The following is a 56,821-nucleotide window of genomic DNA, read 5'->3' as shown; positions in this document are numbered from 1 at the left end:
CTGCTGCTGCAACTGGTTTCGCGCTTTCCCCGCATACTACTCACCACCACCGTTCAGGGCTACGAAGGCACCGGACGCGGTTTTTTACTTAAGTTTTGCGCCCGTTTTCCGCAGCTTCACCGCTTCACGCTTCGTCAGCCTGTCCGCTGGGCGCCAGAATGCCCGCTGGAAAATATCGTCAGCGAGGCGCTGATATTCGACGATGAAGCGTTTGCGCAGGCGCCACATGGCGCGATAGCAATCTCGGCTTTTTACCAGCAGGCCTGGGGGGAGACGCCCGCGTTGCCGAGGGCTGTGTATCAGTTACTGTCGGGGGCGCACTATCGTACTTCGCCGCTGGATCTGCGCCGAATGATGGATGCGCCAGGACAGCATTTCTTGCAGGCTACGGCGAATAACCGTGTGGCGGGCGCCCTCTGGCTGGTCGAAGAGGGTGGGTTATCCGCAGAACTCAGTCAGGCTGTATGGTGCGGTTTCCGGCGTCCGCGTGGAAATCTGGTGGCGCAGTCGCTGGCGGCGCACGGTAGCGACCCTTTAGCCGCGACGCTGGTTGGGCGTCGCGTAAGCCGTATCGCGGTGCACCCTGCCCGCCAGCGCGAAGGCATCGGTCAGCAGTTGATTGCCTGCGCGTGCGTACAGGCGGCGCAGTGTGATTATCTTTCCGTCAGCTTTGGCTATACGCCGGAGCTGTGGCGTTTCTGGCAACGCTGCGGCTTTGTACTGGTACGGATGGGCAACCATCGGGAGGCGAGCAGCGGTTGCTATACGGCGATGGCGTTATTGCCGCTGAGCGACGCGGGAAAACGGCTGGCGCAGCAGGAACACCGGCGTTTGCGCCGCGATGCGGACATCCTGACGCAGTGGAACGGCGAGGCGATACCGCTGGCGGCGTTAGACGAACAGGCGCTTAATGATGAAGACTGGCGTGAGCTGGTCGGCTTTGCGTTCGCGCACCGCCCGCTACTGACATCGTTAGGTTGCCTGCATCGTTTACTGCAATACAGCGCATTGCCATTACCGGCGCTGAGAGGGCGGCTGGAGGAAAAAGCCAGCGATGCCGAACTGTGCGCCCGGCTACGCATTTCAGGCCGTAAAGCTCTGCTGGCGTTGCAGCGTGCGCAGGCGGCGCAGGCGCTGATTGCGTTGGATGCCGGACGAACGCAGCGTTTACGCGACGTAATGCCCGGCGGTGGGGAGCATGCCGGATAGCGATACCTGTCCGGCATGATATCCGGTTACTTTTTCGGCTGATCTTTCTTCGGCCAGTCGTCTTCATCGTCCCACTTATCGTTAAAATCGCGATGCGGGGGCAGCTCAGGTTTATTGGCAAGGAATTTCTTATGGTCGATGCGTTTGAGATCTTTGATCACATTCAGCAGTACGCCTACCAGAAACACCAATACCAGAATCCACCAATATTTTGCCAGCCAGTCCATGCTTATTTCCTCTTACCGGAACGCTCATCAGGCGACGAGCTGTTCCATAATGCGTTGATACATACGGGCCAGTAGCTGGAGATCGGCGGCATTCACACATTCATTAATTTTATGAATGGTGGCGTTCACCGGCCCCAGTTCTACCACCTGCGCTCCCATACGGGCGATAAAACGTCCGTCGGACGTACCGCCCGTCGTCAGTAATTGCGGTTTAATTTCATTATAGTGCTCAATGGCGTTTACTACCGCGTCCACCAGCTTGCCGCGTGCGGTCAGGAACGGCTGGCCGGAAAGCCACCAGTCTACGGTATAGCGTAGCTGATGCTTCTCAAGCAGCGCATGTACCCGCTCTTTGATCATCTCATCGGTCAGTTCCGTGCTGAAACGGAAATTAAACTGCACGAACAGTTCGCCGGGAATGACATTATTGCTGCCGGTGCCTGCCTGGATATTGGCTACCTGCATACTGGTGGCCGGGAAAAAGTCATTGCCCCGATCCCACTCGATAGCGACCAGTTCATTAAGAAAAGGCGCAGCGCGATGAACAGGGTTATCCGCCAGATGCGGATAGGCGACGTGCCCCTGAACGCCATGAATAGTGAGGTTACAGGTGAGGGAACCGCGACGCCCGTTTTTGACGACATCGCCCACAATTTCGGTACTGGAGGGTTCGCCGACCAGACAGTAATCCAGCCGCTCGTGACGGGCCATCAGCGCTTCAACCACCTTTACGGTGCCATTTTTTGCGCTGGCTTCCTCATCAGAGGTAATCAAAAACGCGAGGCGGCCCCGGTGATGAGGATGCTGCGCAACAAATCGTTCAGCAGCCACCACCATGGCCGCCAGTGAACCTTTCATATCCGCCGCGCCGCGACCGAACAACATTCCGTCGCGAATCGTAGGCTCAAACGGCGGATTGATCCAGCGATCGACATCGCCTGCCGGTACGACGTCAGTATGCCCGGCGAACGCCAGCGTTTCGCCACGCCCACGCCATGCCCAAAAATTTTGCGTGTCGCCAAAATCCATATGCTCAATGGTAAAACCGATTTTACGCAGGCGTTCAATCATTAATGCCTGACAGCCTGCGTCATCCGGACTCAGGGAGGGGCGACGAATAAGTTGCTGTGTCAGCTCAATAACCGGGCACGACATAGACTACACCTCATCAAAAAACTGCTGATAACGGGATTCACTGAAACCAAGCAGCATAGGCTTCCCGGGCGCGCAGAGCAATGGGCGTTTGATGATTGCCGGCTGTTCAACCATGAGAGCAGCGGCGGAGTCGGCATCGGTAATCCCGCTGCGGTCGCCTTCATCCAGTTTGCGCCATGTTGTGCCGCGCGTATTCAGTAACGGCTGCCAGCCGAGTTCGGCAATAAAGGTATTAAGAAGAGGGAGGTCTATGCCATCCACACGGTAATCGTGAAAACGATAATCAATGCCATGCTCCTCCAGCCAACGGCGCGCTTTTTTGATCGTGTCGCAATTCTTAATGCCATAGAGGGTAATCATATTGAATCCTTTAACGCGAAATTCGAATAAATAATCAATAGTATCGTCTGCGGGATAATAAGTGTGGCTGTTAATGGTTATTTATCCAGCGCTGATCGGCAATCAATATAACATTGTTGAGTGAATGTGAATAATGATTCCAAAACGTTCCAGATGTGGCTTGTTTATAATTCGCGAGGAAAATCCTATTTTGCGCACATGCAATTGTTTGTTTTTTAATCCGATTTGATAAAGTAGTAGAAAAGGTATTAATGTTGCTAAATATTGCAGTAAGTCACATAAAATTTACGGCTACAGCGCCATAGTAATATCATAGACAGCATAACCAGAGGATATCGCAACAATCGGTTAAATGAACTTCTCTCTATACCGCTAACTACGTAGAATACCCATAATAATAAGAGAGGCTATTATGATTGAACGTGAACTGGGGAACTGGAAAGATTTTATCGAAGTCATGCTTCGTAAATAAATGCCTGGAAGGCACCGCGCTCCCATAGGGGAAAAGAAAAGGCGACTCAACGAAAGTCGCCTTTTTTGTGCCCGGCACCTCGTATCAGGCTGGCCGGGATCTTATTCCGGGCGCGGCTTCAGCGGGAAGCGGCGACGTATCAGCACGAAAAACAGGGGTACAAAGAAGATAGCCAGAACGGTTGCTGAGATCATTCCCCCCATCACGCCGGTTCCGACAGCATGTTGGCTACCCGAGCCTGCCCCGGTGCTGGTGGCCATCGGCAATACGCCAAAGATAAACGCCAGCGAAGTCATCAGTATCGGTCGCAGGCGTTGGCGGCTGGCGTACAGCGTGGCGTCTAACAGCGCGTGTCCCTTCTGATTCATTTCGTTGGCGAATTCCACAATCAGAATCGCGTTTTTCGCCGAGAGGCCGATAACGGTCAACAGCCCCACCTGGAAGTAAACATCGTTTTCCAGCCCGCGCATCCAGGTAGCGAGTAGCGCGCCGATGACGCCGAGCGGCACAACCAGCATCACCGAGAAGGGCACCGACCAGCTTTCATACAATGCCGCCAGACACAGGAAGACGACTAATAGCGAAATAGCGTACAGCGCAGGCGCCTGCGCGCCGGAGAGCCGTTCCTGGTAAGACATGGCTGTCCATTCCAGGCCAAAACCGCCCGGTAGCTGATGCACCAATGACTCCATGACATCCATTGCCGTCCCGGTACTGACCCCCGGCGCGGCCTCTCCGACAATTTCTACCGCCGAATAGCCGTTATAGCGTTCCAGACGCGGCGATCCGGTTTCCCAGCGCGAGGTGGCGAAGGCGGAGAAGGGGACCATGCCGCCGTCTTTGTTACGGACATACCAAAGATTAATATCATCCGGCAACATACGATATTTCGCTGCGGCCTGAACATAGACCTTCTTCACGCGACCCCGGTCCATAAAGTCGTTGACGTAGCTCGACCCCCAGGCTGTTTGCAGGGTGTCGTTGATATCGTCAATCGATACGCCCAGCGCCTGCGCTTTCCGTTGGTCAATATCAATTTGCAGTTGCGGGCTGTCGTCCAGGCCGTTGTGGCGCACGCGGGTCAAGGAACTGTTTTTCCCGGCCAGCTCAATGAGTTGATCTCGTGCGGCCATCAGCGCGTCATGGCCTGCTCCGGCGTGATCCTGTAATTCCATATCAAAACCGGCGGAGCTGCCCAGACCGCTAATTGCCGGCGGGCTGCTGGCGAAGACGCGAGCTTCTTTAATCTGGTTAAATGCTTTTGTCGCCCGCTCAATAATGGCGAACGAGGAGCCGGTGGTGGGATCGCGCGCGTCCCAGTCTTTCAAGCGAACAAACATGCGCGCGACGTTTTGCCCGTTCCCGCCAGGGCCGGAACCGACCGTCGAGAAGACCGACATAATGTTGTCTTTCTCATGGGTGAAGTAATAGTTTTCAACCTTTTCAACGACTTTCAGGGTCTGCTGTTGCGTAGAACCGCTCGGTAGCTGGATAGACGTAGTGAACATGCCCCGATCTTCTTGCGGTAGAAAGGAGGTGGGGAGACGCAAAAACAGGAACACCATGCCGCCAAGCAACAGAACATAAATCAGAATCCAGCGCAGGCTGCGATGCAAAATTTTCGCTACGCCTTTCTCATAACGTTCGGCATTACGATTGAAGGTACGGTTAAACCAGCCGAAAAATCCGCGTTGCCCGTGCTGCTCGCCTTTGTGCAGCGGTTTTAATAACGTTGCGCACAACGCTGGCGTCAGGATCATGGCGACCAGCACCGACAGCACCATTGCCGAGACAATGGTGATAGAAAACTGACGATAAATCGCCCCGGTGGTACCGCCAAAGAACGCCATCGGCACGAATACCGCAGACAGCACCATCGCGATACCGACCAGCGCCCCCTGGATTTGCCCCATGGATTTGCGCGTCGCTTCACGCGGCGTGAGTCCTTCTTCGCTCATGATACGTTCGACGTTTTCCACCACCACGATGGCATCGTCGACCAGGAGCCCGATTGCCAGCACCATCGCGAACATGGTTAATGTGTTAATACTGTAGCCAAACGCGTAAAGCACGGAGAAGGTGCCCATTAATACTACCGGCACGGCGATCGTCGGAATCAGCGTGGCGCGAAAGTTTTGCAGGAACAGGTACATCACCAGGAAAACCAGAGCGATAGCCTCCAGCAACGTTTTGACCACATCGATAATCGAGGCTTTGACAAAGGAGGTGGTTTCATACGCGATCTTGTATTCCAGGCCGTGGGGAAAGTACTGCGCCAGCTCGTTGAGGCGATCCAGCACCAGCTTCGCGGTCGCCATTTCATTCGCGCCGGAGGCCAGCTTAACGCCAAGACCGGAAGCCGGATTGCCGTTAAAACGGCTGAGGTAGTCATACTTTTCCGCCCCCAGCTCCACGGTGGCGACATCGCCCAGTTTGACCTCGGAACCGTCCTGATTAACGCGCAGGGTGATATCGCGAAATTGTTGCGGCGTTTGCAGCAATGACTGCGCATTAATGGTGGCGTTCAGCGCCTGCTTGTCGACCGAAGGCGTACCGCCAAGCTGCCCGACGGCGATTTGCGCATTCTGCGACTCAATTGCATCGGTCACGTCTTTCGTGGTCATCTGAAAACTATTCAATTTGGCCGGATCGAGCCAGATACGCATAGAGTACTGTGAACCATAAGCGTCAATATCGCCCACGCCGTTGACGCGGCTGAGCGGGTCCTGAATATTACTGGCGACGTAGTCGGCGATATCCTGCTTGTCCATAGAACCGTCGGTAGAGACGAAAGCGATGGTCAAAATATTGGTATCGCCCGTTTTGCGTACCGTGACGCCTTGATCCTGTACCGCCTGCGGCAGTTTACGCATCGCGGACTGTAACTGGTTTTGCACCTGCTGAACCGCCTCATCAGGATCGGTTCCCGCAATAAAGCTCAGGGTGATGGTCGCCTGTCCGGTTCCGCTGCTTTGTGATGACATGTACATCAGATTATCGAGGCCCGTCATATTCTGCTCAATAACCTGGGTTACGGTATTTTCCAGCGTTTGCGCTGACGCTCCCGGATAATTCGCGGTAATACGTACGTTGGGCGGCGCCAGATCGGGATATTGTTCAACAGGTAAAGAAAAAATGGCTAACGCCCCTGTCAGACACAACAGGATAGCCAGCACCCAGGCAAAAATGGGGCGATCGATAAAAAAATTCGCCATTAAAGGGGAACCTCGTGTTTCTACATATCGTTATAGATTTGAACTGCTTCACTGTAGCGGCAAGCTACGAGCCAAACGTGGAGAAATAAAGGAGATAATGTAAATTATCATGCGCTTTTACAGCATACTTTTTGTGCCAACGCCGGAAAGCCTGACATCTGGCCTTCCGGTGATTTGCCGTTCTTTACGTTAACTGACTCTCTTCCTTGTTGGAGGAGCGAAAACTGATACTGACCAGCGTGCCGCCGCCGGAGGGTTGCGAAAAATTCAGCGTGCCGCCAAGCCGCTCCGCGCGCTCACGCATTATATTCAGACCATAGTGTCCGGCAGGCTCATGCGGTTCGCCGATACCAATGCCATTATCGCGAATATAAACGGTATGATCGCCGTCAGGCGCGGTGACGCAGCTCACGGCGATTTCGCTCGCGTTGGCGTGTTTAATGGCGTTCAGGACCGCTTCACGCACAATTTGCAATAAATGCACCTGCATTTGCGCATCCAGCGCCAGCGTGGGTAAACGGCAATCCAACGTGAGTTTGGCCGGAGTCTGACTCTGTAAATCTTCCAGCATCTCATGCAATGCGGAGGGTAAATCGGCCTGCTGTAACGTCAGACGGAACGTGGTGAGTAACTCCCGAAGCTGACGGTAGGCGTCGTTCAGCGCTCTGGAGAAATCCGCCATGATGCTTTGCGCGCCGGCGTTATCTTCTGGAATGGCGCGCTTCAAAAGCGTTAACTGAATACGTAAATAAGAAAGTACCTGCGCCAGCGAATCGTGTAGCTCACGGGCAATCGTCGCGCGTTCTTCCATTAACAAAAGTTGCTGGAAGTGTTTTTGCGCCTGATTAAAGTACAAACCACGCCCCAGCATCGTGGAGACGCTGTTCAGCAGCGGCGTAGAGGCATTAACGTTGGGGCTTTGCCAGTGGAGTTCGCCATAGACCGTGTCCTGCATCGTCACTGGCAGCATTTGCATCGGCAGGTCGGGGCTTTGCGTGCCTTCGCTAATCCGCCAGTTATCGCCCACGGTTAACTCCAGATACCAGGCGGCGTCATGTTCACGGACAATTTGCAAAATATGGCGAAAACAGTGGACATCGATTTGGCTGGTATTCAGCGCTTGGGAGCACTGGTATAACACCTCCAGGCGGCGATGCGCTTCGTGCAGATCGTGCGTTTTTTCTTCCACCGAGGCTTCCAGCGAACGGTAAAGTTTATGCAGCTCGCTCGACATCTGGCTAAACGTTTTCGCCAACAATCCCAGCTCATTGGGTAAGCTGGTATCCAGCGGCAGCGGGGCGAACTGACCATGTTCAATTCGCTGACTGGCGGTGACCAGTTGATTCAGCGGGCGAACGACCTGCTGGCGAATACGTCGTAGGGTAAAAAAGACCAGCGTAAATATGCCGATACCGCCCGCCAGCGATATGGCGACGACCAGCATGACTTTACGCTCGGCGTAATGCTGTAATGCCAGAACGAAGAGATCAATTTGATTGACGTAATTGTTGATATTGGTCTGATACCAGGCAATGTCGCCGTCCTGTAGGCGGCTATTCATCTCCAGCCAGTTGGCGTGCAGGCGCGCGTAGCGAGTTTTTACCGCCTGCGGCACATACCAGGCGTTGAGATTTTGCAGTACCGGCGAGTTGAGCGCGTGCTGGAAAAGTTGACGATGCGCATTAATCTGCGGGCTACGGCTTTGCAGATCGTAACCCAGCCGATAGCTCTGCATTCGTAGCGAACCGGCGATATTGATCGCTTCGGCATCCCGTAAACTGCTGGTCAGCGTCAGTAATGCGCTGCCGGTGGACAGAATAGACAACAGCACAATATAGAAAAAAGCCTTAGCCAGACTGGCCGAGACCGGGCGTTTAACCGTCACACTGGTACTCCCCGCATTTAGCTGAACCGCAATTTCATTTGCTTTGAAATAAATTGATCTGCCACAGGTTCTGGACAGATAGTTGTGCTTCCTGGGCAGATGAACATTGCCGACCCCGCCTTCGTCAGTTAATAACAATGCTCATATAAAGAATAAGGTTTTTGCAACCAAAACAGAAGGACGCCATGAATCGTTTTATTATGGCCAATAGCCAGCAGTGTCTGGGATGCCATGCCTGCGAGGTCGCCTGCGTAATGGCTCACAATGATGAGCGACATGTCCTGACGCCACAGCGCTATCAGCCCCGAATTACTGTCATCAAACATCAGCACCAGCGCAGCGCGGTCACATGTCACCATTGCGAAGATGCGCCCTGCGCCCGTAGCTGTCCGAACGGCGCGATCGCGCATATTAACGACAGCGTGCAGGTCAATGCGCAGAAGTGCATCGGCTGTAAATCCTGCGTCGTCGCCTGCCCATTCGGCACCATGCAGATGGTATTGACGCCCGTCGCGCCAAACCAGTTCAAAGCCAGCGCGCATAAATGCGATCTGTGTCAGGGACGTGAACAGGGTCCGGCCTGTGTGGAAAATTGCCCGGCGGATGCGCTGCAACTGGTCACCGAAGACTCGTTGACCCGTCTGGCTAAAACGCGACGGCTGCGTACCGCCCGGCAGGAGATTCGCCCCTGGCATACCGTGGATACACAACACAGTGGGACAGCAAGCAGCAAAGTCGAGCGTATGCAGGCGACGCCGCCGCGCGGCGAACCGGATAAACTGGCGATTGAAGCGCGTAAAACCACCTTTGAGGAAATTTATCTGCCGTTTCGCGCCGCGCAGGCCGAGCGTGAAGCGTCCCGCTGCCTCACATGCGGGGAACACAGTATCTGCGAATGGACCTGTCCGCTGCATAACCATATTCCCCAGTGGATCGAACTGGTGAAAGCCGGCGATATTGATGCGGCGGTAGAGCTTTCTCACCAGACCAACTGCCTGCCGGAAATTACCGGGCGCGTTTGTCCGCAGGACCGGTTATGTGAAGGCGCGTGTACACTCCGCGATGAGTATGGCGCGGTTACCATCGGCAACATTGAGCGCTATATCTCCGATCGCGCTCTGAGCAAAGGCTGGCGTCCCGACCTGTCGGACGTACAGAAGAGCGATAAGCGCGTGGCGATTATCGGCGCGGGGCCGGCAGGTCTTGCCTGCGCTGACGTGCTGGCGCGCCATGGCGTAAGCGCCACCGTCTACGATCGCCATCCGGAAATCGGCGGTTTGCTCACCTTTGGTATTCCGGCTTTCAAACTGGATAAATCTCTGCTGGCGCGCCGTCGGGAGATCTTCAGCGCGATGGGGATTCGTTTCGAGCTTAACTGCGAAGTAGGGAAAGATATTTCTCTGGAGACGCTGCTGGAGAGTTATGACGCCGTCTTTGTCGGGGTAGGAACCTATCGTTCCATGAAGGCTGATTTACCGAATGAAGACGCGCCGGGGGTATATGATGCGTTGCCATTCCTCATCGCCAATACCAAACAGGTGATGGGGCTTCCGGCGTTGCCTGACGAGCCGTTTATTGATACTGCGGGCCTTAACGTGGTTGTGCTGGGCGGCGGTGACACCGCAATGGACTGCGTACGTACGGCGCTGCGTCATGGCGCTGCTAACGTCACCTGCGCTTATCGCCGCGATGAGGCCAATATGCCGGGGTCGAAAAAAGAGGTGAAAAACGCGCGGGAAGAGGGCGCGAACTTTGAATTTAACGTTCAGCCGGTTGAGTTGGTGCTGGATACGCATGGGCGCGCCAGCGGTATTCGCTTTTTGCGTACGCGGCTTGGCGAACCGGATGGGCAGGGGCGACGCCGCCCGGTACCTGTACCGGACAGCGAGTTCGTGATGCCGGCGGATGCGGTCATTATGGCGTTTGGTTTTCATCCGCATGGTATGTCGTGGCTGGAATCGCATGGCGTGAAGGTGGATAACTGGGGACGTATTGCCGCCAGCGTCGAGAGCGAGTTTCGTTACCAGACGTCCAACCCGAAAATCTTCGCCGGCGGCGATGCGGTGCGTGGCGCCGATCTGGTGGTGACAGCGATGGCAGAAGGCCGACATGCCGCACAGGGGATACTCGACTGGTTAGCTAAATAAGCGTATTTGTAGGCCGGTTAAGGCCTGGAACGGTTAAATGATTGAGTGATAAAAAATCTTAAACTTATTGGCTAACCTTACTCCGTTTGCAGAAATGTTGACGCTCGCAGGGCTGAACGCCCTGCGATAAACATTTTCCCGTCGGGTCGACGTTTAACAGGCCTGATGAGGCCAATCTTAGTATTGAAAATAGAGTGTAAATTGAAGGAAGGGACGCTATCAGAATCCCTTCTTAGAGCCTATCCCATTAGGGCTATTTTACTTGCCATTTTGGACCTGGGCAGTGCTCGCCAAAACGCATTAGCGTTTTGAACGCCGCTTGCGGCGGCCCGAAGGGCGAGCGTAGCGAGTCAAACCTCACGTACTACGTGTACGCTCCGGTTTTTGCGCGCTGTCCGTGTCCAAACTGGCTGCGCCAATAACGCCTACAGAGATAGGCTCTTAATTTTTATTTTAAGGAACCATATATCTGGTCAACAATCCAGCCATACGTCGCCGCAGGTAATAATCCACTGACAAAAACATTCGGATTCACTTTAGGATTTGCTACCGGCGAGTGCGGCCTGTTACCTAAAATCACAATCGCCATATGATTAACCGGATCGATAGACGTCAGCGTTCCGGTCCATCCGGTATGTCCATACGTTTGCGGACTGGCTAATACCCCGAACGTGGGGGTCATTGAGGCGTTGCCGTTAACGCGCCACCCCAGACCAAAGGTAGCGTCTTCTGGCGAGCGGCGAGTAAACTGCGCAACCGTTTTGTCGTCGAATAGCTTCACGTTACCGTAGCCGCCCCCATTGAGCATGATTTGCATTAACACAGCCATATCATGGGTGTCAGAAAACAGTCCGGCGTGTCCTGAAACGCCGCCCATTGAGTACCAGGCTTTTTCGTCATGCACCTGGCCCCATAGTGTATTGGTGCGAATATTGGGGAAATGAATCACGCCGTCACGCGTATTGCCGTGTAGTTCCGTTGCGGCGATTTGCGGCGGCGTGAAGCCTTTCATCAGCGGGTTAAAGACGGTATGTTTTAATCCGAGCGGTTTATAAATGGTGGTTTCGACGTAGCGATCTAATGGCATTGCCGTTATCGATTCAATGATAAAACCAAGAATCATATAATCCACGTCGCTGTAGATATGCTTCGACCCAGGTTGATATTCCAGCGGTGTCTTTTTAATCATCTCCAGAGTAGTGCTTTTACTCTGTGAAAATAATTTACCGGCGACGTTTTTATTGGGATATTGTGGGTCGGCAGGAAAGCCCGCGACGTGATGAAGAATATCAATAATGCGGAGTTTATCTTTGCCTTTTATTTTATCCCCAGGCATATCCTTAAAGCCGGGGATATATTTTGATACCAAATCATTGACATCTATTTTTCCTTCATACACTAGTTTTTGCAATGCGAAATTAGTGGCATACATTTTTGTGTTTGAAGCCAGGTCATACATCGTGTTAGTGGTCGCCCGAATGGGATGGGCTAACAGCGTGGAACCGTCATATTTTTTGGCATAGCCCCAGGCTTTTTGTAGAACAATATGATTATCTTTTATCACCAGAAGATTGATGCTGGGATATCCGGCATCAATTTGATTTTGAATCCAGCCATCAAGTCGGTGAAGTTTTTGGCTATCAAACCCCACCTGATCAGGGCTCGCGGTGGTCAATACCGGATACTCAACGGCAAAAGCTGAAAGGGAAAACGTCAGTAGAACCGTCGCAACGAGAGTAAATTTCATGATGATTCCCTCAGTCTCACTCCGGCCGTCAAATCATATCGCGAGCATGGACTCTGCGGCCCGGAGAAGCAGAATATGGTCATGGCAGTGACAGAAAAATATGGCTGTACGTCCGTTCAGTCGGCATTAAGGATTAACCCTTCAGCAGACAAAACCGACCTCACGGCGTAATATTAATGCTCTTTTTACACCCTGGAGCCAGCATGTCGCAAACCATTACGCTTATTAAGGATAAAATTCTTTCTGATAATTATTTTACTCTGCGCAACATTACCTATGACCTGACCCGTCGTAATGGCGAGGTTATCCGTCACAAGCGTGAGGTTTACGATCGCGGGAATGGCGCAACCATTCTGCTTTACAACTCAACTAAAAAAACCGTGCTTCTGGTTCGCCAGTTTCGCGTGGCGACATGGGTCAACGGTAATCAAGACGGTATGTTAATTGAAACCTGCGCTGGCCTGCTTGATAACGACGAGCCGGAGGTCTGTATCCGTAAAGAGGCCATTGAAGAGACAGGGTATGACGTTGGCGAGGTACGCAAGATATTTGAGCTGTATATGTCGCCAGGCGGCGTCACGGAGCTGATTCATTTCTTCATTGCCGAATATCATGATAGCGAGCGCGCCAGCATCGGCGGCGGCGTGGAGGACGAAGAGATTGAGGTGCTTGAACTGCCCTTTTCCCGGGCGCTGGAAATGGTGCGCTCAGGCGAGATTCGGGACGGTAAGACCGTGTTATTGCTTAACTATTTACAGACGTCTCATCTAATGGACTGAAAAAAAAGAAATATATTTCTTTACACAAAAAAGACCAATCCGATAAATCTGATTGAGAACCCTGATGCGCGCAAGGAAGATACCGCCTTAGCTGTGTTGTTCTGAATCTGGGGTTGTTCCGTTCATGCGCTACCGCGTTATTCTTTTTTGTCTGTTTGGCCTGTTGCCGGTCCAGCTACTGTGGGCTGCGCCAGCGCAACGGACTTTTTCCGACTGGCAGGTCACCTGCAATAACCAAAATTTTTGCGTAGCGCGCAATACTGGCGAACATCATGGGCTGGTGATGACATTAAGCCGCAGCGCCGGGGCGCGTACCGATGCGGTACTGCGTATCGATCGTGGCGGTTTGGCGCCGCCCGACGCTAAAGAAGCCGCAATTGCGCCTCGCTTATTGCTGGATGGCAAACCGCTTTCGTTCAACAGTCCACACTGGCGCGTGTCGCCCTGGCATCTCATGACCGGCGATCCTGCCACCATCACCGCATTTTTACAGACGATTCAGGATGCGCAGGCTATCACCTTAAAAAACGGCGTTCAGACGCTTTCGCTGGCGGGATTAAAAGCGGCATTACTGTTTATCGACGCGCAACAAAAACGTGTGGGCAGCGAAACCGCCTGGATTGAAAAAGGAAACGAACCGCCGCTCAGCGTGCCCCCGGCACCGGCATTAAAGGGGATCGCCGTGATTAATCCAACGCCCGTACCGCTGAGTGAGGAAGAACGCGGCGATCTGCTGGACTACGCAGCATGGCGGGTAAACGGCATTCGTTGTTCGCTTGACCCTCTGCGTCGCGAGACGCAGGTCAGCGCGTTGACGGATGATAAAGCGTTATTGATTGTTAACTGCGAAGCCGGCGCCTATAACACTATTGATCTCGCCTGGGTAGTTTCACGCAAAAAAACGCTCGTCTCGCGCGCCGTACGTTTGCGGCTGCCGTTTAATCGCGGCGTCGAAAGTAATGACATGGAGTTGATGAACGCCTTCTTTGACGAGAAAACGCGCGAGCTGGTGACGTTGGCGAAAGGGCGGGGGTTAACCGACTGCGGTGTCCAGACGCGCTGGCGTTATGATGGCGATCGTTTTCGTCTGGTGCGTTATGCCGAAGAACCGAGCTGCGATAACTGGCACGGGCCGGATGCCTGGCCTACGCTGTGGATCACGCGTTGAATCCTGGTTGTTATCCCCTTTTCAGAATAGGGATACACCTATTGAGGTTTCATTTATGGTATAGAGATTGCTACGTTACGGTAGGATTGTTACTTTACCCGAGAGCCTCACCACAGCAGGAAATAGTATGAAAATAAATAATGGCCCCGTATTATGCCCCCATTGTGGCTGCCTGAGCGCTTATTATGAAATAGATCGGCTGGCGGCGATAAGAGAGAAAGTGAATAAAGAAGGCGGATCAGCGGCATGGGATTCAACATTACAGGCGCATAAAAAAAAGGCCTTTTGCCTGATGTGCCATAAATCCATTGATGAGGTCGTCATCGGGCAGTCAGATGCGCCTGAGTCTACGAAGTAATTTTGCACAGCCTACAGAACAGGTCTGCAGACTGTGCAAAGTCTGTGTTGCTAACGCTCGCCTTAGCCTTTGATGTTCAGCACCCGGCGGGCTTTTTCTACAATATTTTCCACGGTAAAGCCAAAATACGGGAACAGTTTGTCAGCCGGGGCGGATTCACCGTATCCCGTCATGCCGATAATTGCGCCTTTTAGGCCAACATATTTATACCAGTAGTCGGCTATACCGGCTTCCACCGCGACGCGGGCGGTCACGTGCGCCGGTAGCACTGATTCGCGATATGCCTCGTCCTGCGCATCGAAAATATCCGTTGAAGGCAACGACACCACGCGAACGTTATGCCCCTCGCCAGTCAATTTTTCCGCCGCCTGGAGGGTAATTTCCATTTCCGATCCGGTAGCGATCAGAATGATATCCGGCTTGCCGCCGCTATCTTTCAGAATATAACCGCCGCGGGCAATCGCTTTCACCTGTTCCGGCGTGCGTTCCACCTGCGCCAGATTCTGCCGCGAGAGAATCAACGCCGTCGGCCCGTGGTGACGTTCAATGGCCAGCTTCCAGCCGACCGCCGCCTCAACCTGATCGCAGGGACGCCAGGTGCTGAAGTTTGGCGTTAAGCGCAGGCTCGCCAGTTGTTCCACGGCCTGGTGCGTCGGGCCATCTTCGCCCAAACCGATGGAGTCGTGGGTATAGACCATAATCTGCCGGGCTTTCATTAAGGCCGCCATACGTGCCGCGTTACGCGCATATTCGACAAACATCAGAAACGTGGCGGTATACGGTACAAAGCCGCCGTGGTGGGCGATGCCGTTGGCAATGGCGGTCATGCCGAATTCGCGCACGCCATAGTGGATGTAATTACCTGCCGGATCCTCTTTCAACGAGGTCGAACCTTTCCAGATAGTCAGGTTGCTCGGCGCCAGATCCGCCGATCCGCCCAACAGTTCCGGCAACAGGGGACCATAGGCATTGAGCGTATTTTGCGATGCTTTACGGGTGGCGATTTTGGCCGGATTAGCCTGCAAGTCGTTAATAAATTTTTGCGTGGCGGATTCCCATGCCTCCGGCAGTCCGCCGCTCATCCGGCGGGTAAACTCTGCGGCCAGCTCAGGATAAGCCTTCTCATAAGCAGCAAACTTTTCCTGCCACTGCTGCTGCGCTTTCTCGCCTTTTTCACGGCCATCCCACGCGCGGTAAATCTCTTTTGGGATCTCAAACGCCGGATGGTGCCATCCCAGCTTCTGGCGGGTCAGCGCCACCTCTTCTTCGCCCAGCGCCGCGCCGTGCGACTCCTCCTTCCCGGCTTTATTCGGCGAGCCAAAACCTATCACCGTCCGACAGATAATTAGCGAAGGTTTATCTTTTACGCTCTGGGCTTCGAGAATGGCTTTTTTCACCGCTTCCGGATCGTGCCCGTCAATGTCATGCACGACATGCCAGTGGTAGGCTTCAAAACGTTTGGCGGTATCGTCGGTAAACCAGCCTTCGGTTTCGCCATCAATGGAGATGCCGTTGTGATCGTAAAAGCCGATCAGTTTGCCCAGTCCCAGCGTACCAGCCAGCGAACACACCTCATGCGAGATCCCCTCCATCAGACAGCCGTCGCCCATAAAGACATAGGTGTAGTGGTCGACAATCTCATGGTCCGGCCGGTTGAACTGTGCGCCTAACGTACGCTCGGCAATCGCCAGCCCGACGGCATTCGCCAGCCCCTGGCCCAGCGGCCCGGTGGTGGTTTCAACGCCGGGCGTATAGCCAATCTCCGGGTGACCAGGCGTTTTAGAGTGCAGTTGACGGAAGTTTTTTAACTCCTCCAGCGGCAGGTCATAACCGGTTAAATGCAGCAGACTATAGAGCAGCATGGAGGCGTGACCGTTGGAAAGGATAAAACGGTCACGGTCATACCAGGTCGGATCGGTGGGGTTATGTTTAAGAAAATCGTTCCATAGCACTTCAGCGATATCCGCCATCCCCATCGGCGCGCCGGGGTGCCCGGAATTGGCTTTTTGAACGGCATCCATGCTCAGCGCACGAATCGCATTGGCAAGGTCTTTACGGGACATAAATCACTCCATGCAAGGTTTATAGTTTGGCGGCAAGCAGGTCTTCCAGTTTGCGCTGGTCAATGGCAAAAAGACGGATACCTTCCGACAGCTTCTCTACGGCCATCGCGTCCTGATTATGTTCCCAGCGGAACTCCGCTTCCGTCATTGGCGTAGGACGGTGGAACATCTGCGAGGAAGGCACCAGTTTACGGATTACCGGTTCTTCTTTTTCTTTCAGCTCTTTAAGCAGGTTAGGGGAGATAGTCAGTCGATCGCAGCCGGTTAGCGCGAGGATTTGCTCAGTACGGCGGAAACTTGCACCCATCACGATGGTTTCATAGCGATGTTGTTTAAAGTAATCGTAGATATTGCGTACCGATTTCACGCCGGGATCTTCCTCCACGACATACGGCTCCAGTGGACTACGCGCCTGATACCAGTCGTAAATTCGGCCCACGAACGGAGAGATTAAATAGACGCCCGCTTCGGCGCAGGCGCGCGCCTGGGCAAAAGAGAACAACAACGTCAGGTTGCAATTAATGCCTTCTTTTTCGAGCTGTTCGGCGGCGCGAATACCTTCCCAGGTCGCGGCGAGCTTGATCAGAATGCGTGATTTATCAACATCCTGCTGCTGGTAGAGATCCACCAGATTGCGTGCTTTCTCGATACTTTTTTCTTTATCGAACGATAACCGCGCGTCGACTTCAGTGGAGACGCGACCGGGAATACTTTTCAGTATTTCCGCGCCAAAATTAACCGCCAGTTTATCGCTGGCTGCCGCAACCTGCTGTTCCTGCGTACCGCCGTGTTTTTTTCCCCAGGCAATCGCATCCTCAATCAAATGGCCATACTGCTCAAGCCCGGCGGCTTTTAACAGTAAAGAGGGATTTGTCGTGGCATCCTGCGGCTGGTAGTGGCGGATGGACTCAATGTCGCCGCTGTCGGCGACGACGGTAGTGAATTGTTTGATGCCGTCTAGCTGGTTCATAGGAAATACTCCTTGAAAAGTAAAGTGTTAGATGAGTGTGTTGATTCACACTTCTGAAAGATTGATACACTACATAACCAAAAAGCATAGCAGACAGGCATGGTATTGCTGGTATAAGCAGGTAACATGGCCGTTATAAGTTGATAACAAACTCTTGCGCTGCGTCGTGATAGTTTGCAGACCTTCAAAGTTTGTGTTGCGCAGTACGGTGATAATGTGCGGCGCACCAGGCCGCGTCACTTTTTGAACGATACGTGAAAGGAACAACAAGATGGATGAGCAGTTAAAACAAAGCGCCCTTGATTTCCACGAATTTCCGGTACCCGGTAAAATTCAGGTTTCTCCGACTAAGCCCCTTGCCACCCAACGCGATCTGGCGTTGGCTTACTCGCCAGGCGTGGCGGCGCCCTGCCTGGAAATCGAAAAAGATCCGCTGGCAGCCTACAAATACACCGCGCGCGGCAACCTTGTCGCGGTCATTTCCAACGGTACAGCGGTGCTGGGGTTAGGCAACATCGGCGCGCTGGCCGGCAAGCCGGTCATGGAAGGCAAAGGCGTTCTGTTTAAAAAATTCGCCGGCATCGATGTGTTTGACATTGAAGTCGATGAGCTTGACCCGGACAAATTTATCAACGTGGTCGCAGCGCTGGAGCCGACTTTTGGCGGCATTAACCTCGAAGACATTAAAGCGCCGGAATGTTTCTATATTGAACAGAAACTGCGCGAGCGCATGAACATCCCGGTTTTCCATGACGATCAGCACGGAACGGCGATCATCAGTACGGCCGCCATTCTTAATGGCCTGCGAGTCGTAGAGAAAAATATTTCCGACGTGCGGATGGTCGTCTCCGGCGCAGGGGCGGCGGCAATCGCTTGTATGAACCTGCTGGTCGCGTTGGGGATGCAAAAGCACAACATCGTGGTATGCGACTCTAAGGGCGTTATTTACAAAGGCCGTGAGCCGAATATGGCGGAGACCAAAGCGGCCTATGCGGTAGACGACAGCGGCAAGCGCACGCTGGATGAGGTCATTGACGGCGCGGATATTTTCCTCGGCTGTTCAGGCCCGAAAGTGCTGACTCAGGAGATGGTGAAGAAAATGGCCCGCGCGCCAATGATTCTGGCGCTGGCTAACCCGGAACCGGAAATTCTGCCGCCGCTGGCGAAAGAAGTGCGTCCGGACGCCATTATCTGTACCGGTCGTTCCGACTATCCGAACCAGGTGAACAACGTATTGTGCTTCCCGTTTATCTTCCGCGGCGCACTGGACGTCGGCGCGACGGCGATCAACGAAGAGATGAAACTGGCGGCGGTCCGTGCGATTGCCGAGCTGGCGCACGCCGAACAGAGCGAAGTGGTGGCCTCGGCCTATGGCGATCAGGACCTGAGCTTTGGGCCGGAATACATTATTCCGAAACCGTTTGACCCGCGTCTGATTGTCAAAATCGCTCCGGCGGTCGCGAAAGCGGCAATGGATTCCGGCGTGGCGACGCGCCCGATTGCTGACTTTGATGCCTATATCGATAAACTGACCGAGTTTGTCTACAAAACCAACCTGTTCATGAAGCCGATCTTCTCGCAGGCACGCAAAGATCCGAAGCGTGTAGTGCTGCCGGAAGGGGAAGAGGCGCGCGTGCTGCACGCAACCCAGGAGTTGATAACCCTGGGGCTGGCGAAGCCCATCCTGATCGGACGTCCGAGCGTGATCGAAATGCGTATCCAAAAACTGGGGCTACAGATCAAAGCGGGCGTTGATTTCGAGATCGTGAATAATGAATCCGATCCGCGCTTCAAAGAGTACTGGAGCGAGTATTACCAGATCATGAAGCGTCGCGGGGTAACTCAGGAACAGGCGCAGCGTGCGATGATCGGCAACCATACGGCCATTGGCGCGATCATGGTGCAGCGTGGGGAAGCGGATGCGATGATCTGCGGCACCATCGGCGACTACCATGAGCATTTCAGCGTCGTGAAAGCCGTCTTTGGCTACCGTGACGGCGTGCATACGGCAGGGGCGATGAACGCCTTACTGCTGCCAAGCGGCAACACTTTTATCGCCGATACTTATGTTAACGAAGATCCCACGCCGGAACAGTTGGCGGAGATCGCCGTAATGGCGGCGGAAACCGTTCGCCGCTTTGGTATTGAGCCGAAAGTCGCGCTGTTGTCGCACTCTAACTTTGGTTCCTCAAATTCGCTGTCCGCCAGCAAAATGCGCGAAACCCTTGAGCGGGTACGCGAACGAGCGCCCGATCTGATGATTGACGGTGAGATGCACGGTGATGCGGCGTTGGTGGAAAGTATTCGTAATGACCGGATGCCGGATAGCCCGCTGAAGGGAGCCGCCAATATTCTGGTGATGCCGAATATGGAAGCCGCTCGCATTAGTTACAACTTACTCCGCGTCTCCAGTTCCGAAGGCGTCACGGTCGGCCCGGTCCTGATGGGCGTGTCTAAACCGGTACATGTATTAACGCCGATCGCCTCTGTACGCCGTATCGTGAATATGGTGGCGTTAGCGGTAGTTGAAGCGCAAACCACGCCGCTTTAATAACGCATTACTCTCTCTTCTGGCGCAGGTTCTCCTGCGCTTTTTTTATGCGCCGCTGGGCTTCGCCATGGCATGAAAGGCTCGGGTGGAGATATTCTGGAACCTGTTGCGCTTACCCCTACTTATTTCACTGAATCTGTACTATGCACAAATCGAGTGATACGCATTATTTTTATCAATGGTAGTAATACAAAGAATAGTCGGTGAGTATTTATTGCGGAACAGGCTTAAATTCAGAATGACGCCTGAAAATGTGATGCACCACGATATTTATCGTTAACACCTTCGACAGAAGTCACTTTTATTTTCTTTCTCTTAGTGATCTACCTCACCTTTTACATCACCTTGCCGAATTTTGTTATTTACTCCGACAAAAAATTGCCACGATGACGGCAGTTTCAGTGGAGACGGTGAGCAATGAATAAAGAACGCATTATTCAGGAATTTGTGCCGGGCAAACAGGTCACGCTGGCGCATCTCATTGCGCACCCTGGTGAAGAACTGGCGAAAAAGATCGGCGTTCCCGATGCTGGCGCGATTGGCATTATGACTTTAACGCCGGGGGAAACGGCGATGATCGCTGGCGATTTAGCGATGAAGGCTGCGGATGTACACATCGGTTTTCTCGACAGATTTAGCGGCGCGCTGGTGATTTATGGCACCGTCGGCGCAGTAGAAGAAGCGCTATTACAGACGGTCAGCGGACTGGGGCGATTATTAAACTTTACCCTGTGTGAGTTAACAAAAAGTTAATTGGTGGCGGTAATGAAACGTATTGCTTTTGTCGGCGCGGTCGGTGCCGGAAAGACAACGCTTTTTAACGCGTTACGGGGAAATTACTCCCTCGCCAGAAAAACGCAGGCCGTGGAATTTAATGATCATGGCGATATCGATACGCCGGGTGAATATTTTAGCCATCCCCGTTGGTATCACGCCTTAATTACCACGTTGCAGGATGTGGACACGCTGATTTATGTCCACGCGGCAAACGATAAAGAAAGTCGCTTACCTGCCGGGTTATTGGATGTTGGAACCCGTAAACGACATATCGCCGTTATCAGCAAAACGGACATGCCGGATGCCGACGTCGCCGCTACGCGGCAGTTGCTTTGCGAGATTGGATTCCGGGAGCCGATTTTCGAGCTCAACGGCCACGACCCGCAAAGCGTGCGGCAGTTGGTGGATTATCTGGCGGCTCTCAGTGAACAGGAGGAAGAGGCAGGTGAAAAAACTTATCACAGCTAACGATATTCGTGCGGCCCACGCCCGCGGCGAACAGGCGATGTCGGTAGTGCTGCGCGCCAGCATTATTACCCCGGAGGCTCGCGAAGTGGCGGAACTACTGGGCTTCACGATTACCGAATGCGACGAGTCCGTTCCGGCATCCACATCGGCGCAGGCGTGTAAAAGCGAAAGCCAGCGCATTCGGGAAGCCATCATCGCGCAGCTCCCGGAAGGGCAGTTTACTGAAAGCCTGGTGGCGCAGTTGATGGAAAAAGTGCTGAAGGAAAAGCAGTCGCTGGAACTGGGGACGATGCAGCCGAGCTTTACCTCCGTCACGGGTAAAGGCGGCGTGAAAGTCATTGACGGCAGCAGCGTGAAATTTGGCCGCTTCGACGGCGCCGAACCGCACTGCGTCGGCTTAACCGATCTGGTTACAGAGCAGGATGGTAGCAGCATGGCCGCCGGGTTTATGCAGTGGGACAACGCCTTTTTCCCGTGGACGCTGAACTACGACGAAATCGACATGGTGCTGGAAGGCGAACTGCACGTACGCCATGAAGGCGAAACCATGATTGCCAAAGCCGGAGATGTGATGTTCATCCCTAAAGGCTCCAGCATTGAATTTGGCACGCCAACGTCCGTGCGCTTTCTGTACGTCGCCTGGCCTGCAAACTGGCAATCCGTATGAACGATTTCATCACCGAAACGTGGCTCAGAGCGAATCATACGCTCAGCGAAGGATCGGAGATCCATCTGCCCGCTGACGCACGACTGACGCCCTCGGCCCGGGAACTGCTGGAAAGTCGCCGTCTGCGCATTAAGTTTCTGGATCCGCAAGGCCGGCTGTTTGTCGATGATGACGAACAGCAGCCGCAGCCGGTACATGGCTTAACCAGTAGCGATACGCACCCACAGGCCTGCTGTGAACTGTGCCGCCAGCCGGTGGTGAAAAAGCCCGATACGCTGACCCATCTGACGGCGGACAAAATGGTCGCCAAAAGCGACCCGCGCCTCGGCTTTCGCGCCGCGCTCGACAGCGCCATCGCGCTGACCGTGTGGCTACAAATCGAACTGGCGGAACCCTGGCAGCCGTGGCTTTTCGATATCCGCTCGCGGCTGGGCAACATTATGCGCGCCGACGCTATAGATGAACCGCTGGCGGCGCAGTCTATCGTCGGACTGAACGAGGATGAGCTGCATCGCCTTTCCCACCAGCCGCTGCGCTACCTCGACCACGATCACCTGGTGCCGGAGGCCAGCCACGGTCGCGATGCGGCGCTGCTTAATCTGCTGCGAACCAAAGTCCGCGAAACAGAAACCCTCGCCGCACAAGTGTTTATTACCCGTAGTTTTGAGGTCTTGCGCCCGGACATTTTACAGGCGCTGAACCGTCTCTCCAGTACGGTTTACGTGATGATGATTTTGAGCGTGGCGAAACATCCGCTGACGGTCGCCCAAATTCAACAACGGTTGGGAGAGAAGCCATGATCATTGAACGCGCCCGCGAACTGGCGGTACGCGCCCCCGCCAGAGTCGTCTTTCCTGATGCGCTGGACGAACGCGTGCTGAAAGCGGCGCATTACCTGCAACAGTACGGTCTGGCTCGCCCCGTTCTGGTCGCCAGTCCGTTTGCGCTGCGTCAGTTTGCCCTGAGTCATCGTATGGCGATGGATGGCATTCAGGTCATCGACCCACACAGCAACCTGAGTATGCGCCAGCGTTTTGCGCAACGCTGGCTTGCCCGTGCCGGAGAAAAAACGCCGCCGGACGCAGTGGAAAAGCTTAGCGATCCGCTGATGTTCGCTGCCGCCATGGTGAGCGCCGGTGAGGCTGATGTGTGTATCGCAGGCAACCTGTCGTCAACGGCGAACGTGCTGCGCGCAGGGCTGCGGGTGATTGGCCTGCAACCCGGGTGCAAAACATTGTCGTCTATTTTCCTGATGCTGCCGCAGTATGCCGGTCCGGCATTAGGGTTCGCCGATTGCAGCGTAGTGCCGCAGCCGACGGCGGCGCAGCTGGCGGATATCGCTCTCGCCAGCGCCGACACCTGGCGGGCCATTACCGGCGAAGAGCCGCGCGTGGCGATGCTGTCATTTTCAAGCAACGGCAGCGCCCGTCACCCCAATGTTGCCAACGTGCAGCAGGCGACAGAGCTCGTTCGCGAACGTGCGCCGCAACTGCTTGTGGACGGTGAATTGCAGTTTGACGCCGCTTTTGTACCGGAGGTCGCCGCGCAAAAAGCGCCTGACAGCCCGCTGCAAGGCCGCGCCAACGTGATGATTTTCCCGTCGCTGGAGGCGGGCAATATTGGCTACAAAATCGCTCAGCGTCTGGGAGGCTATCGCGCTGTTGGGCCGCTAATTCAGGGGCTTGCCGCGCCGCTTCACGACCTCTCCCGAGGCTGTAGCGTGCAGGAAATTATCGAACTGGCGTTGGTGGCAGCCGTGCCGCGCCAGGCTGACGTGAGCCGCGAACGCAGCTTACACACACTGGTTGAATGAACGGTCCCGTTCTGGACCCCTTTAATGAGAGGAAAACACGATGGAAGCATTAGGAATGATTGAAACCCGGGGCCTGGTTGCGCTGATTGAGGCCTCAGATGCGATGGTAAAAGCCGCACGCGTGAAGCTGGTCGGCGTGAAGCAGATTGGCGGTGGCCTGTGTACGGCTATGGTGCGTGGCGACGTGGCGGCGTGCAAAGCCGCAACCGATGCTGGCGCCGCTGCGGCGCAGCGCATTGGCGAGCTGGTCTCTGTACACGTGATTCCACGCCCGCACGGCGATCTGGAAGAAGTGTTCCCGATCAGCTTCAAAGGCGACAGCAACATTTGATGGTAGGCCGGATAAGACGCGCAGCGTCGCCATCCGGCATGAATGCGCGCCATTGCCTGATGGTGCGCAGATTCAAGGCCTACGACCCAACGGGCAATCCATGGAGGCGGATATGAAACTGGCAGTCGTCACAGGACAAATCGTATGTACCGTCCGCCATCAGGGACTGGCGCATGACAAATTGCTGATGGTGGAAATGATCGATGCCCAGGGCAACCCCGACGGGCAGTGTGCCGTCGCTATCGACAGTATCGGGGCGGGAACCGGAGAGTGGGTACTGCTGGTCAGCGGCAGTTCCGCACGCCAGGCGCATCGCAGCGAATTATCACCGGTCGATCTGTGCGTCATTGGCATCGTCGATGAAGTGGTGGCTGGCGGGAAAGTGGTTTTCCATAAATAGGACTGAACATCATGAATCAACAGGATATTGAACAGGTGGTGAAAGCGGTACTGCTGAAAATGAAAGACAGCAGCCAGCCGGCCAGTACTGTTCATGAGATGGGCGTTTTTGCCTCCCTGGATGACGCAGTGGCGGCAGCAAAACGGGCCCAGCAGGGGCTGAAGAGCGTGGCGATGCGCCAGCTTGCCATTCATGCCATTCGCGAAGCGGGCGAAAAACACGCCCGAGAATTAGCGGAACTTGCCGTCAGCGAAACCGGCATGGGACGCGTTGACGATAAATTTGCCAAAAACGTGGCGCAGGCGCGCGGCACGCCGGGCGTCGAGTGTTTATCTCCGCAGGTGCTGACCGGCGATAACGGCCTGACGCTGATTGAAAATGCGCCGTGGGGCGTGGTGGCCTCGGTCACGCCGTCCACCAATCCGGCGGCGACGGTGATTAATAACGCCATCAGCCTGATTGCCGCAGGCAACAGCGTCGTGTTTGCCCCGCATCCGGCGGCGAAAAAGGTCTCTCAGCGGGCAATCACTCTCCTCAATCAGGCGGTGGTCGCCGCCGGTGGCCCGGAAAATTTGCTGGTCACCGTGGCGAACCCGGATATCGAAACCGCCCAGCGGTTGTTCAAATATCCCGGTATTGGCCTGCTGGTGGTGACTGGCGGCGAAGCGGTGGTGGACGCGGCGCGTAAACATACTAATAAACGCCTGATCGCCGCCGGTGCCGGTAATCCCCCGGTGGTGGTGGATGAGACCGCCGACCTGCCGCGCGCTGCACAATCCATCGTCAAAGGCGCGTCGTTTGATAACAACATCATCTGTGCCGACGAAAAAGTGCTGATTGTGGTGGATAGCGTCGCCGACGAGCTGATGCGTCTGATGGAAGGTCAGCACGCGGTGAAACTGACTGCCGCTCAGGCCGAACAGCTCCAGCCGGTGCTGCTGAAGAATATCGATGAACGCGGTAAAGGCACCGTCAGCCGTGACTGGGTCGGTCGTGACGCGGGCAAGATCGCCGCAGCCATCGGCCTGAACGTCCCGGATCAAACGCGCCTGCTGTTTGTTGAAACCTCTGCCAACCATCCGTTCGCGGTGACCGAACTGATGATGCCGGTGCTTCCTGTCGTACGCGTTGCCAACGTTGAAGAAGCCATTGCGCTGGCGGTCCAGCTTGAGGGCGGCTGCCACCACACCGCGGCAATGCACTCGCGCAATATCGACAATATGAACCAGATGGCGAACGCCATTGATACCAGTATTTTCGTCAAAAACGGTCCGTGCATTGCTGGTCTCGGACTGGGCGGTGAAGGCTGGACCACCATGACTATCACCACGCCAACTGGCGAAGGGGTGACCAGCGCGCGTACCTTTGTGCGACTGCGTCGATGCGTGCTGGTGGATGCGTTTCGCATTGTATAAGGGATGACTCATGGCGCACGACGAACAACTCTGGCTCACTCCAAGACTGCAAAAAGCGGCGGCCCTGTGTAACCAGACGCCCGCCGCCAGCGACACACCACTGTGGCTGAGCGTCGATTTGGGCACCTGCGACGTGGTGTCGATGGTGGTCGACGGCAACGCCCAGCCGGTGGCGGTGTGCCTTGACTGGGCCGACGTTGTGCGTGACGGCATCGTCTGGGATTTCTTCGGCGCCGTCACCCTCGTGCGCCGTCATCTCGACACCCTTGAACAGCAGCTTGGCTGCCGCTTTACCCACGCGGCGACCTCGTTCCCGCCGGGCACCGACCCGCGTATTTCGATCAACGTGCTGGAGTCTGCCGGGTTAGAAGTCAGCCACGTACTGGATGAACCGACGGCGGTGGCGGATCTGCTGGCACTTGATAATGCAGGCGTGGTGGATATTGGCGGCGGCACTACCGGCATTGCCATCGTCAAACAGGGCAAGGTGACTTACTCCGCCGATGAAGCCACTGGCGGGCACCATATCTCCCTGACGCTGGCGGGCAACCGCCGTATTCCCCTGGAAGAGGCGGAACAGTACAAGCGCAGCAATGCCCAGGAGATTTGGCCGGTAGTGAAGCCGGTGTACGAAAAAATGGCGGAAATCGTTGCTCGCCACATTGAAGGGCAAGGAATTGCTGATTTATGGCTGGCGGGCGGCTCCTGTATGCAGCCGGGCGTGGAGGCGTTATTTCGCCAGCGTTTCCCGGAGTTACAGGTGCATTTGCCGCAGCACAGCCTGTTTATGACCCCGCTGGCGATAGCCAACAGCGGGAGAGCGAAAGCGGAGGGACTCTATGCAAGCTGAACTACAGACGGCGCTGTTTCAGGCATTCGACACCCTGAATCTGCAACGGGTGAAAACGTTCAGCGTACCGCCGGTCACGCTGTGCGGACTTGGGGCGCTCGGCGCCTGTGGACAGGAGGCGCAAGCGCGGGGCGTAAGCCATTTGTTTGTGATGGTCGACAGCTTTCTGCATCAGGCGGGAATGACCGCGCCGCTGGTACGCAGCCTGGCGATGAAAGGCGTGGCGATGACGGTCTGGCCGTGTCCGCCTGGCGAGCCGTGCATCACCGATGTCTGCGCGGCGGTGGCGCAACTGCGTGAGGCGGCGTGCGACGGCGTAGTGGCCTTTGGCGGCGGTTCGGTGCTGGACGCGGCGAAAGCGGTCGCCCTGCTGGTGACTAACCCTGATCAGACGCTGAGCGCCATGACCGAGCGCAGTACATTACGCCCGCGTCTGCCGCTGATTGCGGTGCCGACCACCGCCGGAACCGGTTCTGAAACCACCAACGTGACGGTGATTATCGACGCGGTCAGCGGGCGCAAGCAGGTGCTGGCGCACGCGTCACTAATGCCGGACGTGGCGATTCTTGATGCTGCCGTGACCGAAGGCGTTCCGCCAAACGTGACGGCGATGACCGGTATCGATGCGTTGACGCATGCGATTGAGGCCTACAGCGCGCTCAACGCCACGCCGTTTACCGACAGCCTGGCGATTGGCGCGATAGCGATGATTGGCAAATCGCTGCCGAAAGCCGTGGGTTACGGCCACGATCTGGCGGCGCGTGAAAATATGTTGCTGGCCTCCTGTATGGCGGGAATGGCCTTTTCCAGCGCCGGTTTGGGGCTGTGTCATGCGATGGCGCACCAGCCTGGGGCGGCGCTGCATATTCCGCACGGCCAGGCCAACGCCATGCTGCTGCCAACAGTCATGGGCTTTAACCGGATGGTTTGCCGCGAGCGCTTCAGTCAAATCGGTCGGGCGTTAACCAATAAAAAATCGGACGATCGCGATGCAATTGCGGCGGTGAGCGAGCTGATTGCCGAAGTGGGGCAGAGCAAACGGCTGGCTGACGCTGGCGCCAAACCCGAACACTACAGCGCGTGGGCGCAAGCCGCGCTGGAGGATATTTGTCTGCGCAGTAACCCACGCACCGCCACACAGGCACAGATTATCGACCTGTACGCGGCTGCCGGGTAATGCCTGTAGGCCGGATAAGGTGCTCGCACCGCCATCCGGCAATAACACGGCGTTAATGCCGGAGGCGACGTAAACGTCTTATCCGGCTTACAAATCAAAAATGACAGGGAGTAGGGGCTATGGGAATTAACGAAATCATCATGTACATCATGATGTTCTTTATGCTGATTGCCGCCGTGGACAGGATCCTGTCGCAGTTCGGCGGGTCGGCGCGCTTCCTCGGTAAATTCGGCAAGAGTATCGAGGGGTCTGGCGGCCAGTTTGAAGAGGGCTTTATGGCGATGGGCGCGCTGGGGCTGGCGATGGTCGGTATGACCGCGCTGGCGCCGGTGCTGGCGCATGTACTGGGGCCGGTTATTATCCCGGTATACGAAATGCTGGGCGCGAACCCATCCATGTTCGCGGGTACGTTGCTGGCCTGTGATATGGGCGGATTCTTCCTCGCCAAAGAGCTGGCCGGCGGTGATGTCGCGGCGTGGCTATACTCAGGGTTAATACTTGGGTCGATGATGGGGCCGACCATTGTGTTCTCCATTCCGGTGGCGCTCGGCATTATCGAACCGTCTGACCGCCGCTACCTGGCGCTTGGCGTACTCGCGGGTATCGTCACCATTCCCATTGGCTGCATTGCGGGGGGATTGATCGCCATGTACTCAGGCGTGCAGATCAATGGTCAGCCAGTGGAGTTTACCTTCGCGCTGATCCTGATGAACATGATCCCGGTATTGATTGTCGCGGTGCTGGTAGCGCTGGGGTTGAAGTTCATCCCGGAAAAAATGATCAACGGTTTCCAGATTTTCGCCAAATTTCTGGTGGCGCTGATCACCATCGGTCTGGCGGCTGCGGTGATTAAATTCCTGTTGGGCTGGGAGTTGATTCCGGGGCTCGACCCGATCTTTATGGCGCCAGGCGACAAACCCGGCGAAGTGATGCGCGCCATTGAAGTGATCGGCTCTATCTCCTGCGTGCTGCTCGGCGCGTATCCGATGGTGCTATTACTGACCCGCTGGTTTGAAAAACCGTTGATGAATGTCGGTAAACTGCTGAACGTAAATAACATTGCGGCGGCAGGCATGGTGGCGACCCTGGCGAACAATATCCCGATGTTCGGCATGATGAAGCAGATGGATACCCGCGGCAAAGTGATTAACTGCGCATTTGCCGTCTCTGCGGCGTTCGCGCTGGGCGACCATTTAGGCTTCGCCGCCGCCAACATGAACGCCATGATCTTCCCGATGATTGTCGGCAAGCTGATCGGCGGCGTGACGGCGATTGGCGTGGCGATGATGCTGGTGCCGAAAGATGACGCCGCCCAGGTGAAAACCGAAGCGGAGGCGCAATCGTGAACACTCGCCAGCTACTGAGCGTCGGTATCGATATCGGCACCACCACCACGCAGGTGATCTTCTCGCGCCTGGAGTTGGTTAACCGTGCGGCGGTGTCGCAGGTGCCGCGCTACGAATTCATCAAACGCGACATTAGCTGGCAAAGCCCGGTCTTCTTTACGCCCGTGGATAAGCAGGGCGGTCTGAAAGAGGCCGAACTTAAAGCGCTGATTCTGGCCCAGTATCAGGCCGCAGGCATCGCGCCTGAATCGGTGGACTCAGGGGCTATCATTATCACCGGCGAAAGCGCCAAAACCCGCAACGCCCGTCCGGCGGTCATGGCGCTCTCGCAGTCGCTGGGCGACTTTGTGGTCGCCAGCGCCGGGCCGCATCTGGAATCGGTCATTGCCGGTCACGGCGCCGGAGCGCAAAGCTTGTCTGAGCAGCGGATGTGCCGGGTGCTGAATATTGATATCGGCGGCGGCACGTCTAACTACGCGCTGTTTGACGCGGGAAAAGTCAGCGGCACCGCCTGCCTTAACGTCGGTGGTCGCCTGCTGGAAACCGACGCTCAGGGGCGCGTGGTTTATGCCCATCAGCCGGGGCAGATGATTATCGATGAGGTGTTCGGTTCGGGTATTGATGCTCGCGCCTTAGCTGCCGCACAGTTGGGACAGGTGGCGCGGCGGATGGCGGATCTCATCGTCGAGGTTATCACCGGCGCGCTCTCGCCGCTGGCGCAATCGCTGATGCAAACCGGGCTACTGCCCGCCGATATTACGCCAGAGGTGATCACCCTTTCCGGTGGGGTAGGTGAATGCTACCGCAACCAACCTGCCGATCCGTTCTGCTTTTCTGATATCGGGCCGCTGCTGGCGACCGCGCTGCATGAGCACCCGCGTCTGCGCGAGATGAACGTGCAGTTTCCGGCGCAAACCGTGCGCGCCACGGTGATTGGCGCGGGGGCCCATACGCTGTCGCTTTCCGGCAGTACTATCTGGCTGGAAGACGTCCAACTGCCGCTGCGCAACCTGCCGGTGGCGATCCCGCAGGATGACGCCGATCTGGTGAACGCCTGGCGGCAGGCGCTTCTCCAGCTTGATCTCGACCCGCAAACCGACGCTTACGTGCTGGCGCTTCCCGCCACGCTTCCGGTGCGTTACGCCGCATTACTCACGGTCATCAACGCGCTGACGGCTTTTGTCGCGCGTTATCCCAATCCACATCCCCTGCTGGTGGTGGCCGAGCAGGATTTTGGTAAAGCGCTGGGCATGTTATTGCGCCCACAGTTACCGCAACTTCCGCTGGCGGTCATCGATGAGGTGGTCGTGCGGGCGGGAGACTATATCGACATTGGTACGCCTCTTTTTGGCGGATCGGTTGTGCCGGTGACGGTGAAATCACTCGCATTTCCTTCCTGAGGGAACGACTTATGAAACTAAAGACCACATTGTTCGGCAATGTTTATCAGTTTAAGGATGTAAAAGAGGTACTGGCTAAAGCCAACGAACTGCGTTCGGGGGATGTGCTGGCCGGGGTTGCCGCGGCAAGTTCGCAGGAGCGCGTAGCGGCAAAACAGGTACTGTCGGAAATGACGGTGGCGGATATCCGCAACAATCCGGTGATTGCCTATGAAGAGGACTGCGTGACGCGCCTGATTCAGGATGACGTCAACGAAACGGCCTATAACCGGATTAAAAACTGGAGCATCAGCGAACTGCGTGAATACGTACTGAGCGATGAAACCTCCGTGGACGACATCGCGTTTACCCGCAAAGGGCTGACCTCCGAAGTGGTGGCGGCAGTAGCGAAAATCTGCTCCAACGCTGACCTGATCTACGGCGGCAAGAAAATGCCGGTGATCAAAAAAGCCAATACCACCATCGGTATTCCGGGCACCTTTAGCTGCCGTTTGCAGCCGAACGATACCCGTGACGATGTACAGAGTATCGCCGCGCAAATCTACGAAGGGCTTTCTTTCGGCGCAGGCGATGCGGTGATCGGCGTTAACCCGGTGACCGATGACGTGGAGAACCTGACCCGCGTGCTCGACACCGTTTACGGCGTTATCGATAAATTCAATATTCCGACCCAGGGCTGCGTGCTGGCGCATGTCACCACCCAGATTGAAGCGATTCGCCGCGGCGCGCCGGGCGGACTGATTTTCCAGAGCATTTGCGGCAGCGAGAAGGGCTTAAAAGAGTTCGGTGTGGAACTGGCGATGCTCGACGAAGCGCGGGCTGTGGGGGCGGAGTTCAACCGTATCGCCGGGGAAAACTGCCTGTACTTTGAAACCGGGCAGGGCTCGGCGCTGTCGGCTGGCGCGAACTTTGGTGCCGACCAGGTGACGATGGAAGCGCGTAACTACGGGCTGGCTCGCCACTACGATCCGTTCCTGGTGAACACCGTGGTGGGCTTTATCGGGCCGGAGTATCTCTACAACGACAGGCAGATTATCCGCGCCGGTCTCGAAGATCACTTTATGGGCAAGCTGAGCGGCATCTCGATGGGCTGCGACTGCTGCTATACCAACCATGCCGATGCCGACCAGAACCTTAACGAAAACCTGATGATTCTGCTCGCCACTGCCGGCTGTAACTACATCATGGGGATGCCGCTCGGCGACGACATCATGCTCAACTACCAGACCACCGCTTTCCACGATACCGCCACCGTCCGTCAGTTGCTGAATTTACGGCCGTCGCCGGAGTTTGAACGCTGGCTGGAAACGATGGGCATTATGGCAAACGGTCGTCTGACCAAACGGGCGGGCGATCCGTCACTGTTCTTCTGATGACGCGGGGATAACACCATGGATCAAAAACAGATTGAAGAAATTGTACGTAGCGTGATGGCGTCAATGGGACAGGACGTACCGCAGCCCGTCGCGCCGTCAACGCAGGAAGGCGCAAAGCCGCAGTGCGCCGCGCCGACGGTGACCGAAAGCTGCGCGCTGGATTTAGGTTCCGCAGAGGCAAAAGCCTGGATTGGCGTCGAGAACCCGCATCGTGCGGACGTGCTGACCGAACTGCGTCGCAGTACTGCGGCACGCGTCTGTACGGGTCGTGCCGGGCCGCGTCCGCGCACCCAGGCGCTGTTGCGCTTCCTGGCGGATCACTCCCGTTCGAAAGATACCGTGCTCAAAGAGGTGCCGGAAGAGTGGGTAAAAGCGCAAGGGCTGCTGGAAGTGCGTTCGGAGATCAGCGACAAAAACCTGTACCTGACGCGCCCGGATATGGGGCGTCGCCTGAGCCCGGAAGCCATTGACGCGCTGAAGTCACAGTGCGTGATGAACCCGGATGTGCAGGTAGTGGTCTCCGATGGCCTCTCTACGGATGCGATCACCGCCAACTATGAAGAGATCCTGCCGCCGCTGCTTGCTGGTCTGAAGCAGGCCGGGCTGAACGTCGGCACGCCGTTCTTTGTGCGCTATGGCCGTGTGAAGATTGAAGATCAGATTGGCGAAATTCTCGGCGCGAAGGTCGTCATCCTGCTGGTGGGCGAACGTCCGGGGCTGGGGCAGTCGGAAAGCCTCTCCTGCTACGCCGTCTATTCCCCGCGCGTGGCGACCACCGTCGAGGCCGACAGAACCTGTATTTCAAACATTCATCAGGGGGGGACGCCGCCAGTAGAAGCTGCCGCCGTGATTGTGGATTTGGCCAAACGGATGCTGGAGCAGAAAGCGTCCGGCATCAACATGACCCGTTAAGGAGACATCATGCCTGCATTAGATTTGATTCGACCTTCAGTGACTGCCATGCGCGTGATTGCCTCCGTGAATGACGGCTTTGCGCGGGAACTTAAATTACCGCCACATATACGTAGTCTCGGACTCATCACGGCAGATTCTGATGATGTGACCTATATTGCCGCTGACGAAGCGACCAAACAGGCGATGGTGGAAGTAGTCTATGGCCGCTCCCTCTATGCCGGGGCGGCTCACGGGCCGTCGCCTACCGCCGGTGAGGTGTTGATTATGCTGGGCGGACCGAACCCGGCGGAAGTGCGCGCCGGTCTGGATGCAATGGTCGCCAGCATTGAAAACGGCGCGGCGTTCCAGTGGGCGAACGATGCGGAAAATACCGCGTTCCTGGCGCATGTGGTTTCGCGTACCGGCTCGTACCTCTCGTCTACCGCAGGTATCGCGCTGGGCGATCCAATGGCCTACCTGGTGGCGCCGCCGCTGGAAGCGACATTCGGCATTGACGCGGCGATGAAATCCGCTGACGTTCAGCTGGTGACTTACGTGCCGCCGCCGTCGGAAACCAACTATTCGGCCGCGTTCTTAACGGGAAGCCAGGCCGCGTGTAAAGCCGCCTGCAACGCCTTTACCGACGCCGTGCTGGATATCGCCCGTAACCCTGTCCAGCGTGCGTAACGGAGGCTGCCAATGATCAATGCCCTGGGATTACTGGAAGTGGACGGAATGGTCGCCGCCGTCGATGCGGCGGATGCCATGCTGAAAGCGGCCAACGTGCGTTTGCTCAGTCATCAAGTGCTCGACCCTGGCAGGTTAACGCTGGTGGTGGAGGGCGATCTGGCGGCGTGTCGTGCGGCGCTGGATGCCGGAAGCGCCGCCGCGCAGCGCACAGGCCGTGTGATTAGCCGCAAAGAAATTGGTCGTCCGGAAGAGGACACCCAGTGGCTGATTGGCGGGTTTGCGCGTGCGACAACGCCGACTGAGAAAGCGCCCCAGGTACCCGCAACGCCTGAGTTCGCTGAGGCGTTATTGGCGCTGCTGGCATCAGTACGCCAGGGAATGACGGCGGGAGAGGTTGCCGCGCATTTTGGCTGGCCGCTGGAGCAGGCCAGAAACGTGCTGGAACAACTCTTTTCTGACGGAGCGTTGCGTAAACGCAGTAGTCGCTATCGCATCAAAAATTAATCTGTCGGAGGGCCGGGCGTCCTGGCGGGCGTCCGGCATAGAAGATCATGAAAAAGACCCGTACAGCGAATTTGCACCATCTTTATCATGAAGCGTTACCCGAAGACGTTAAACTTACGCCCAGAGTCGAGGTGGACAATGTTCATCAGCGACGGACGACGGATGTCTATGAACATGCTCTGACTATCACCGCCTGGCAGCAGATCTACGATCAGTTACACCCGGGTAAATTTCATGGCGAGTTCACGGAAATCCTGCTTGATGAGATTCAGGTGTTCCGTGAATACACCGGCCTGGCGCTGCGTCAGTCGTGTCTGGTTTGGCCAAACTCTTTCTGGTTTGGTATTCCGGCGACGCGCGGCGAACAGGGATTTATCGGCGCGCAGGGGCTCGGCAGCGCCGAGATTGCCACCCGACCGGGAGGCACCGAGTTTGAACTGAGCACGCCGGATGATTACACCATTCTGGGCGTCGTTATCTCGGAAGATGTTATTTCCCGTCAGGCCACGTTTTTGCATAACCCGGAAAGGGTGCTGCATATGCTGCGTAACCAGTTAGCGCTGGAGGTAAAAGAGCAGCATAAAGCGGCGCTGTGGGGCTTTGTGCAGCAGGCGCTGGCCACCTTCAGCGAGAGTCCTGAAACCCTGCATCAACCTGCGGTGCGTAAGGTCTTGAGTGATAATTTGTTGCTGGCGATGGGCACGATGCTGGAAGAGGCGAAGCCGATTCATAGCGCCGAGAGCATCAGCCATCAGGGATATCGTAGGCTACTGTCGCGGGCGCGGGAATATGTGCTGGAAAATATGTCGGAGCCGCTGACGGTGCTCGACTTATGTAACCAGCTACACGTAAGCCGTCGCACGCTGCAAAATGCGTTTCACGCCATTTTGGGCATTGGCCCCAATGCGTGGCTGAAACGTATTCGCTTAAACGCAGTACGCCGGGAACTGATTAGCCCGTGGTCGCAGAGCGCCACGGTCAAAGATGCCGCGATGCAGTGGGGATTCTGGCATCTGGGGCAATTTGCCACCGATTATCAGCAATTATTTGCCGAAAAACCGTCGTTGACGCTGCATCAACGGATGCGGCAATGGGCTTGATATTGATGGGGAGGCTCTCCGGTTGCTGATAACGTGCGCGTGTCGGGAATTGCCCGGTGGCAGCTGGCGCCTTACCGGGCCTACGGATTCGCTGCCGTCTGTGGTTGGTAGCCCGGACAAGGCGCGCCAGCGCCGCCTCCGGGGAACCGCGCGCAATTTTGCCTCCGCTGATAAGCCCGTAAAGCATCCCATTGGCATATTTCTCAATATCTTCATAACTTATTTGTGCGAGGAACATTATCGTTTGCGCGCACGTTGGGCACGTTGGGTATTCCGCATCCTGAACCCAGGCCGGGTGGCCGCCGAGCTGTGAGAAGGTCGTGGGTGAATTAGGAACGGCCGTGGCGAAAACGGTGTTATATGCCGTACAACGCTACCAGGTCAGAATGCGAATTACCGAGTTCTTTATCTACAATGAACTCGTTTATTTCTACGAGCCTGCTTTTATTCAACGGCCAACCGGATAGGCGATAAACAAACCGGCTATCGTCAAAATACATGACAGTAGGCATAGCAAGATACAGTTAACGCTTTTACGCGGAATATGAATAATAAAGCAGAGTAATGCTATCAGGGCCATGACCACAGGGATGGTCACCATATTGATAACCAGAAGCACGATCAGACCGAAGCTCACCCCTCCGCTATGAGGGATGAATATTCTTTCTTCAAAATATATTTCTAGTGTAATGGCAAGCAGGCAGCCAATAAAACTTATACCCAGATGGGGATGCCATTTGGCGTCACTGGTTACTACTTTCCGTGTATTTGTTTGCATTGTTTTACTTTATAAATAAGTTAAATCCAGTCGCGTACCTGAATAAACTCGCTCAGCGCCGCTTCCGGGCTACCCGCTTCCGGCTGCCAGTCGTACTCCCAGCGCACCAGCGGCGGCATCGACATCAGGATAGATTCAGTGCGCCCGCCGGTTTGCAGACCAAACAGGGTGCCTCTGTCCCATACCAGATTGAACTCCACGTAGCGACCGCGGCGATAAAGTTGAAAATTACGCTCCCGCTCTCCCCAGACCATCGCTTTGCGTCGTTCGACAATCGGTAAATACGCCTCGGTGTAGCCGTTACCGACCGCCTGCATAAAAGCAAAACAGTGGTCGAAATCCGGCATATTCAAATCGTCAAAAAACAGGCCGCCGATACCGCGCTGCTCGTTACGATGCTTGAGGAAAAAGTAGTCATCGCACCACTTTTTATAGCGCGGGTACACATCGTCGCCAAACGGCTGGCACAGGTTGCGGGCGGTGCGGTGCCAGTGAACGGCATCCTCTTCAAAGCCGTAGTAGGGCGTTAAATCGAACCCGCCGCCAAACCACCACACCGGATCGGCGCCCGGTTTTTCGGCAATAAAAAAGCGCACGTTAGCATGGCTGGTGGGAATATACGGATTGTGCGGATGCACCACCAGCGATACGCCCATCGCTTCAAAGCTACGCCCGGCGAGTTCTGGCCGATGCGCGGTGGCGGACGCGGGCATTGCATCGCCGTGAACGTGAGAGAAATTAACGCCCGCCTGTTCGAAAATCCCGCCGTTGCGTAATACCCGGCTGCGTCCGCCGCCGCCCGCTTCGCGTCGCCAGCTATCTTCGACAAAGTTTGCGCCATCCACAGCGGATAACGTTTGGCAAATATCATCCTGCAGGCGTAGCAGAAACTGTTTTACGTGATGTGCATCGGGTTTCATGATTACCGTTTCTTCGTGTGCGCTTTCTGATTATCAAACCAGTGAAAATAACTGATGATGCCGTTGGCGATCGCCGTAGCGATTTTCTGGCGAAACGCCGTCGTGCCCAGCAGGCGTTCTTCTTCCGGATTGGTAATAAACGAGGTTTCGACCAGTACCGACGGAATTGACGGTGATTTTAGCACCACAAAAGCCGCTTGTTCGGTAGTGCGGCTGTGTAATTTATGTATAGGTTTGATTTTCTTGAGAATATGCGAACCCAGCGTCAGACTGTTTTTAATCGTATCGGTTTGCACCAGATCAAACAAAACTTGTTGTAATAGATGATCCCGGTCAGTGGCTTTTTTACCCGCCACTTCGTCCGCGCGGTTTTCACGCTCGGAGAGATACTTCGCCATGGCGCTACTGGCCCCGCGGTTGGAAAGCGCAAAAACGGAAGCGCCCGCCGCTTTCGGGTTGGTAAAACCATCGGCATGAATGGACATAAACAGATCCGCGCCGTGCTTATGGGCGATTTCCACCCGATCGTACAGCGGAATAAAGGTATCCCCTGTCCGGGTTAAACGCGCATCGATTCCGTGATTTCGCAAAATAGCGCGTACGTTTTTGGCAATTGCCAGTACGACGTGTTTTTCCTGAGAACCGTTGCGGCCAATCGCGCCGGTATCGATGCCGCCGTGTCCGGGGTCGAGCATCACCAGCCGTTTACTGCCGGTTTTTTTGGTTTTGGGTTTGCTGTGACCATTACTGGTTTTTAGCGTTTCTTCTTTGGCTATTGCGTGCGACATACCTGACAGCGTCAGGGCCGCCAGACCTGTTTTGAGTACCTGGCGGCGCGAAGTGAGAGTTTTTAGGAGTTTAAAAGTGCTCATACGGCCTGAGTTGTGAAAATTAAGTTCAAGATGTTATATCGTATCGCGTAATCCGTTACGACGGTTGGTGATGAGAATTGTTTTACTTTTCATTTCAATACGTGACACATCGCCATTATGCCATTTTTTCCGCTACATCGCGTCAGATATTGGCTGAATCAGATGTTTGCGCCATAATCTTGGTTTTTCCACCCGAAAAGGCAACGAATACCATGGAAATACGCGTTTTTCGCCAGGAAGATTTCGAAGAGGTGATTACCCTCTGGGAGCGTTGCGACCTGCTGCGTCCATGGAACGATCCTGAAATGGATATTGAACGCAAGGTGAATCACGATGTCAGCTTGTTCCTCGTTGCGGAAGTTAGCGGCGAAGTCGTCGGTACGGTAATGGGCGGTTATGACGGGCATCGCGGCTCGGCGTATTACCTGGGCGTTCACCCGGAGTTCCGCGGGCGCGGCATTGCGAATGCGTTGCTTAACCGGCTGGAAAAAAAACTCATCGCCCGCGGGTGTCCGAAAATCCAAATTATGGTGCGCGATGATAACGACGTTGTGCTGGGCATGTATGAACGTCTGGGGTATGAGCATTCTGACGCCCTAAGTTTGGGTAAACGCCTGATTGAAGATGAAGAGTACTGAGTTTCATCCAGCCGATTATGATGTAAACGGACGTTTACGCCTGCCGTTTCTGTTCTGGTGCGTACTGCTACTTCAGGCGCGCGCCTGGGTACTCTTTGTCATTGCCGGTTCATCCCGTGGACAGGGTAATACTTTGTTAAACTTTTTTTATCCCGACCATGACAATTTTTGGCTGGGGCTGTTGCCCGGCGTTCCGGCGGTAGTGGCGTTTTTGCTCAGCGGGCGGCGTGAAGCGTTTCCTGGTGTGTGGCGCTGGCTGCGCGGACTCCTGATTCTTGCTCAACTGGTGTCGTTGTGCTGGCTGCCGGTGATGTGGCTGGGTGGCGACCCCGTCAACGGCGTCGGGCTGGCGCTGCTGCTGGCGGACATCGTCGCGCTGATCTGGCTGTTAACCAATCAACGTTTGCGTGCCTGTTTTTCCCTTGAGAAAGAATAACGGCACTTTTTGGCGAACCCGCACTCCAACCAACGTTAATTAATAAAAGAAAGGAAGTGAGATGAAATCGCTGCGTTTGACTTTACTCGCACTGCCGCTGGCGCTGACCGGCTGCTCGACGCTCTCCTCGGTCAACTGGTCTGCCGCAAATCCATGGAACTGGTTTGGTTCCTCGACAGAAGTCACTGAGCAAGGCGTGGGGGCGCTGACCGCCGCCACGCCGCTGGAAGAGCCGGCTATTGTAGAGGCATTAGATGGCGATTATCGCCTGCGTAGCGGTATGAAAACCGATAACGGCAACGTGGTGCGCTTTTTCGAAGCGATGAAGGGCGACAGCGTCGCGATGGTGATCAACGGCGAGCAGGGAACCGTGAGCCGTATTGATGTGCTGGACAGCGATATCCCAACCGCCGCGGGGGGCAAAATCGGTACGCCGTTTAGCGACCTTTACAGCAAAGCGTTTGGTCACTGCGAGCCGGTTTCCAGCGATAGCCATACCAGCGTCGAGTGTAAAGCCGAGGGAAGTCAGCATATTAGCTATGTTTTCTCCGGCGAGTGGAGCGGACCGGAAGGCTTAATGCCTCCTGATGACGTCTTAAAAAACTGGGACGTGCGCAAAATTATCTGGCGTCGTTAATTTGCGCCTGAACAAACCGCTTCGCTTAAAAACAAGGTAAAATAGCCTCCATTAATGCCACGACTGCGTGGCATTCTCATTTTCAGGAGGAATCATGTCTCAGGTTCAAAGTGGCATTTTGCCGGAACATTGCCGTGCGGCAATTTGGATTGAAGCCAATGTAAAAGGCGACCTGGACGCCCTGCGCGCGGCCAGCAGAACATTTGCCGATAAACTGGCGACCTTCGAAGTCAAATTTCCGGACGCCCATCTTGGGGCCGTTGTGGCGTTTGGCAACAACACCTGGCGCGCTCTGAGCGGCGGCGTCGGGGCGGAAGAACTGAAAGATTTTATTCCTTATGGTAAAGGGCTGGCGCCGGCCACGCAGTATGACGTGCTGATCCATATCCTTTCCCTGCGCCACGATGTGAATTTTTCTGTTGCCCAGGCGGCGATGGAAGCCTTCGGCGACTGTATCGACGTGAAAGAAGAAGTTCACGGTTTCCGTTGGGTGGAAGAACGCGATCTGAGCGGCTTTGTCGACGGGACAGAGAACCCGGCGGGCGAAGAGACGCGCCGTGAAGTGGCGGTGATCAAAGATGGCGTGGATGCCGGCGGCAGTTATGTGTTCGTGCAGCGTTGGGAACACAATCTCAAGCAACTTAACCGGATGAGTATTCACGATCAGGAGATGATGATCGGGCGTACCAAAGAAGCCAATGAAGAGATTGACGGCGATGCGCGTCCGGCAACGTCTCACCTGAGCCGCGTCGATCTCAAAGAAGATGGCAAAGGGCTGAAGATTGTACGCCAGAGCCTGCCATACGGCACCGCCAGCGGTACTCATGGTCTCTATTTCTGCGCTTACTGCGCACGTCTGCACAATATCGAACAGCAGCTTTTGAGTATGTTCGGCGATACCGACGGTAAACGCGACGCGATGCTGCGCTTCACCAAACCGGTGACTGGCGGCTACTATTTTGCGCCGTCGCTGGATCGCCTGTTAGCGCTATAAGGTAAAACCCTGTCGGATGGCAGCGCAAACGCTTTATTCGACCTACGATTGGTAGGCCTGATAAGCGCAGCGTCATCAGGCAGAACAGCATAAAAATGCCCATCCCCGCCTCCGCGGGGATTTTTTTACCTAATATTTACCTGAATTAGTGAGCTATTCCTCAGCACTTATTTGTTATTACTGTATTTTCAGTGTTAATGGAGTGTAAGACTCCATATTCAAAAGGAGACATTGAAAATGGGTAAACTCACGGGCAAGACAGCATTGATTACGGGCGCATCGCAGGGCATTGGCGAAGGGATCGCTCGCGTATTCGCACGCCACGGCGCGAACTTAATCTTGCTGGATATCTCCGATGAGATTGAAAAGCTGGCGGATGAGCTGGGCGGGCGCGGGCATCGCTGCACTGCCGTTAAGGCTGACGTCAGAGATTTTGCTTCGGTGCAGGCGGCGGTTGCGCGCGCCAAAGAGACTGAAGGTAGAATTGATATTTTGGTGAATAACGCTGGCGTGTGCCGTCTGGGCAACTTCCTCGATATGAGTGAAGAAGATCGCGATTTCCACATTGATATTAATATTAAAGGTGTCTGGAACGTCACCAAAGCCGTCCTGCCGGAGATGATTAAACGTAAAGATGGCCGCATTGTGATGATGTCTTCCGTCACGGGAGATATGGTGGCGGACCCGGGTGAAACGGCCTATGCGCTGTCAAAAGCCGCCATTGTCGGTTTAACCAAATCGCTGGCGGTAGAGTATGCGCAGTCCGGTATTCGTGTGAATGCCATTTGCCCCGGTTATGTAAGAACGCCGATGGCGGAAAGCATTGCCCGTCAGTCTAATCCTGACGATCCGGAGTCGGTATTAACGGAAATGGCAAAAGCTATTCCGCTACGCCGTCTTGCCGATCCGCTGGAAGTAGGGGAACTGGCGGCATTTCTGGCTTCCGATGAGTCCAGCTATCTTACCGGAACGCAAAACGTCATTGATGGCGGCAGTACCCTGCCTGAAAGCGTAAGCGTAGGCGTCTGATTGATGCCGGTCTCCTCCCCGCGCCGCGTGGGGAGGGATTCTCTTATTCCCTTTTCAACTTTCAAATCATCAAACGGTATATAAAACCGTTACTCCTTTAGCGCTGGTTATAAATATGATGACCATAAGAAAGTCATTAAATTTATAAGGGTGCGCAATGGCCGTTAACTTACTGAAAAAGAGACCCCTGACGCTGGCAGCAATGCTGTTACTGGCAGGTCAGGCGCAGGCGACGGAACTGCTGAACAGCTCATACGATGTCTCCCGCGAGCTGTTTGCCGCCCTTAACCCACCGTTTGAGCAACAATGGGCGAAGGATACCGGCGGCGATAAGCTGACGATTAAGCAGTCTCATGCCGGGTCATCAAAACAGGCGCTGGCGATTTTGCAGGGACTGAAGGCAGACGTCGTGACCTACAATCAGGTGACCGATGTACAGATTCTCCATGATAAAGGCAAACTGATCCCTGCCGACTGGCAAAGCCGTCTGCCGAACAACAGTTCGCCATTCTATTCCACGATGGGCTTCCTGGTGCGCAAGGGGAACCCGAAAAATATTCACGACTGGAGCGATCTTGTACGTTCCGACGTGAAGCTGATTTTCCCTAACCCGAAAACCTCCGGCAACGCCCGTTACACGTATCTGGCGGCATGGGGCGCGGCGGATAACGCGGACGGCGGCGATAAAGCCAAAACCGAACAGTTTATGACCCAGTTCCTGAAAAACGTCGAAGTGTTTGATACCGGCGGTCGCGGCGCTACGACTACCTTTGCCGAGCGTGGTCTGGGCGATGTGCTGATTAGTTTTGAGTCGGAAGTGAACAATATCCGCAAACAATATGAAGCCCAGGGATTTGAAGTGGTGATCCCGAAAACGAACATTCTTGCTGAATTCCCTGTCGCCTGGGTAGATAAAAACGTGCAGGCCAACGGCACAGAAAAAGCCGCCAAAGCTTACCTGAACTGGCTGTATAGCCCGCAGGCGCAGACCATCATCACCCATTACTACTACCGCGTGAATAACCCGGAAATCATGGGCAAGCAAGCAGATAAATTCCCGCAGACCGAACTGTTCCGCGTGGAAGAAAAGTTTGGTTCCTGGCCGGAAGTGATGAAAACGCACTTTGCCAGCGGCGGCGAGCTGGACAAACTGTTGGCGGCGGGGCGTAAGTAATGCTTGCCGTTTCTTCCCGACGCGTGCTGCCCGGCTTTACGTTAAGCCTCGGCACCAGTTTGCTGTTTGTCTGCCTGATCCTGCTGTTGCCGTTGAGCGCACTGGTGATGCAGCTCTCACAGATGAGCTGGTCGCAATACTGGGATGTTGTGACCAACCCACAGGTGGTGGCTGCCTATAAAGTGACGCTGCTGGCGGCATTTGTGGCGTCGATTTTTAATGGCGTGTTTGGCCTGCTGATGGCGTGGATTTTAACCCGCTACCGTTTTCCAGGGCGCACGTTGCTGGATGCGCTGATGGATCTGCCGTTTGCGCTGCCGACAGCGGTAGCGGGGTTAACGCTGGCCTCGCTGTTCTCAGTGAACGGTTTCTACGGTCAGTTTCTTGCGCAGTTTGATATCAAAGTGACCTATACCTGGCTCGGCATTGCGGTGGCGATGGCCTTTACCAGCATTCCATTTGTGGTGCGCACCGTCCAGCCGGTACTGGAAGAGTTGGGGCCGGAATATGAAGAAGCGGCACAAACGCTGGGGGCCACCCGGCTGCAAAGTTTTCGCAAAGTCGTGCTGCCTGAGCTGTCGCCTGCGCTGATTGCCGGCGTGGCGCTCTCTTTTACCCGTAGCCTGGGCGAGTTTGGCGCGGTGATTTTTATCGCCGGAAATATCGCCTGGAAAACAGAAGTGACCTCGCTGATGATTTTTGTGCGTTTGCAGGAGTTTGATTACCCCGCCGCCAGCGCCATTGCCTCGGTGATCCTTGCGGCATCCTTGCTGCTGCTGTTCTCAATTAACACTCTGCAAAGTCGCTTTGGTCGACGTGTGGTAGGTCATTAATGGCGGAAGTGACTCAATTGAAGCGATACGACGTCCCCCGTATTAACTGGGGAAAATGGTTTCTGATTGGCGTCGGGATGCTGGTTTCGGCGTTTATCCTGCTGGTGCCGATGATTTACATCTTCGTGCAGGCGTTCAGCAAAGGGTTAATGCCGGTACTGCAAAATCTGGCCGATCCGGACATGCTGCACGCCATCTGGCTGACGGTGTTGATTGCCTTGATCGCAGTGCCGGTGAATCTGGTGTTCGGCATTCTGCTGGCGTGGCTGGTGACGCGCTTTAACTTCCCCGGCCGTCAGCTACTGCTGACCCTGCTGGATATTCCCTTTGCCGTCTCGCCGGTGGTGGCCGGTCTGGTTTATCTGCTGTTTTATGGCTCCAACGGCCCGTTGGGCGGCTGGCTGGATGAGCATAATTTGCAAATGATGTTCTCCTGGCCGGGGATGGTACTGGTCACTATTTTTGTCACCTGCCCGTTTGTGGTGCGCGAACTGGTGCCAGTGATGCTCAGCCAGGGCAGTCAGGAAGATGAGGCGGCGATTTTACTGGGCGCATCCGGCTGGCAAATGTTTCGCCGCGTGACGTTGCCGAATATTCGCTGGGCGCTACTTTACGGCGTGGTGTTAACCAACGCCCGCGCGATTGGCGAGTTTGGCGCGGTGTCGGTGGTGTCCGGCTCGATTCGCGGCGAAACGTTATCGCTACCGTTACAGATTGAATTACTGGAGCAGGACTACAACACCGTCGGCTCCTTTACCGCCGCCGCATTGTTGACGCTAATGGCGATTATTACCCTGTTTTTGAAGAGCATGTTGCAATGGCGTCTGGAGAATCAGGAAAAACGCGCGCAACAGGAGGAAAATCATGAGCATTGAGATCGCCAGAATTAAGAAATCCTTTGGTCGCACTCAGGTACTGAATGATATCTCGCTGGATATTCCTTCCGGCCAGATGGTTGCCTTGTTGGGGCCGTCAGGTTCCGGCAAAACGACGCTGCTGCGCATTATTGCCGGGCTGGAGCATCAGTCCAGCGGTCATATTCGTTTCCACGGTACGGACGTTAGCCGCCTGCACGCGCGTGAGCGTAAAGTCGGTTTTGTGTTTCAGCACTATGCGCTGTTTCGCCATATGACGGTGTTTGACAACATCGCTTTTGGCCTGACGGTGCTGCCGCGACGCGACCGCCCAACTGCGGCGGCGATTAAAACGAAAGTGACGCAATTGCTGGAGATGGTGCAACTGGCGCACCTCGCGGATCGCTTCCCCGCCCAGCTTTCCGGCGGACAAAAACAGCGCGTGGCGCTGGCGCGCGCGCTTGCCGTGGAACCGCAAATTCTACTGCTGGATGAACCGTTTGGCGCGCTGGATGCCCAGGTACGTAAAGAGTTACGTCGCTGGTTACGCCAGTTACATGAAGAACTGAAATTCACCAGCGTCTTTGTCACCCACGATCAGGAAGAAGCGACGGAAGTGGCGGATCGGGTGGTGGTGATGAGTCAGGGCAATATCGAACAGGCTGATGCGCCGGATCGAGTGTGGCGTGAACCGGCAACCCGCTTCGTACTGGAGTTTATGGGCGAGGTGAACCGCCTGACAGGCACCGTCCGCGGCGGGCAGTTTCACGTTGGCGCGCATCGCTGGCCGCTGGGTTATACGCCCGCGTACCAGGGGCCGGTCGATCTGTTCCTGCGTCCGTGGGAGGTGGATATTAGCCGCCGCACCAGCCTGGATTCTCCGCTACCAGTACAGGTCATTGAGGCCAGCCCGAAAGGTCACTATACACAGTTAGTGGTACAGCCGCTGGGGTGGTATCACGATCCGCTGACGGTGGTGATGGCGGGTGACGACGTCCCGCAGCGCGGCGAGCGTTTGTTTGTTGGACTGCAAAAAGCGCGTCTGTATAACGGCGACCAGCGTATTGAAACGCGTGAAGAGGAACTTGCTCTGGCGCAATCGGCCTGATAGGTTAATTTGTATAGTTATCGCCCGGTGGCGCTACGCATACCGGGCTTTTTTACGAGCTGAAAACGTGAATACATTAGAACAAACCATCGGCAATACGCCGCTGGTCAAATTACAACGTCTGGCGCCGGATAACGGCAGTGAAATCTGGGTTAAGCTGGAAGGCAATAATCCGGCAGGATCGGTGAAAGATCGCGCGGCGCTATCGATGATTGTCGAGGCGGAAAAGCGCGGGGAAATTAAACCGGGCGATGTCCTGATTGAAGCGACCAGCGGCAACACGGGCATTGCGCTGGCGATGATCGCCGCGCTGAAAGGTTATCGCATGAAGCTGTTGATGCCAGACAACATGAGTCAGGAGCGTCGGGCGGCAATGCGGGCCTATGGCGCAGAGCTGATTCTGGTCACTAAAGAGCAGGGAATGGAAGGGGCGCGCGATTTAGCGCTCGCTATGTCTGAACGTGGAGAAGGTAAACTGCTCGATCAGTTTAATAACCCCGATAACCCATATGCGCACTACACCACCACCGGCCCGGAAATCTGGCGGCAAACGTCAGGTCGCATCACCCATTTTGTCTCCAGCATGGGCACCACCGGCACCATTACCGGCGTGTCGCGTTTTCTGCGCGAGCAGGAAAAACCGGTCACCATCGTTGGCCTACAGCCGGAAGAGGGCAGCAGTATTCCGGGCATTCGCCGCTGGCCTGCGGAATATATGCCGGGCATTTTTAACGCCTCGCTGGTAGATGAGGTGCTGGATATTCATCAGAATGATGCCGAAAACACCATGCGTGAACTGGCGGTTCGTGAAGGCATTTTCTGCGGCGTCAGCTCTGGCGGCGCGGTAGCGGGTGCGTTACGCGTCGCACGAGCCACGCCCGGCGCGATAGTGGTGGCGATCATCTGCGATCGCGGCGACCGTTACCTTTCGACCGGCGTGTTTGGTGAAGAGCATTTCAGCCAGGGGGCAGGGATTTAAACTAACAGGTTTAGCTGGTTGGGATATACACAGGCAACGGCGCCTTTGACAAGCGGGAATATCCTGCCGATTTTCTATGTGCGCCAGCGCATTACCGCCGTCTTTTATAATAAAAGCTCGTCTGTTGTTCTTATTGTTGTATTTGTTCCTGGCAAAGCGTCATGTAATGCTTGCTGCTTTCTACCAGCCTGGCTGAACCAGGCCGGTAAAGTGACGGCGCTTTAAACATATAAATCAGTTGTACTTGTTGCTGGCAGGCCATCTCTGTCACTGGTACGTGAAATAACGTTAACGCCGCATTTTTCGTACCGTAAACCGCGTTACCCTGCGAATCCCGGCCATAATACGCTTGCGCCAGCATCATGGCATACAGCTCGTCGTCGCGGTACAGGCTGTCCAAACAGAACACCCAGATCGCGGTCCTGAAATGCCCATCCACGCCAGCTTGGGTATAGAGTAATCTGGCAGTATAAGATTTGGGATGTATTTTGGCCGCAGCGCGGCGCAAAAAACGCGTCTGCGGCGATTCGGACAACCAGAAAGAGGCGCTCTGTAATGCGGTCTGGGCTATGGGACGAATTTCCAGATAATAGTAAACGGTTAACCCTACAGCAAACGCTAACAGAAGCGCGATAACGCCTTTAAAAAACCACAGTAGCACGCCTGGCATTATGATTTTTTCTTACTCAACATTCTTATCCGTTTCCGCAATAAGCGCATGTAAATAAGGCTGTGCATTTTCATCCGCTTTACCGGGAATTTTAACGATATAGGGCTTTCCGGTGATGGACGACGACGACGCGACTTTATCGATAAACTGTTCGGCGGTGTCGATACGATTGCGTGTGTTACCCAGTTTTAAGCGCAGGTGCGATACGGCTTCCTCGCAGTTATGCGCATCACCGTTACGAACGAATGTCAGATCCTTTTTCTGCGCCAGCGCATTAAGCATGGCGTTAATGCGCGCTTCTTCGTGGGCGTTTAGCTTCGCCCAGGCGGGTAGGGTCAGCAGGAGCGCAACGACGGCGCAGACAATTTTCTTCATGGTAAAATCCTTTTTCATGCGATAATCACTGCACCTCAGACCGTTAGCCGGGTAATAAGTTGCACTCCTGGTGGGGTTATTTTTGTGAGTGCGCCAGCGTGAGTTCATCCAGAAAACGCCACAGCTTTTCATTCATTTGCTGGTAATTCCATGCGCGCATTTCGGCAACCGAGCGGATAAAACGCTTCCCTTGCGCGTCGGCCAGCTCCTGCTGCGAATGTTGGATTAATCCTTCAACCGCCTCGACGGTAAATTCCATATGGCACTGGAAACCGTAGACAAAATTACCGTACTGCACTATCTGACGTGGACAGCCTTCGCTTTCGGCCAGCACGGTCGCCTGATCGGTGAGTCCTGGCATATCGTTGTGCCAGTGGCCGACGGTTAACGGTGAGCCAAAGTGGGCGATAAGCGGATGCCGCAGACCGGCTTCAGTGAGCGTAATAGGGTAGTGGCCAATCTCTTTTTCCGGACTTTGGCACACCGCGGCGCCCAGCGCCTCGCCAATGAGCTGCGAACCAAGACAAATGCCGATAACCATTCGCCGGGCCGTAATCGCCTGATTAATTAAGTGCTGTTCGGCGCGAGAGTCAAAGTACGGGCACTCTTCGCGGGTGGTGCGCGGCGACTGCGGACCGCCAAATACCACGAGCATATCGAACTCATCGGCATTGGGCGGTAGCGCTTCTCCGGCATAGACGCGCGACCATGAAATGGTATAACCGCGATCTTCAGCCCATTTCAGATAAGCGCCAGCGGATTCAAACGACTCATGGACAACAAAATGAACTCGCACGTTATTTTCTCCTGTTAGCGATTTAGCGCCTGATGGACATCAGCCGCCAGCGTGTTGATCTCGCTGTCATTTAATGTCGACAGCGTGATACGTAGACCGTGAGACGGCGCGCTTACGCCAAAGGCTTCTCCCTCACGTACCAGCCAGCCGGATTTTGCCAGCGTAAACGCGGTAGCCTGGCTATGGGTGTCCAGTGGGAGCCAGGCATTCACGCCGTCGCCGGGAGAAATGGCGATGCCATATTGCTGTAGGGCGCGGGCCAGTTTTTGTTGCCGGACGGCGTAAAACAGCCGCGTTTGCGTCAGCCTGTGCTGATACTCAGGGTCGGTCAGGCAGGCGTAGACCAGATCCTGTAACAGATGGCTGACCCACTGACTACCGGCATTTAGCCGCAGCCGAAGTTTTGCCGAGGTCGCGCTGTCGCTGGCGACAATAGCAAGACGTAAATCGGGGCCGAGGGCTTTGGAAACGGAGCGTATCACCGCCCAGTGTTGCGTTGTCTGCGCAATAACCGGCTGCCAGGGCGACGAAGAAAGCAGGGCGAAGTGATCGTCGATAATGACTACTACCTGAGGGTAACGCGCCAGTATATTTTGCAGCGCAGCGGCACGGCGAGCGCTCAGGCTACAGCCGGTAGGGTTGTGCGCGCGCGGCGTTAAGATCACTGCCCGCGCGCCCTGGTTTAGCGCCTGTTCCAGCTTTTCAGGCTGCATTCCTTCGCTATCTACGCTGACCGGGCTGGCGCTAAAACCGGCATAGCGCAGCATATTGATACTGCTTAAAAAACAGGGATCTTCCACCGCGACGCTGTCGCCCGGCAGCAGATGCGCGCAAAGCAGTCTTTCAATGGCGTCGATAGCTCCGCTGGTGATATCAATTTCGCCTGCGACGGGGGTGGCATCTCGTAGCCAGCGCGCCGCCCAGGCGTGTAGTTCAGGGGAAACGGGCGCATCGCCGTAGAGATGCGGCGTGCGGCTGAGACGGGCAAAATAACGGCTAAGGTCAGGCAGACGCTGCGGATCGGGATTGCCGCCGGAAAGGTCGTGCAGAGGCGTATGCGGATCGCCGCCTTCCAGCGCTACGGGAGACGGACTGCCTTTAATCACCGTCCCATTGCGGCCTAAACTTTGCGCCAGTCCCGCCGTTATCAGCCGTTTATACGCCGCTGCGACGGTATTGCGGTTCACCTTTAATTCGCTTGCCAGCTCCCGTACCGGCGGGAGCGAATCCTCCGCCCGTAACGTGCCGGCGATAATGTGTTGACGGATACTGTCAAAAATTTCGTTAGCGGTTTTTCCGTCGATCATTATTGACCTATGACAAAATGAATTTTAGCATATGACAATGATAATGAGGCGGTAGCCTGCTGTCCAGCGAGAGGAAAATTTTATGGGACAAGAGAGTGATATTCAGTCAGTGCTCTTCGACGACAACCATCGGGCATTACAGACCGATATCGTCGCCGTCCAGTCACAGGTCGTGTACGGCAGCGTAGGCAACAGCATCGCTGTTCCGGCCATTAAAGCGCAGGGACTACGCGTGACGGCGGTCCCGACGGTGCTGTTCAGCAATACGCCGCACTATAAAACCTTTTATGGCGGCATTATTCCCGCCGAGTGGTTTGCAGGCTACCTTACGGCGTTGAATGAGCGCGATGCGCTACGTGAATTAAAAGCGATTACCACCGGTTACATGGGCAGCGCAGACCAAATTGTCTTGCTTTCGAAGTGGCTAATGGCGATCCGGGCTTCGCATCCGGAGGTGTGTATTCTTGTTGATCCGGTCATTGGCGATACCGACAGTGGAATGTATGTGCAGGCGGAAATTCCGCAGGCTTATCGCACACATTTGTTGCCGCAGGCGCAGGGGCTAACGCCGAACGTATTTGAGCTGGAGATGCTGAGTGGTAAACCGTGTCGCACGCTGGAAGAGGCGGTGGCAGCGGCGCAATCGCTGCTTTCCGATACGCTGAAATGGGTGGTTATCACCAGCGCGCCGGGCGAATCTCTGGAGACCATAACGGTTGCCGTCGTTACCGCGCAGGTCGTGGAAGTCTTTGCCCATCCGCGGGTGGCGACGGAGTTAAAAGGGACGGGAGATCTCTTCTGCGCCGAGCTGGTCAGCGGTATTGTGCAGGGGAAAAAACTGACGACCGCGGCAAAAGATGCGGCGCAGCGCGTGCTGGAGGTGATGACCTGGACACAGCAGTGTGGCTGTGATGAGTTAATTCTGCCGCCGGCAGGGGAGGCGCGATGAAGAGTTATCGGCTGGTGGTTCGCCAGCAGGGACGTATCGTGGGGCATTTTGAAACGAGCGGGCTGGACGCGCTGGAAGATATTTGCGTAGCGCGGGCGATGTTTGGCATCACTGGCGGCTATCAGTGCGAGTTGCAAGTGTCCGATTCCGAACGCAGGATGCTGGAGAGTGGCCCGGATGGGATGAAGATCCTGATGCGCGAGAAGTGCTTTCGCCCGGTGACCTCGCAGTTGTAACCCGTGGATTGGCGCTGAAATGTTCGCAACCTTGTAGGCCTGATAAGCGTAGCGCCATCAGGCAGTGCGCCACACCATCGCCGGATGGCGGCGCAAGCGCCTTATCCGGCCTACAGGCAAAAAAATGGCGCCCAAAGGCGCCATTCTTCACTGCGGCAAGAATTACTTCTTAATGCGGATAACCGGAGTTTCACCCACGGTCACGCTACCGGACAGTTTGATCAGTTCTTTGATTTCATCCATGTTGGAGATAACAACCGGAGTCAGGGTAGACTTGGCTTTTTCTTCCAGCAACGGCAGATCGAACTCGATGACCGGATCGCCAACTTTCACGCGCTGACCTTCTTCAGCAATACGCTTGAAGCCTTCGCCTTTCAGCTCAACGGTGTCGATACCGAAGTGAACGAACAGCTCAATGCCGCTATCGGATTCGATAGAGAACGCATGGTTGGTTTCAAAGATTTTGCCGATGGTACCGTCAACAGGGGCGACCATTTTGTTACCGGTTGGTTTGATAGCGATGCCATCACCAACGATTTTTTCAGCAAAAACTACATCCGGCACGTCTTCGATGTTGACGATCTCGCCAGAGAGCGGGGCAACAATCTCAATAGTTCCGGTGTCTTTCTTATCATCAGAAACCAGAGATTTTAGTTTATCGAACAAACCCATGATCTTCTCCTAAGCAGTAAATTGGGCCGCATCTCGTGGATTAGCAGATTGTTTTTTCTTCAATGAACTTGTTAACCAGCGTCATTAACTCGTCCGTTGTCGGTTGAGCAAGAGCCTGCTCTGCTAACACCTTCGCATCTTCGAAGTTCGTGTTACGGATAATCTTCTTAATGCGCGGGATAGAAATGGCGCTCATAGAGAATTCGTCCAGACCCATCCCCAGCAACAGAAGTGTAGCACGTTCGTCGCCTGCAAGCTCACCACACATGCCAGTCCATTTACCTTCTGCATGAGAAGCATCAATAACTTGCTTGATCAAGTTCAGTACGGACGGTGACATTGGCTGGTAAAGGTGTGAAATCATATCATTACCACGGTCAACTGCCAGGGTGTACTGCGTTAAATCATTGGTGCCGATACTAAAGAAATCAACTTCTTTGGCTAAATGACGCGCAATTGTCGCCGCAGCCGGTGTTTCCACCATCACGCCAATCTCAATGCTTTCGTCAAATGCTTTACCTTCGTCACGCAGTTCCTGTTTGTAGATTTCAATCTCTTTGCGCAGCGCGCGAACTTCTTCAACAGAGATGATCATCGGGAACATAATGCGCAATTTACCGAAAGCGGAGGCACGCAGAATCGCGCGAACCTGGTCACGCAGGATCTCTTTGCGATCCATGGCGATACGCACGGCGCGCCAGCCCAGGAACGGGTTCTCTTCTTTCGGGAAGTTCATGTACGGCAGCTCTTTGTCGCCGCCAATGTCCATGGTACGGACGATAACCGCCTGCGAGCCGCACGCTTCAGCGACCGCTTTATAGGCGGCAAACTGCTCTTCTTCCGTCGGCAGCGCGTCGCGATCCATGAACAGGAATTCAGTACGATACAGACCAACGCCTTCCGCGCCGTTGCGCTCAGCGCCTTCAACGTCACGAACGGTACCGATGTTGGCGCAAACTTCAACCTGATGTCCATCCAGCGTGATTGCCGGCAGATCTTTCAGTTTAGCCAGTTCCGCTTTCTCGGTCGCAACCTGCTCCTGGACGGCGCGCAGTTGCTCAATAACATCGTTGGTCGGGTTGACGTAAACCTGGTTGTTTACGGCATCCAGAATCAGATAATCGCCGTTTTTCACCTGAGCGGTGACGCTACCGGTACCTACGATCGCCGGCAGTTCCAGAGAACGCGCCATGATGGAGGTATGAGACGTGCGTCCGCCCGCGTCGGTGATGAAGCCCAGCACTTTCTGCAGGTTCAGCTGCGCGGTTTCTGACGGCGTCAGGTCAGCGGCAACCAGGATAACTTCTTCCTGAATCGCGCTCAGATCGATAATGGCCAGACCCAGGATGTTGCGCAGCAGGCGCTTACCGATATCACGTACGTCAGCCGCACGCTCTTTCAGGTATTCGTCATCCAGTTCTTCCAGGGCAGTGGCCTGACCTTCGATAACTTCATGTGCGGCTGCGTCAGCCGTCATGTGCTTATCTTTAATCAGGGCTATGATTTCCTGCTCCAGCTCCTCATCTTCGAGCAGCATAATATGCCCTTCAAAGATGGCTTCTTTTTCTTCACCGAACGTTTCACCAGCTTTTGTCTTGATCGCTTCCAGTTGCGCAGATGCCTTGGCACGACCGCTCAGAAAACGTTCAACTTCCTGATCAACCTTGTCGGCAGAAATTTTTTTCCGGTCAATGACGATTTCGTCTTCTTTCAGCAGCAGTGCTTTGCCGAAAGCGATACCCGGGGATGCTAAAATGCCTGAAATCATAACCCTACCTTACTTGTGACTGATTTTTAAAAGAACCCGGAAAAAAACTTACTCGAGTTCCGCCATCAGTTTGACCAGATGTTCAACCGCTTTCTGCTCATCTTCACCTTCTGCGGAGATGGTGACGACGGTGCCTTGAGTCAGGCCCAGAGTCTGCAGTTTAAACAGGCTTTTCGCGCTGGCGCTTTTGCCGTTGGAAGTCACAGTAATCTCAGAAGTGAAGCCTTTTGCTTCTTTAACAAACTGAGCAGCAGGGCGGGTGTGCAGACCGTTCGGAGCGGTAATGGTAACTTCTTGCTGGAACATTGTATTTCCCCAACTTATAGGTTTAGTGTTGTGGAACTAAAGTCTAGCCTGGCGGCTCAACTTTAGCCTGTATTGTTAGCGCCGGCGTAAACGGGACGCGACACAAAAGGTGTTCTACGCAATCCGTTGCTGGCAACTTATGGCCGCTGACGTTTCGCTCGTCATTAAACATTATGCCGCGAAAGGAAGAGTTGAACCAAATCATAAAATCGATTCAGCTAACGCTTTTCCTGTAACGATTAATTTCGCGCATCAAAATAATTAGTCTGGTTAAATACCAGTTCCGGCAGGGTGAATCAATGCCAGGTGAGGTGAAAGTTTGAAGCAGGCCACAAAAAAGCACCCAAAAAGGTGCTTTTTTACGCGTTTTTAACATGCTGGCATCACTGTTGCAGTTCTTTCTCAGTAAAGAGATCGGCGAACAACGCGGTGCTCAGATAACGCTCACCTGATGAAGGTAGGATAACCACAATATTCTTATTGGTAAAGCTTTCATCTTCCTGCAGCTTAAGCGCTGCAGCAACCGCGGCACCGGAAGAAATTCCTGCCAGAATACCTTCCTCTTCCATCAGACGGCGCGCGGTAGAAATGGCTTCTTCATTGGTGATGCCAACCACTTTATCAATCAGTTTCAGATCCAGGTTGCCCGGGATGAAGCCTGCGCCGATGCCCTGAATTTTATGCGGGCCTGGTTTGATCTCTTCACCAGCCAGCGCCTGGGCAATAACCGGGGAGTCAGTGGGTTCTACCGCAACGGTGATAAGATCGGTTTTACCCTTCGTCCCTTTGATATAACGCGTGACGCCGGTTAACGTACCGCCAGTGCCGACGCCGGAGATAAACACATCCACCTGACCATCGGTGTCTTCCCAGATTTCCGGGCCGGTGGTTTTTTCATGGATTTCCGGGTTGGCAGGGTTGCTGAACTGCTGGAGCAGGAGATATTTTTGCGGATCGCTGGCGACAATTTCTTCGGCTTTCTGAATAGCGCCTTTCATCCCTTTCGCCCCTTCGGTCAGCACCAGATTCGCGCCTAATGCTTTGAGTAGCTTGCGGCGTTCAATGCTCATGGTTTCCGGCATGGTCAGGGTGAGTTTGTAACCGCGCGCGGCGGCGACATACGCCAGCGCAATACCGGTGTTGCCGCTGGTCGGCTCCACCAGTTCCACGCCAGGTTTCAGTACGCCACGCTTTTCGGCATCCCAAATCATATTGGCGCCGATACGGCACTTGACGCTGAAGCTCGGGTTGCGCGACTCCACCTTCGCCAGAATGCGTCCATTACCGATACGGTTCAGTCGAACCAGCGGCGTATGACCGATAGTCAGCGAGTTATCTTCATAAATCTTACTCATGGCCTGTCCTTAACTGTATGAAATTGGGATACCTTCCCAGCATACCTTCCAGCCAGATATGGGGAAGTAAGGATTTCGCATATCTATATGCTGATGGGAAATAATGGTTATCAGTATGGAATAAGAGACAGCATAAGCCATCTCTTATTTATACATTTTTACGTTATTTCCATAACGCGTGCTTAGCACGCCAGCAATCAACCCACATTGCCGTCGCGCCACAGACGGCGACAGGCATAATGAACAGGTTAAGCACCGGAATCATCGTAAAGAGGCTGGTGAGCGCGCCAAATTGCATATTCGCCACCTTCTGCGTGCGCAACGCGGCGCGCATCGTTTTAAACGGCACTTTGTGGTTATCAAACGGATAGTCGCAATACTGAATCGCCAGCATCCAGGCGCTGAACAAAAACCACAGCACCGGCGCGATGGTTTGGCCAATGCCAGGAATAAAATAGAGAATCAGCAGCACAATAGCGCGCGGCAGATACCACGCCAGCTTTTGCCATTCACGTTTCATAATGCGCGGTACATCTTTCATGATGCCGAGTATGCCTGTATCTGGCGGCGTGGCGCCGGTTAACCGCGCCTCAAGCTGTTCGGCTAAAAGGCCGTTAAACGGCGCGGCGATCCAGTTGGCGAGGGTAGAGAAAAAATAGCCAAAGACCAACAGAACAGAGATAACCGCAATCGGCCACAGCAGATAGCTCAGCCATTGCAGCCAGTCCGGCACATGACTCATCAACGAAGGTATCCAGGCGTCAAGTTGGGTAAACAGCCACCAAAATGCGCCGCCCATCAGCACAATGTTGACCAGCAAAGGTAAAATAACAAAGCGGCGGATTCCCGGTAGGGTGACTAACTTCCATCCTTGCGAGAAATAATAGACGCCGCTACGTGGTACGGTTGTGGATGATGAAACCATATTCAGGACATACTCCTTTTTCTTAAAGCCCTGGGTAAACGTGGGATATCTTACCCGGTTATCAGACGGTGGATAGTTCGGAAATGTTCGAAAAAACAGCAAAAAGCACATTTTCCTTCATCTTTATGCTGCGAAAGCCAACAGTACACTTGCACTTGACGTAATCGGCAAATACTCTTAGTGAGTAAATGTTTGCCGTGGTGGCAAGGTGTTAGAACAACAGAGAATATAATGATGCAGGATTTGCGTCTGATATTAATCATTGTTGGCGCGATCGCCATAATCGCTTTACTGGTACATGGTTTCTGGACCAGCCGTAAAGAACGATCTTCTATGTTCCGCGATCGTCCACTAAAACGCATGAAATCGAAACGCGACGACGACTCGTATGACGACGATGTCGAAGAAGACGAAGGCGTGGGTGAAGTTCGTGTTCACCGCGTAAATCATGCCCCCGGCCAGTCGCAGGAGCATGATGCCCCTCGTCAGTCGCCGCAACACCAGTACCAGCCGCCTTATGCGTCTGCGCAACCGCGTCCAGCGGCGCCGCCGCAGCCGCAAGCGCCGATGCAACAGCCGGTTCAGCAACCGGTCCAACCTGCGCCGCAGCCTCAGCAGGTTCAGCCATCTGCGCCGCCGGTACAGCCGCCGCAACAGCAGTCTGCACCGCCGTCGCAAGCGCCGCAGCCTGTTGCG

The 56,821-nt window shown here is 54.9% G+C and carries 57 protein-coding genes and 1 pseudogene (2 of these 58 only partly in view); 37 read left to right on the top strand and 21 right to left on the bottom strand.

Features of this window, described 5'->3' with window-relative positions:
• Positions 1-1,209, top strand: the 3' portion of a protein-coding gene (tmcA, locus tag J4617_RS14705) for a tRNA cytosine(34) acetyltransferase TmcA (protein WP_017465492.1). It extends 810 nt beyond the left edge of the window; 1,209 of the gene's 2,019 nt are visible here — the last part of the coding sequence; its start codon lies beyond the left edge, outside the window; its stop codon occupies positions 1,207-1,209.
• 26 nt (positions 1,210-1,235) lie between these two features.
• On the opposite strand, the gene J4617_RS14700 is transcribed toward tmcA, so the two are convergent.
• The 3 genes from J4617_RS14700 to J4617_RS14690 are packed head-to-tail and all read right to left on the bottom strand — an operon-like array spanning position 1,236 to position 2,951.
• Positions 1,236-1,436, bottom strand: a complete 201-nt coding sequence (locus tag J4617_RS14700; RefSeq protein ID WP_000383839.1) for a YpfN family protein — start codon at positions 1,434-1,436, stop codon at positions 1,236-1,238.
• 27 nt (positions 1,437-1,463) lie between these two features.
• Positions 1,464-2,591, bottom strand: a complete 1,128-nt coding sequence (gene dapE / locus J4617_RS14695; protein WP_001277822.1) for a succinyl-diaminopimelate desuccinylase — start codon at positions 2,589-2,591, stop codon at positions 1,464-1,466.
• A gap of 3 nt (positions 2,592-2,594) precedes the next feature.
• Entirely contained in the window at positions 2,595-2,951 is a 357-nt protein-coding gene (locus J4617_RS14690) for an ArsC family reductase (RefSeq protein ID WP_000631923.1), read from the bottom strand.
• A 412-nt stretch (positions 2,952-3,363) separates the two neighbouring features.
• On the opposite strand from J4617_RS14690, the gene ypfM reads away from it, so the two are divergent.
• Positions 3,364-3,423, top strand: coding sequence for a protein YpfM (gene ypfM / locus J4617_RS14685; RefSeq protein WP_001386977.1), 60 nt, complete (start codon positions 3,364-3,366; stop codon positions 3,421-3,423).
• Between the two features lie 101 nt (positions 3,424-3,524).
• On the opposite strand, the gene acrD is transcribed toward ypfM, so the two are convergent.
• Both acrD and narQ read right to left on the bottom strand, forming a co-directional pair.
• Positions 3,525-6,638 (bottom strand): multidrug efflux RND transporter permease AcrD, encoded by a 3,114-nt coding sequence (acrD, locus tag J4617_RS14680; RefSeq protein ID WP_001263077.1) that lies wholly within the window; start codon positions 6,636-6,638, stop codon positions 3,525-3,527.
• Positions 6,639-6,822: 184 nt separating this feature from the next.
• Positions 6,823-8,523: a nitrate/nitrite two-component system sensor histidine kinase NarQ gene (narQ, locus tag J4617_RS14675; RefSeq protein WP_000216817.1), complete on the bottom strand. Its 1,701-nt coding sequence runs from the start codon at positions 8,521-8,523 to the stop codon at positions 6,823-6,825.
• Positions 8,524-8,708: 185 nt separating this feature from the next.
• Between narQ and aegA the strand changes: the two genes are divergently transcribed.
• A complete protein-coding gene (gene aegA / locus J4617_RS14670; RefSeq protein WP_001078920.1) occupies positions 8,709-10,670 on the top strand; it encodes a formate-dependent uric acid utilization protein AegA in 1,962 nt (653 codons plus the stop codon).
• A 448-nt stretch (positions 10,671-11,118) separates the two neighbouring features.
• Here the strand turns inward: aegA and pbp4b are convergent, their stop codons facing one another.
• Positions 11,119-12,417, bottom strand: a complete 1,299-nt coding sequence (gene pbp4b / locus J4617_RS14665; protein WP_208290700.1) for a penicillin binding protein PBP4B — start codon at positions 12,415-12,417, stop codon at positions 11,119-11,121.
• Between the two features lie 203 nt (positions 12,418-12,620).
• On the opposite strand from pbp4b, the gene nudK reads away from it, so the two are divergent.
• The 3 genes from nudK (at position 12,621) to J4617_RS14650 (ending at position 14,722) form a co-directional block, all read left to right on the top strand.
• Positions 12,621-13,196 (top strand): GDP-mannose pyrophosphatase NudK, encoded by a 576-nt coding sequence (nudK, locus tag J4617_RS14660; protein WP_000084033.1) that lies wholly within the window; start codon positions 12,621-12,623, stop codon positions 13,194-13,196.
• Positions 13,197-13,320: 124 nt separating this feature from the next.
• The gene (locus J4617_RS14655; protein WP_017465493.1) at positions 13,321-14,364 is read left to right on the top strand and encodes a DUF1176 domain-containing protein; all 1,044 of its coding nucleotides are present in this window, start codon (positions 13,321-13,323) and stop codon (positions 14,362-14,364) included.
• A gap of 127 nt (positions 14,365-14,491) precedes the next feature.
• Positions 14,492-14,722: a hypothetical protein gene (locus J4617_RS14650; protein ID WP_000700635.1), complete on the top strand. Its 231-nt coding sequence runs from the start codon at positions 14,492-14,494 to the stop codon at positions 14,720-14,722.
• A gap of 62 nt (positions 14,723-14,784) precedes the next feature.
• On the opposite strand, the gene tkt is transcribed toward J4617_RS14650, so the two are convergent.
• Together tkt and tal are read right to left on the bottom strand one after the other, a co-directional pair.
• Positions 14,785-16,785 carry a transketolase gene (gene tkt / locus J4617_RS14645; protein ID WP_000087325.1) on the bottom strand — a complete coding sequence of 667 codons (2,001 nt, stop codon included), beginning with the start codon at positions 16,783-16,785 and terminating at the stop codon, positions 14,785-14,787.
• Between the two features lie 19 nt (positions 16,786-16,804).
• The gene (gene tal / locus J4617_RS14640) at positions 16,805-17,755 is read right to left on the bottom strand and encodes a transaldolase (RefSeq protein WP_001072451.1); all 951 of its coding nucleotides are present in this window, start codon (positions 17,753-17,755) and stop codon (positions 16,805-16,807) included.
• Between the two features lie 271 nt (positions 17,756-18,026).
• Between tal and maeB the strand changes: the two genes are divergently transcribed.
• The 18 genes from maeB to eutR all read left to right on the top strand — a co-directional run bounded on the left by maeB (position 18,027) and on the right by eutR (position 35,514).
• Positions 18,027-20,306: an NADP-dependent oxaloacetate-decarboxylating malate dehydrogenase gene (maeB, locus tag J4617_RS14635; RefSeq protein WP_000344299.1), complete on the top strand. Its 2,280-nt coding sequence runs from the start codon at positions 18,027-18,029 to the stop codon at positions 20,304-20,306.
• Positions 20,307-20,723: 417 nt separating this feature from the next.
• Positions 20,724-21,059 (top strand): ethanolamine utilization microcompartment protein EutS, encoded by a 336-nt coding sequence (gene eutS, locus J4617_RS14630; RefSeq protein ID WP_001031445.1) that lies wholly within the window; start codon positions 20,724-20,726, stop codon positions 21,057-21,059.
• 12 nt (positions 21,060-21,071) lie between these two features.
• Positions 21,072-21,551, top strand: a complete 480-nt coding sequence (gene eutP / locus J4617_RS14625; RefSeq protein WP_000820751.1) for an ethanolamine utilization acetate kinase EutP — start codon at positions 21,072-21,074, stop codon at positions 21,549-21,551.
• Positions 21,529-22,218: an ethanolamine utilization acetate kinase EutQ gene (eutQ, locus tag J4617_RS14620; protein WP_000733867.1), complete on the top strand. Its 690-nt coding sequence runs from the start codon at positions 21,529-21,531 to the stop codon at positions 22,216-22,218. The genes eutP and eutQ overlap by 23 nt, the downstream gene beginning before the upstream one ends.
• On the top strand, positions 22,215-23,018 hold the full coding sequence (gene eutT / locus J4617_RS14615) for an ethanolamine utilization cob(I)yrinic acid a,c-diamide adenosyltransferase EutT (RefSeq protein WP_000997656.1): 804 nt from the start codon (positions 22,215-22,217) through the stop codon (positions 23,016-23,018). The genes eutQ and eutT overlap by 4 nt, the downstream gene beginning before the upstream one ends.
• Positions 23,015-24,031 carry a phosphate acetyltransferase gene (pta, locus tag J4617_RS14610; protein ID WP_000582929.1) on the top strand — a complete coding sequence of 339 codons (1,017 nt, stop codon included), beginning with the start codon at positions 23,015-23,017 and terminating at the stop codon, positions 24,029-24,031. The genes eutT and pta overlap by 4 nt, the downstream gene beginning before the upstream one ends.
• Positions 24,032-24,071: 40 nt before the next feature.
• Positions 24,072-24,362 carry an ethanolamine utilization microcompartment protein EutM gene (eutM, locus tag J4617_RS14605; RefSeq protein WP_000387716.1) on the top strand — a complete coding sequence of 97 codons (291 nt, stop codon included), beginning with the start codon at positions 24,072-24,074 and terminating at the stop codon, positions 24,360-24,362.
• Between the two features lie 112 nt (positions 24,363-24,474).
• Positions 24,475-24,762 carry an ethanolamine utilization microcompartment protein EutN gene (gene eutN / locus J4617_RS14600; RefSeq protein ID WP_001522340.1) on the top strand — a complete coding sequence of 96 codons (288 nt, stop codon included), beginning with the start codon at positions 24,475-24,477 and terminating at the stop codon, positions 24,760-24,762.
• Positions 24,763-24,773: 11 nt separating this feature from the next.
• Positions 24,774-26,177 carry an aldehyde dehydrogenase family protein gene (locus J4617_RS14595; protein ID WP_001075642.1) on the top strand — a complete coding sequence of 468 codons (1,404 nt, stop codon included), beginning with the start codon at positions 24,774-24,776 and terminating at the stop codon, positions 26,175-26,177.
• A 10-nt stretch (positions 26,178-26,187) separates the two neighbouring features.
• On the top strand, positions 26,188-27,027 hold the full coding sequence (gene eutJ / locus J4617_RS14590; RefSeq protein ID WP_017465494.1) for an ethanolamine utilization protein EutJ: 840 nt from the start codon (positions 26,188-26,190) through the stop codon (positions 27,025-27,027).
• Entirely contained in the window at positions 27,017-28,204 is a 1,188-nt protein-coding gene (gene eutG, locus J4617_RS14585; protein ID WP_001147514.1) for an ethanolamine utilization ethanol dehydrogenase EutG, read from the top strand. The genes eutJ and eutG overlap by 11 nt, the downstream gene beginning before the upstream one ends.
• Before the next feature lie 119 nt (positions 28,205-28,323).
• Complete coding sequence (eutH, locus tag J4617_RS14580; RefSeq protein ID WP_000512357.1) at positions 28,324-29,550, top strand: ethanolamine utilization protein EutH; 1,227 nt, start codon at positions 28,324-28,326, stop codon at positions 29,548-29,550.
• Positions 29,547-30,950: an ethanolamine ammonia-lyase reactivating factor EutA gene (eutA, locus tag J4617_RS14575; protein WP_208290699.1), complete on the top strand. Its 1,404-nt coding sequence runs from the start codon at positions 29,547-29,549 to the stop codon at positions 30,948-30,950. Before eutH ends, eutA begins: the two co-directional genes overlap by 4 nt.
• An 11-nt stretch (positions 30,951-30,961) precedes the next feature.
• Entirely contained in the window at positions 30,962-32,323 is a 1,362-nt protein-coding gene (gene eutB / locus J4617_RS14570; RefSeq protein WP_000769990.1) for an ethanolamine ammonia-lyase subunit alpha, read from the top strand.
• Positions 32,324-32,341: 18 nt separating this feature from the next.
• Positions 32,342-33,238, top strand: coding sequence for an ethanolamine ammonia-lyase subunit EutC (gene eutC, locus J4617_RS14565; RefSeq protein WP_000372354.1), 897 nt, complete (start codon positions 32,342-32,344; stop codon positions 33,236-33,238).
• 9 nt (positions 33,239-33,247) lie between these two features.
• Complete coding sequence (eutL, locus tag J4617_RS14560) at positions 33,248-33,907, top strand: ethanolamine utilization microcompartment protein EutL (RefSeq protein WP_001111056.1); 660 nt, start codon at positions 33,248-33,250, stop codon at positions 33,905-33,907.
• Between the two features lie 12 nt (positions 33,908-33,919).
• Complete coding sequence (eutK, locus tag J4617_RS14555) at positions 33,920-34,414, top strand: ethanolamine utilization microcompartment protein EutK (RefSeq protein ID WP_000606266.1); 495 nt, start codon at positions 33,920-33,922, stop codon at positions 34,412-34,414.
• A 47-nt stretch (positions 34,415-34,461) separates the two neighbouring features.
• A complete protein-coding gene (gene eutR, locus J4617_RS14550) occupies positions 34,462-35,514 on the top strand; it encodes an HTH-type transcriptional regulator EutR (RefSeq protein WP_000753665.1) in 1,053 nt (350 codons plus the stop codon).
• 175 nt (positions 35,515-35,689) lie between these two features.
• On the opposite strand, the pseudogene J4617_RS14545 reads toward eutR, so the two are convergent.
• The 4 genes and pseudogenes from J4617_RS14545 to amiA all read right to left on the bottom strand — a co-directional run.
• Positions 35,690-35,908 (bottom strand): annotated as a pseudogene (locus J4617_RS14545) (DUF1963 domain-containing protein); the annotation flags it as partial.
• 54 nt (positions 35,909-35,962) lie between these two features.
• On the bottom strand, positions 35,963-36,292 hold the full coding sequence (locus J4617_RS14540; RefSeq protein ID WP_001194344.1) for a hypothetical protein: 330 nt from the start codon (positions 36,290-36,292) through the stop codon (positions 35,963-35,965).
• A 20-nt stretch (positions 36,293-36,312) separates the two neighbouring features.
• Positions 36,313-37,212: an oxygen-dependent coproporphyrinogen oxidase gene (gene hemF, locus J4617_RS14535; protein WP_017465495.1), complete on the bottom strand. Its 900-nt coding sequence runs from the start codon at positions 37,210-37,212 to the stop codon at positions 36,313-36,315.
• A 2-nt stretch (positions 37,213-37,214) separates the two neighbouring features.
• Positions 37,215-38,084, bottom strand: a complete 870-nt coding sequence (gene amiA / locus J4617_RS14530; RefSeq protein WP_000102880.1) for an N-acetylmuramoyl-L-alanine amidase AmiA — start codon at positions 38,082-38,084, stop codon at positions 37,215-37,217.
• A gap of 212 nt (positions 38,085-38,296) precedes the next feature.
• On the opposite strand from amiA, the gene J4617_RS14525 reads away from it, so the two are divergent.
• The 10 genes from J4617_RS14525 to cysM all read left to right on the top strand — a co-directional run bounded on the left by J4617_RS14525 (position 38,297) and on the right by cysM (position 46,766).
• Complete coding sequence (locus tag J4617_RS14525) at positions 38,297-38,722, top strand: GNAT family acetyltransferase (RefSeq protein WP_000406008.1); 426 nt, start codon at positions 38,297-38,299, stop codon at positions 38,720-38,722.
• A complete protein-coding gene (locus tag J4617_RS14520; protein WP_017465496.1) occupies positions 38,709-39,158 on the top strand; it encodes a DUF2919 domain-containing protein in 450 nt (149 codons plus the stop codon). Before J4617_RS14525 ends, J4617_RS14520 begins: the two co-directional genes overlap by 14 nt.
• Before the next feature lie 61 nt (positions 39,159-39,219).
• Complete coding sequence (locus J4617_RS14515) at positions 39,220-39,795, top strand: RpoE-regulated lipoprotein (RefSeq protein ID WP_017465497.1); 576 nt, start codon at positions 39,220-39,222, stop codon at positions 39,793-39,795.
• 94 nt (positions 39,796-39,889) lie between these two features.
• On the top strand, positions 39,890-40,789 hold the full coding sequence (gene yfeX, locus J4617_RS14510; RefSeq protein WP_000084583.1) for a porphyrinogen peroxidase: 900 nt from the start codon (positions 39,890-39,892) through the stop codon (positions 40,787-40,789).
• A gap of 237 nt (positions 40,790-41,026) precedes the next feature.
• Positions 41,027-41,818, top strand: coding sequence for an SDR family oxidoreductase UcpA (gene ucpA / locus J4617_RS14505; protein WP_000517460.1), 792 nt, complete (start codon positions 41,027-41,029; stop codon positions 41,816-41,818).
• Between the two features lie 157 nt (positions 41,819-41,975).
• Positions 41,976-42,992, top strand: coding sequence for a thiosulfate/sulfate ABC transporter substrate-binding protein CysP (cysP, locus tag J4617_RS14500; protein ID WP_017465498.1), 1,017 nt, complete (start codon positions 41,976-41,978; stop codon positions 42,990-42,992).
• The gene (gene cysT / locus J4617_RS14495; protein ID WP_000881746.1) at positions 42,992-43,825 is read left to right on the top strand and encodes a sulfate/thiosulfate ABC transporter permease CysT; all 834 of its coding nucleotides are present in this window, start codon (positions 42,992-42,994) and stop codon (positions 43,823-43,825) included. The genes cysP and cysT overlap by 1 nt, the downstream gene beginning before the upstream one ends.
• The gene (gene cysW / locus J4617_RS14490; protein WP_000852705.1) at positions 43,825-44,700 is read left to right on the top strand and encodes a sulfate/thiosulfate ABC transporter permease CysW; all 876 of its coding nucleotides are present in this window, start codon (positions 43,825-43,827) and stop codon (positions 44,698-44,700) included. The genes cysT and cysW overlap by 1 nt, the downstream gene beginning before the upstream one ends.
• Positions 44,690-45,787: a sulfate/thiosulfate ABC transporter ATP-binding protein CysA gene (cysA, locus tag J4617_RS14485; RefSeq protein ID WP_000021071.1), complete on the top strand. Its 1,098-nt coding sequence runs from the start codon at positions 44,690-44,692 to the stop codon at positions 45,785-45,787. Before cysW ends, cysA begins: the two co-directional genes overlap by 11 nt.
• Positions 45,788-45,854: 67 nt before the next feature.
• Positions 45,855-46,766 carry a cysteine synthase CysM gene (cysM, locus tag J4617_RS14480; RefSeq protein WP_001093874.1) on the top strand — a complete coding sequence of 304 codons (912 nt, stop codon included), beginning with the start codon at positions 45,855-45,857 and terminating at the stop codon, positions 46,764-46,766.
• A 130-nt stretch (positions 46,767-46,896) separates the two neighbouring features.
• On the opposite strand, the gene J4617_RS14475 is transcribed toward cysM, so the two are convergent.
• The 4 genes from J4617_RS14475 to ptsJ are packed head-to-tail and all read right to left on the bottom strand — an operon-like array spanning position 46,897 to position 49,914.
• On the bottom strand, positions 46,897-47,436 hold the full coding sequence (locus tag J4617_RS14475) for a transglycosylase domain-containing protein (RefSeq protein WP_017465499.1): 540 nt from the start codon (positions 47,434-47,436) through the stop codon (positions 46,897-46,899).
• A 12-nt stretch (positions 47,437-47,448) separates the two neighbouring features.
• On the bottom strand, positions 47,449-47,829 hold the full coding sequence (locus tag J4617_RS14470) for a YfeK family protein (protein ID WP_000710729.1): 381 nt from the start codon (positions 47,827-47,829) through the stop codon (positions 47,449-47,451).
• Positions 47,830-47,887: 58 nt separating this feature from the next.
• Positions 47,888-48,607 carry a GMP synthase gene (locus tag J4617_RS14465; protein ID WP_001263753.1) on the bottom strand — a complete coding sequence of 240 codons (720 nt, stop codon included), beginning with the start codon at positions 48,605-48,607 and terminating at the stop codon, positions 47,888-47,890.
• A 14-nt stretch (positions 48,608-48,621) separates the two neighbouring features.
• Positions 48,622-49,914, bottom strand: a complete 1,293-nt coding sequence (ptsJ, locus tag J4617_RS14460) for a transcriptional regulator PtsJ (protein ID WP_001625558.1) — start codon at positions 49,912-49,914, stop codon at positions 48,622-48,624.
• An 82-nt stretch (positions 49,915-49,996) separates the two neighbouring features.
• Between ptsJ and pdxK the strand changes: the two genes are divergently transcribed.
• Positions 49,997-50,863, top strand: a complete 867-nt coding sequence (gene pdxK, locus J4617_RS14455) for a pyridoxine/pyridoxal/pyridoxamine kinase (protein ID WP_000529613.1) — start codon at positions 49,997-49,999, stop codon at positions 50,861-50,863.
• Complete coding sequence (locus tag J4617_RS14450) at positions 50,860-51,099, top strand: hypothetical protein (RefSeq protein ID WP_000844541.1); 240 nt, start codon at positions 50,860-50,862, stop codon at positions 51,097-51,099. The genes pdxK and J4617_RS14450 overlap by 4 nt, the downstream gene beginning before the upstream one ends.
• 162 nt (positions 51,100-51,261) lie before the next feature.
• On the opposite strand, the gene crr is transcribed toward J4617_RS14450, so the two are convergent.
• From crr to cysZ, 5 genes are all read right to left on the bottom strand, one after another.
• The gene (gene crr / locus J4617_RS14445; protein WP_000522253.1) at positions 51,262-51,771 is read right to left on the bottom strand and encodes a PTS glucose transporter subunit IIA; all 510 of its coding nucleotides are present in this window, start codon (positions 51,769-51,771) and stop codon (positions 51,262-51,264) included.
• Positions 51,772-51,811: 40 nt separating this feature from the next.
• A complete protein-coding gene (gene ptsI, locus J4617_RS14440; RefSeq protein ID WP_000623114.1) occupies positions 51,812-53,539 on the bottom strand; it encodes a phosphoenolpyruvate-protein phosphotransferase PtsI in 1,728 nt (575 codons plus the stop codon).
• A gap of 48 nt (positions 53,540-53,587) precedes the next feature.
• Positions 53,588-53,845, bottom strand: a complete 258-nt coding sequence (ptsH, locus tag J4617_RS14435) for a phosphocarrier protein Hpr (RefSeq protein WP_000487600.1) — start codon at positions 53,843-53,845, stop codon at positions 53,588-53,590.
• A gap of 383 nt (positions 53,846-54,228) precedes the next feature.
• Positions 54,229-55,200 (bottom strand): cysteine synthase A, encoded by a 972-nt coding sequence (gene cysK / locus J4617_RS14430; RefSeq protein ID WP_000036904.1) that lies wholly within the window; start codon positions 55,198-55,200, stop codon positions 54,229-54,231.
• Between the two features lie 163 nt (positions 55,201-55,363).
• Positions 55,364-56,125, bottom strand: coding sequence for a sulfate transporter CysZ (cysZ, locus tag J4617_RS14425; RefSeq protein ID WP_000255006.1), 762 nt, complete (start codon positions 56,123-56,125; stop codon positions 55,364-55,366).
• 231 nt (positions 56,126-56,356) lie between these two features.
• Here cysZ and zipA point away from each other — a divergent pair, with 231 nt between their 5' ends.
• A protein-coding gene (gene zipA / locus J4617_RS14420) for a cell division protein ZipA (RefSeq protein ID WP_000983131.1) crosses the window boundary here: on the top strand, positions 56,357-56,821 show its start. The gene runs 522 nt beyond the window's last position; only the first 465 of its 987 coding nucleotides appear in the window; its start codon is at positions 56,357-56,359; its stop codon lies off the right edge, out of view.

The sequence above is a fragment of the Salmonella sp. 32010601201800023SM genome (assembly GCF_017572235.1).
GTDB classification, from domain to species: Bacteria; Pseudomonadota; Gammaproteobacteria; order Enterobacterales; family Enterobacteriaceae; genus Salmonella; species Salmonella enterica.
This window is presented reverse-complemented; position numbering and strand designations above follow the sequence as displayed.

Coding starts and splice junctions, on each gene's coding strand:
- J4617_RS14700 (WP_000383839.1), bottom strand. CDS start 1,436: ATGGACTGGCTGGCAAAATATTGGTGGATTCTGGTATTGGTGTTTCTG.
- dapE (WP_001277822.1), bottom strand. CDS start 2,591: ATGTCGTGCCCGGTTATTGAGCTGACACAGCAACTTATTCGTCGCCCC.
- J4617_RS14690 (WP_000631923.1), bottom strand. CDS start 2,951: ATGATTACCCTCTATGGCATTAAGAATTGCGACACGATCAAAAAAGCG.
- acrD (WP_001263077.1), bottom strand. CDS start 6,638: ATGGCGAATTTTTTTATCGATCGCCCCATTTTTGCCTGGGTGCTGGCT.
- aegA (WP_001078920.1), top strand. CDS start 8,709: ATGAATCGTTTTATTATGGCCAATAGCCAGCAGTGTCTGGGATGCCAT.
- pbp4b (WP_208290700.1), bottom strand. CDS start 12,417: ATGAAATTTACTCTCGTTGCGACGGTTCTACTGACGTTTTCCCTTTCA.
- nudK (WP_000084033.1), top strand. CDS start 12,621: ATGTCGCAAACCATTACGCTTATTAAGGATAAAATTCTTTCTGATAAT.
- J4617_RS14655 (WP_017465493.1), top strand. CDS start 13,321: ATGCGCTACCGCGTTATTCTTTTTTGTCTGTTTGGCCTGTTGCCGGTC.
- J4617_RS14650 (WP_000700635.1), top strand. CDS start 14,492: ATGAAAATAAATAATGGCCCCGTATTATGCCCCCATTGTGGCTGCCTG.
- tkt (WP_000087325.1), bottom strand. CDS start 16,785: ATGTCCCGTAAAGACCTTGCCAATGCGATTCGTGCGCTGAGCATGGAT.
- tal (WP_001072451.1), bottom strand. CDS start 17,755: ATGAACCAGCTAGACGGCATCAAACAATTCACTACCGTCGTCGCCGAC.
- maeB (WP_000344299.1), top strand. CDS start 18,027: ATGGATGAGCAGTTAAAACAAAGCGCCCTTGATTTCCACGAATTTCCG.
- eutS (WP_001031445.1), top strand. CDS start 20,724: ATGAATAAAGAACGCATTATTCAGGAATTTGTGCCGGGCAAACAGGTC.
- eutP (WP_000820751.1), top strand. CDS start 21,072: ATGAAACGTATTGCTTTTGTCGGCGCGGTCGGTGCCGGAAAGACAACG.
- eutT (WP_000997656.1), top strand. CDS start 22,215: ATGAACGATTTCATCACCGAAACGTGGCTCAGAGCGAATCATACGCTC.
- pta (WP_000582929.1), top strand. CDS start 23,015: ATGATCATTGAACGCGCCCGCGAACTGGCGGTACGCGCCCCCGCCAGA.
- eutM (WP_000387716.1), top strand. CDS start 24,072: ATGGAAGCATTAGGAATGATTGAAACCCGGGGCCTGGTTGCGCTGATT.
- eutN (WP_001522340.1), top strand. CDS start 24,475: ATGAAACTGGCAGTCGTCACAGGACAAATCGTATGTACCGTCCGCCAT.
- J4617_RS14595 (WP_001075642.1), top strand. CDS start 24,774: ATGAATCAACAGGATATTGAACAGGTGGTGAAAGCGGTACTGCTGAAA.
- eutJ (WP_017465494.1), top strand. CDS start 26,188: ATGGCGCACGACGAACAACTCTGGCTCACTCCAAGACTGCAAAAAGCG.
- eutG (WP_001147514.1), top strand. CDS start 27,017: ATGCAAGCTGAACTACAGACGGCGCTGTTTCAGGCATTCGACACCCTG.
- eutH (WP_000512357.1), top strand. CDS start 28,324: ATGGGAATTAACGAAATCATCATGTACATCATGATGTTCTTTATGCTG.
- eutB (WP_000769990.1), top strand. CDS start 30,962: ATGAAACTAAAGACCACATTGTTCGGCAATGTTTATCAGTTTAAGGAT.
- eutC (WP_000372354.1), top strand. CDS start 32,342: ATGGATCAAAAACAGATTGAAGAAATTGTACGTAGCGTGATGGCGTCA.
- eutL (WP_001111056.1), top strand. CDS start 33,248: ATGCCTGCATTAGATTTGATTCGACCTTCAGTGACTGCCATGCGCGTG.
- eutK (WP_000606266.1), top strand. CDS start 33,920: ATGATCAATGCCCTGGGATTACTGGAAGTGGACGGAATGGTCGCCGCC.
- eutR (WP_000753665.1), top strand. CDS start 34,462: ATGAAAAAGACCCGTACAGCGAATTTGCACCATCTTTATCATGAAGCG.
- J4617_RS14540 (WP_001194344.1), bottom strand. CDS start 36,292: ATGCAAACAAATACACGGAAAGTAGTAACCAGTGACGCCAAATGGCAT.
- hemF (WP_017465495.1), bottom strand. CDS start 37,212: ATGAAACCCGATGCACATCACGTAAAACAGTTTCTGCTACGCCTGCAG.
- amiA (WP_000102880.1), bottom strand. CDS start 38,084: ATGAGCACTTTTAAACTCCTAAAAACTCTCACTTCGCGCCGCCAGGTA.
- J4617_RS14525 (WP_000406008.1), top strand. CDS start 38,297: ATGGAAATACGCGTTTTTCGCCAGGAAGATTTCGAAGAGGTGATTACC.
- J4617_RS14520 (WP_017465496.1), top strand. CDS start 38,709: ATGAAGAGTACTGAGTTTCATCCAGCCGATTATGATGTAAACGGACGT.
- J4617_RS14515 (WP_017465497.1), top strand. CDS start 39,220: ATGAAATCGCTGCGTTTGACTTTACTCGCACTGCCGCTGGCGCTGACC.
- yfeX (WP_000084583.1), top strand. CDS start 39,890: ATGTCTCAGGTTCAAAGTGGCATTTTGCCGGAACATTGCCGTGCGGCA.
- ucpA (WP_000517460.1), top strand. CDS start 41,027: ATGGGTAAACTCACGGGCAAGACAGCATTGATTACGGGCGCATCGCAG.
- cysP (WP_017465498.1), top strand. CDS start 41,976: ATGGCCGTTAACTTACTGAAAAAGAGACCCCTGACGCTGGCAGCAATG.
- cysT (WP_000881746.1), top strand. CDS start 42,992: ATGCTTGCCGTTTCTTCCCGACGCGTGCTGCCCGGCTTTACGTTAAGC.
- cysW (WP_000852705.1), top strand. CDS start 43,825: ATGGCGGAAGTGACTCAATTGAAGCGATACGACGTCCCCCGTATTAAC.
- cysA (WP_000021071.1), top strand. CDS start 44,690: ATGAGCATTGAGATCGCCAGAATTAAGAAATCCTTTGGTCGCACTCAG.
- J4617_RS14475 (WP_017465499.1), bottom strand. CDS start 47,436: ATGCCAGGCGTGCTACTGTGGTTTTTTAAAGGCGTTATCGCGCTTCTG.
- J4617_RS14470 (WP_000710729.1), bottom strand. CDS start 47,829: ATGAAAAAGGATTTTACCATGAAGAAAATTGTCTGCGCCGTCGTTGCG.
- ptsJ (WP_001625558.1), bottom strand. CDS start 49,914: ATGATCGACGGAAAAACCGCTAACGAAATTTTTGACAGTATCCGTCAA.
- pdxK (WP_000529613.1), top strand. CDS start 49,997: ATGGGACAAGAGAGTGATATTCAGTCAGTGCTCTTCGACGACAACCAT.
- J4617_RS14450 (WP_000844541.1), top strand. CDS start 50,860: ATGAAGAGTTATCGGCTGGTGGTTCGCCAGCAGGGACGTATCGTGGGG.
- crr (WP_000522253.1), bottom strand. CDS start 51,771: ATGGGTTTGTTCGATAAACTAAAATCTCTGGTTTCTGATGATAAGAAA.
- ptsI (WP_000623114.1), bottom strand. CDS start 53,539: ATGATTTCAGGCATTTTAGCATCCCCGGGTATCGCTTTCGGCAAAGCA.
- ptsH (WP_000487600.1), bottom strand. CDS start 53,845: ATGTTCCAGCAAGAAGTTACCATTACCGCTCCGAACGGTCTGCACACC.
- cysK (WP_000036904.1), bottom strand. CDS start 55,200: ATGAGTAAGATTTATGAAGATAACTCGCTGACTATCGGTCATACGCCG.
- cysZ (WP_000255006.1), bottom strand. CDS start 56,125: ATGGTTTCATCATCCACAACCGTACCACGTAGCGGCGTCTATTATTTC.